Consider the following 57671-nt stretch of genomic DNA (forward strand, 5'->3'; position numbering starts at 1 on the left):
CCGCTGTTCTGGCGAATGGGAAGGAGAGCCTTGGCGCAACAATGCAAAGTGTGCAGTGTGTGAGATGACCGAAATCTTACTTGCAGATGAAAAGAGAGACAGGAAAACGTCAGAGAACAATGACGGATATTCCGTATCTTTTGATACCTCGAAATCTCTAAGCAGTCTCCTGTATGATGTAGTGCGTGTATATCTGGGAAACACAGGGCTTTTGTATGCGGGGGTGAGATGTCATGATCACCAATGCTGACATCACTTTGTACAACCATTATTACGATAAAGATGCACGTCTGGATAAGTGGCAGCGAACATTTATCCGGGGCGTGCATTTTTATGTGGATCACAAGGTTTCTGTCGGAGATAATGGCGTAAACAGCGCAGATGTGTATAAAATCCGTATTCCGGAGGATGCGGAATGTCAGAATACATATATATCCGAAGATGAATGGGTTTCAAAAGGATGCGATGTGCTTGGGAAATGGACGCTGCAGAACGATGATATTGTAGTGCTGGGTGAATGTGATATAGATATTGATCGTCCGGCAGAGTTAAAAGAAGCGAAAAAGAGATACTGCAAGATCACATCCTGGTCTGACAACCGATTCGGGGGTCTGCCCCATTGGAGGATAGGAGGCGAGTAGATGACACAAAAGAAGCAGTTTAAAATATCTACTCCAAGGGGGTCCGTATACACATCTGTAAATAAAAACGGATCTGTAACAGCAAAGTTAGAATGGGCGCCTGGATTTGCCAAACAAAAGCAGCAGTCATTTTCAAACGCCCAGGAATTTGTCGATTCCGAGTGCTTAAGGTATATGAATCCGCTTACTCCTCGGCTTACCGGATTTATGATCAAGTCAGCAACGCTTGGTACGGTTATCGGCAGCGGAAGTATCGAATATTTGGCTCCTTATGCAAGGCGTCAGTATTATGAGCACAAGGAAAAAGCAAAATGGTTTGAGACAATGAAAGCCAGCAAGAAAGATGTAATCATGAAAGGAGCGAACCGTATTGCCGGACAATAAGCCGATTATAGAGAGTATCCGGGATTATATCCTGTCCTGTGATTTTCTAAAAGAGGGAAAAGTGAACATTGATTACCTGCCGGATGAAATGGCCTATTCCATTGATCCGGTGGGCGCCGATCCAGTTTATAAGAAGTATACAGATGGATCCTGCCTGAAGCAGTTCCAGTTTTCGCTGACAAGTAAAGAAGCCTATGACGGTGATGCGCGGACCGGTATTGCAAACAGCGGATTCTATCAGTTCTTTGAAGAGTGGATTGAAGGAAACAACATGAAAGATATCTACCCGGAATTAGAGGGGCACCAGCCGATCAGAGTAGATGTCCTGCAGAGCGGCTATCTGTTTGCAGCAGAAGCCGACCTGGGACGATATCAGATTATATGCAGATTGATTTATGAATAAGGAGGTAGAAAATTATGCCAGAAGGAACCAAGAAAGAATTAGTCGGCCGTCATAAGCGACTGGCGTTTATGAACGTGTCAGATTCTAGTGGTGCATCAACAACCTATACGCGCATGACAGGCTTCACATCCATGTCAGAGGGGAAAGAGCCTAAAGAATATAATCGTCAGTATGTTGATGAAGCAACCGAGCGTACAGATGTGGTCGGATATGCTACAGCCATTGACTATGAATTTGACCGTCACACGAATACACCGGTGCATGAAAAAATCGCTACGATCACGGATGATGAACTTGTGGGGACAGATGCACAGGTTGATATTGTTTCTGTGGATATTTTCACAGAGGACGCCGAAGGAAGAGCGATTGCCAGAAAACGTACATACAGTGTGATTCCTGATACGACCGGTGACGGTACAGACGCGCTGATCTATAGCGGATCGTTTTCGGCAGCGTCCGAGATTACGAAAGGATACTGTACTACAACGGATAAGTGGCAGACCTGTACGTTTACAGAGGGAGAGATTCCACAGGAGTAGAAGTGGATAAATCAACAGTAATGAGAACCAAGGAGGTAGTGAGCCAGTGAGCCTATGGAAATTTGGAAAATTTGAAAGAGAAGTAGATTTTACAGATGCAGATTTTTTAGCAAATTTGGAAGATGCGAAAAAGAGTATGAATGAGGCAATGAACCAAGTTCCGAAGGTCGGCAAGACTTCAGATATCGTTTTAGCACAGACGGAATGCTTTTATATCTTTTTTGATGTCCTTTTCGGACCTGGATCAGGGGAAGCTATTTTTGAAGGGAAACATAGCCTAGAACTTTGTATCCGCGCTGCAGAATCAATTACAGAGTTTGAACATACAGAAACAGAGAGAATTGATTCAGCTTATAAGAAGTACTATGTGAAAAATCATGGAAACCGCAGCCAAAGGCGCCAGTATTATAAAGGGAACCAAAGCAAGGAAAAGAGGAGATAAAGATGTTTAATTCTTTATATGAAAAGTTTCCGGAAGGCGTTTGGGTTGAAGGAAAATACCATGAGATCGAGACGGACTTTCGGGAATGGATCCGATTTTCAGAATTGATCGAAGATGAGGACGTACCAGCGCAGGTGAAATATGGATTAATGCTTCAATGGTATAGGGATATTCCTGAAAATTTAGAGAAAGCAATAATGGCTTTGGGGGATTTCCTTTCCGCCGATGATCTTTATCCGAATGATAGTGGTAGACCTCAAAATAACAGGAATAGACAGCCGGTATTTTCTTTTCAGGAAGATGCTGGCTGTATTTATTCTGCCTTTGTGGAGTGCTATGGAATCGACCTGCAGAAAATTTCTTATATGCACTGGTGGAAATTTCGGATCTTATTCGATGGCCTCCCGGAAAATACGGAAATAAAACAAAGAATAATCTACCGATCTGTGGATCTTTCGGAGATTAAGGATAAAGAGGAACGAAAGAGGATCAAAAAGATAAAAAAGGAAATCGCGATCCGAAAGAAATGTTCCAAGATAGATGATTATGACATAGGAGATGTTTTTGCATAGTGGAAGGGAAATTGAAAATACCAATTCCCACAGAAAAAAAGTGGTATCTGTGCCCTCACTGTGGGAAAAAGTTATTGATATATTCAGACATTGCCAAAAGTTCGGGAATATATATGGTCTGTAAGCAATGCGGGAAAGAGATAGAGATTAAAATATAATGCACATGTGAGCCTGTGAGCCGTGCTAATCAAAAGGATGGTGATTAGTGTGGCCGCAGACGGACATTTGAATTTTGACACAAGAATTGATGAGAGTGGATTTAATCAGGGGATCAGTAAATTAAACGGTCTTGCAAAATCCGGTATTGCAACTGTAGGGAAGGCACTGGCCGGTGTGACTGCAGCTCTTGGAGCGGGCGCTGTGGCAGGTGTGAAATATAATGCCAGCATCGAGCAGTATCAGACAAGCTTTGAGGTAATGACTGGAAGCGCGGAAAAGGCAGCGCAAATTGTCAAGGAGCTGACAAAAATTGGAGCGGAAACGCCGTTTGAAATGACAGGGCTTGCGGATACCACCCAGCTTTTAATGAATTATGGTCTGACTGCAGATGATGCAATTGATAAAATGATGATGCTGGGCGACATTTCCCAGGGAAATGCGGATAAAATGAACCGTATTGCGATGGCATATGGTCAGATGAGTTCTGCAGGTAAGGTTCAGCTGGAAGATATTAAACAGATGATTGAGGCTGGATTTAACCCGCTACAGGAGATCAGCGAGACGACTGGAGAGAGCATGGGATCCCTATATGACAGGATTTCCAAAGGCACGATATCCGTTGATGAAATTACCGCATCGATGGAACGAGCCACCAGTGCAGGAGGAAAATACTATCAGTCAATGGAAAAGCAGTCCAAGACAGTTACCGGGCAGTTGTCTACTTTGAAAGACAACGCAATGCAGCTTCTTGGAAGCCTTACGTCAGGAATATCCGGAGTACTTGGAGAAGATATCCTGCCTGCTGTTAATGAGATGCTTGGCAGCTTGAATGATGCTTTTGAATCTGGGGGATTTCAGGGATTCCTTGAGGAACTTGGAAATGCAGTCCCGGCAGTGCAGGGGATGACAGATGCGATAGGTGCGCTGGCTGAAAAACTGCAGGGCATGTCGGCAAGTGAATTATCAGATTTGGGGAAGATGGCCTTGACGATAGGCGCATCGGTTCCGGCTCTGATGTTGTTTGCGAATGGTATTGGCACGGTAGTGACGGCTTCGCAAGGAATCCAGCAGATCACAGGCGGGCTGTTATCTGGAATCAAGAAACTTCCGGGGACTTTTTCCAGTTTAGGAAAAAGTGCAAAGTCAGTGGTTCCGGCTTTGGATGAAGTGAAAACCGGAATGATGCAGATGGGCTTGTCTATAAAAGATAATGATGCTGCTAAATTAATGGGCGCAAGCATGAAAGGCGGAGCGGCACAAGCAAAAACAGGTGTAGCAGGAATCCTTAGTGCTATGAAGCCATTTGCTTCATTATTTATCAGTTCTTTTGGCTTTGCGGCAATTGCAGGGGCAGCAGTAGCAGGCTTAGGACTTCTGTATAATACGTTTGGATCAGAAATATCGCAGCTTATTTTCATGGTGCAGTCCAAAGGCCCGGAAGTCATTACAAATTTTTGCACCGGGATTACTTCTGCACTGCCAAACCTGATCGCACAGGGCACGACTTTACTGAACAGCCTGATGATGGCGATTACGGCCAATATCCCCGCCCTTGTTGCAGGCGGAATATCCATTGTGTCAGGGCTGGTGTCTGGGATAGCTTCACAGCTCCCACTTTTGATTCCGACAGCATTGCAGATGATACTTACTCTGGTATCAGCTCTGATAGCCAATGCAGGGCAGCTGGTGAGTGCGGGGCTGAACCTGCTTACAGGATTGGTGCAGGGATTGATGAATGCACTGCCACAGCTGATTAATGCAGCCCCTACTATCATCGGAAATTTGGCATCGGCAATTATCTCGAATCTGCCGAAAATTGTCACTGCTGGTATACAGATTATTACGCAGCTGGCCGTGGGTGTCATTCGGGCAGTTCCCCAGCTGCTTGGTAAAATCCCACAGATTATTTCCCAAATCAAGAATGCTTTTACAAGTGTAGATTGGGGATCTGTGGGCTTAAATATTATTCAAGGAATTGCTTCCGGTATTGCAAGTGCAGCAGGAGCCTTGGTGGATGCAGCTGTAAGTGCGGCAACGAATGCGCTGGATTGGGTAAAGAGCAAGCTTGGAATCCATTCACCGTCCACTGTGTTCCGTGATCAGGTAGGAAAGATGATGGCACTTGGAATGGGACAGGGCTTTCAGAAAAATATTCCTGTGAAAGAGATGGACAGAGGAATCCAAAATGCATTGGGATATCTGCAAAGGAATAATGCGACGATGAAAGCAGAGCCTTTTATTTCAGGAAGAAATGTGGCTTATGCAGGAAACGCTTATTTTGATTCGAGAATGTCTAAAGATATTCAGGATCTTATCGATGTTTCAAAGAGATTCGCAAGATATGCAAACCGGCCGCTGGAGGCATATTTTGATGTGGACAGCAGACGTATGGCGAAAACCACAGCGGTTCCCATGCAGCAGGAAATAGATAAAAACAACAAGCTGAAAAAAATGCTGAAAGGAGAACGTTAATGAGTCTATCAGTGAAATATAATGACGTGGAATTGAATCAATATATTCATGTGCTGAAAGGCTTTACCCCGAGAATGGGTGCTGATTGGCAGCCCCAGGTATTGGAAAATTCAGGGAAGACGAAAGGGTCGGGATTTCAGTATACGACTTATAAAAGCAAGTCTATAGAAATGCCTTTTAGCATCGAAGGGGATATCGAAACCAGTTATGATATGCTGGAAAAGATTTTAAATGTAGAAAGCCCCAAGCCGCTTGTATTTAGTTGCACACCTGAAAAAATGTATTATGCAATTCCCAGTGGAACACTGAATATGGAAGAGGTGTCATATTACGGCGAGGGAACGATCACTTGGATCATTCCTGACGGCGTGGCGCATTCTGCCGCTGAAAAGAGTTTTACCGCCGCCGAGAATGCGGACGGCATCCTGGAAGCGACGATCATCAACAATGGTACCGAGGAAGTCCCGGTCAGCTATAACATCACCCAAAACCATGAGAATGGCTTCCTTGGCATTGTATCCGAATACGGGGCCATCCAGTTGGGTAAGATTGATGAAGTCGATGCAGTTCCAGCACAGAAATCAGAAGTCCTGTTCCGGTGTGATAGTGCAGATGAGTTCCTGTCCGTCTTCACAGTCGGCGAAGGTATCTTTGACAAGAATCAAAATTATGGCAGAGATGGTACTTTTGGGAGTGTATCCCTAAACGGACGTCAGTGGCTTGCCCTGAATAGTGTAGGAACCGGCTCTTCCTGGCATGGGGCGATAGCGAAGAAAGATCTGCCGGCCGATTCCAGCGGAGTGACAGGAGCGAAGAATTTTACCTGTCAATATACCATGTGGTTTGAGACGGGAAAAGTTCCACAGACCGGGGCGATTGAAGTCGTGATTGGAGATAGCGTTGGTAAGCAGCTTGCGTCCATGCACATCGTTAAGAGCTCCACCAATAGCAACATCTGTTCAGCGGTGTTCCAGGTGGGAAGTGTAGAGAAAGGGCGCGTGAAGTATGAACCAGGCTATTGGTCCTACACAGCCAAGGGCGGTGTCATTAAGATAGTCAAAACCGGGGAAAGGTTCGAGTTCCATTTTAATGGGAAAAAGTATTCTTACAGTGATTCCTCGCTGAAAGATAAGGAAGCTTATTCGGTATCTGTTTCAGAGATCCAGTACAGCAACCGTGGAAAAGGGAACCTTGTCACACACATGTACTTTGGATATCTCTACTTCCAGAAAGATAATGTGGAGTATCTTAAAGATATCCCGAACCGGTACCCGGAGGACAGCGTGGTCTATGTTGATGGCGAGGCTGGTAAGGTCTATGTAGACGGCATTCCCAGCCAGCAGGACGAAGTGAAGGGGAGTAAATATTTCAAAGTTCCTCCGGGTGAGACAAAGGTACAGTTTTACTATTCGGATTTTTCGGATCCACCACCGACAGCGGAAGCGAGGATAAGGGAGGCGTTTTTATAGATGATAGAAAATGTAAGAATCGCGGTACTCAACACGCACGACACAGTGGAGGGATTCCTGGACAACGAAGCGCCGGAATCCCTCCACTATTATGATGACGAACTCCATGAGTACCTGCAGGGTAGCGCATACACATTCACCTTTACCGCCAGCGCCGATCATGAAGATGCACAGTACCTTGTGGAAGGGAATAAGCTGGCTTTTCTTTATAGGGAAAAAGAATATTACCTTAATATCATGCATGTGGAACAGGATGAGTATGAGGTCATGGTGGAAGCTTATGGGCTTTTGTTTGAGCTTCTCAATGAGGAGAAAGAAAAGTACAGTGCTGCCTCGGCTATGAGTTTTGTACAGTACATGGCTGTTATCGATTATGAGCAGACTGTCAAGATTGGCATTAACGAGGTATCAGATAAGAAGATTAAGACAGAATGGACTGGCACAGATACTATTCTGGCGCGGATTTACTCCCTTGCTAATACCTTTTCTGCAGAAGTGGAGTTCGTAGCAGAACTGAATGATGACTATTCATTGAAGCAGATTACCATGAATGTCTATAAGGAACACGACGATGAAAATCAGGGTATGGGAACTAGGAGAACAGATATCACTCTCCGTTATGGAGTAGATGTGGAAGGGATTACCAAGACTTCCGATATCACAGAGCTCTATACAGCGATTCGGCCCTTCGGGAAAGACGGCTTGACTATTACCTCACTCAACAAGACCGAGTATGACGCAGACGGCAACGTGGAGTATCAGAGTCTTTCCGGGGACCGAAATATTAAAGCTGTCCAAGCCCGTGACAGGTTCCCTTCTAATCTGATGGGGAAGGAAAACGATCGGTACATTGCCAAAATCTATGAGTATGATACGGACAACGTCAATATGCTCTACGGGCAAGCCTTGGCCGAGCTAAAGAAGATCTGTGTTCCGCAAGTCAGTTACGAGGTAAAAGGATATTTTGATACCAACATCGGGGACACGGTAGACATTGAAGATGATGAGTATAATCCGACTCTTTACCTGGAAGCTAGGGTATCAGAGCAGATCCGGAGCTTCACAGATCCGACCAAAAACAAGACCACCTTCAGCAACTTCCGGGAACTGCAGAGCCAGATCGATCCGGAGCTGCTTTCCAGAGTGCAGGCATTGGTGGATGCAAACAAGACTTATACCTGCTCTATTATTACTGACAATGGCACTGTCTTTAAGAATGGGGAAGGACAGACCACCTTAACCGCCTCTGTGATGGATGCCGGAACGGATCTTACCGATTCCATGACGATCACTTGGAAAAAGGATGGCGTGCTGCAGGAGATGAGCAAGTCCATCACGGTCCAGGCAGCGGGCATTGAAGGAAAAGCGGTTTACCGGTTTGAAGCCCAGGATGCCGGCGGTATCTTGCGGGGAGTTTATGAAGTCACTGTCAGCAATGTAACTGATGGGAAAGACGGTGAGAAGGGCGAAAAAGGCGAGAAGGGTGATCCGGGAGAGCGCGGACTCCAAGGTTTGCAGGGGGAGAAGGGCGATCAGGGAATCCCTGGAAAAGATGGGAAGGACGGAAAGACCAGCTACACCCATATCGCTTATGCCAACAGCGCGGACGGCCAGACGGATTTCTCCGTATCTGACAGCAACCGGGAATATGTTGGAATGTATGTGGACTTCACCGAAACGGACAGCCAGGATCCGGGTGATTACGCCTGGAGCAAGATCAAAGGAGCAGACGGAAGCCAGGGCACGCCTGGGAAACCGGGAGCAGATGGCAAGACTCCTTATCTTCATATTGCCTATGCCAACAGTGCTGATGGTTCCAGTGGCTTTTCCACATCGGACAGCACCAATAAGCTGTACATCGGACAGTATACGGATTATACCCAGTCAGACAGCACGGATCCAAGTAAGTATGCCTGGACAAAGATCAAAGGTGATCCGGGACAGGATGGAGCCGATGGACAGGATGGTAAAGACGGTGCACCGGGAAAAGATGGCGCGGATGGAAAGGATGGTACAGACGGGATAGGAATTAAGTCTATCACAGAGTATTATGCTGTGTCTGCTTCCAATACGACAGCACCTACATCTTGGAGTACTTCCGTTCCGACCATGACACCGACTAATAAGTATCTGTGGAACTACGAAAAGTTCATATATTCCAACGGAACGACTGACGAAAGTGCAAAGAGGGTGATCGGCGTCTATGGAAACACTGGAGCGACAGGAACGCCAGGGAAGGATGGACAAGACGGGAATGGGATCAGCAGCATAGTAAATTACTATTTAGCTTCCACAGCGTCAAGTGGGGTTACTACCGGAACCTCCGGATGGACCACTACGCCACAGAGTACCACGACATCCAAGAAATATCTTTGGAACTATGAAAAAACTATATATACAAATGGAAGTGTGGTAAATACCACTCCTCATATCATTGGAACACATGGAGCAACGGGACCACAGGGCGCTAAAGGAGACACTGGAGCAACAGGTCCGACCGGTCCGAAAGGCGAGACAGGAGCCACCGGACCACAAGGTCCCAAAGGAGAACAGGGAGAAAAAGGAAATACTGGTGCGACAGGTCCACAGGGGCCGAAAGGCGATCAAGGAGAAAAAGGAAATACCGGCGCCACGGGACCGCAAGGGCCAAAAGGAGATACCGGAGCGACAGGCCCTCAAGGACCAACCGGGCCAAAAGGACCTCAAGGTGCTACGGGGCCAACGGGACCAAAAGGGTCAGATGGACAGATGCTGTATGCTACATGCGGAACAGGAGCTTCCACGATCGCCAAGGTTGCTACTCTGGCAGCTGGGACGCTGACATTGAAAGCAGGCGTCACAGTAGCGGTACGATTCACTTATGCCAATACTGCTTCCAGCCCAACTCTAAATGTGGCGGGAACCGGCGCTAAGGCAATCTACACCCAGGGCGTTAGATATGCATACTGGGCGGCTGGCGCTACAGTGGTATTCACTTACGACGGTGCAAACTGGAGAGTGGCAAGTGAGCCGGTGTATGCGAGCACGGCCACGATTGGAAATCCAGTTGGAAGGAATATCTATATTGACAGCACAAGGGTGTATGTACGGAATGGTTCCACGGGATTGTTGGAGATAGGAGCGAATAGTGTAGACGGAAGTAATGCAGCATATCTTAAATCCAGTGCAATACGTTTAGGGGTGAAAGGACCTAGTGAGAGCGGTTCTTCATCCACTCCGCATATTAGAGTAACAGAAGACGGCGCATTCACTCACGAAGGCGAGATCGCTACGAAAAATAATTGTTTTTCAAATAAAATAGGGGCTGCTGTTTCTCTAATAAACTTAACGGAATATACCTTCTCTTGCAGTGGATATTTACAGGTAGAGGCATCTTATCGTGCGAATTATTATGTCCAATGTAGGCTATATGGCGCAAATAGACAAAATTATATTACTGTAAATCCTTGTACGGGTGCGTCAGGTGCACCAAGTAATCAAACGGATGTGCTCTTGGTTCAAAAAGGTATGATTTTAACCAATATTTCTACAAATAACAAACAGTATAATAAAATATTGTTTTTTCCTTTTGAATAAACTATCAAGCAAACTTTACAATCACATAGTTTGCCCGAATGTGTGTCGCTGTCACTTGTCTATCAAAAACAGCGTACCATGTGCCGCTTTGGTATGAACTGGAAAAGTGTGCATCTGTCGCATTGGCGTCGCCGTTACTAAATAAAACAGCTGTATTTGCGTTGGAACTATTCGTTACGCCCAATAAACTATTGATTTCAGCATTGGTAAATATAGGGCATGAAGTCTTCCCAGACATTTTCACTACCTTAGTACCAGCTATCAATTTCTGAAACAAACAATTATTTGTCACACAGAAGGAGAAACCTATGGAAATAAGAGCAAGACCAGTTTAGGTCTATTTTTTATACCTATTTTTACACTCAAAACCAAAAAGGAGGAAAAAACAATGTATGAAGCAACAGAAAAAACCATCACTTTAAGAGGAAGAAGCAAGATCGTCGTTAAAGAAGGGAATGAGGATGTAGAAAAGGAAGCCGCTGCATTTGATGCGGTTATCAATTCCAATTCTCCCCTCAACATGAACATTTCAGCTTATGTGACAGACGGGGAAGTGTACAAGGAAAATATCCAGCAGTGCCGGAAGGATGAGAACGAGTTCCGAACCTTCGTCCAGAGCATTCAGGATGAAATGCTGGCGGCTGCAGAGGAATAAAAAGAAAGGAAGCGAGGTTAATGAAAATGAATTATGCAGAACCCATTATAAACGGGTATAACGCAATCACAGGGACCATTGTTGCTGTATTATCCTATATATTAGGAGAGCACTGGTTTTTGTTTGTGGCATTTTTGTTTCTAAATGTGGCAGATTGGCTTACAGGATGGATGAAAAGCCGCATGGCTGGAAGAGAAAATTCTATGGCCGGGTGGAAAGGCGTGCTTAAGAAGCTGGGATACTGGTTGATGATTATGGTAGCATTTGGAGCCAGCGCGGTATTTATTGAAATCGGAAAGGCGATTGGAATTGACCTGGGAATCACGACACTGCTTGGCTGGTTTGTTCTTGCAAGTTTGATAATTAATGAAATCCGTTCCATTGTAGAAAATTTTGTGGAGGCAGGTTACAACGTGCCAGCAGTTTTAGTGAATGGGCTAGAGGTAGCAGATAAAGTAGTGAATAAAGACGAGCATTCGGGGGACGCATGACAGCGTCCTCTTTTTTAGGAGGAAAATCTTATGAGCATGAATGGAATTGATATCAGCAACCACCAGGCAGGACTTAATCTTGCAAAAGTGCCTTGCGACTTTGTGATCTGCAAGGCGACGGAAGGAACCGGATTTGTAGACCGGTATTGCGATGGGTGGATTCAGAAAGCCTTACAGCTGGGGAAAAAAGTAGGAGTGTATCACTTTGCCACTGGCGGCAGCTCTGGAGTAGCAGAAGCGGATTTCTTCTATAAAAATATAAAGGGTTATGTCGGGAAAGCAATCCTTGTTCTGGATTGGGAAGCAAATGCAGTGAATAGGGGAGTAGCCTATGCGAAAGCTTTTCTGGATCGGATTTACCAGCTTACAGGTGTGAAGCCGCTCATTTATATGAGTAATAGTGTAGTACATGCCTATGACTGGTCCAGCGTAGTGAATGCTGATTATGGATTGTGGAACGCGGGGTATTATGCTGGTTATGAGACAATGGGGTATAATCCGAATGCACCACTTTATGGTGGAACAGGAAAATGGAAAGCTTGTGCCCTTTATCAGTACACATCATCTGGAAGGCTTTCTGGATGGAATGGCAATCTTGACTTGAATGTGTTCTATGGGGACCGTGCGGCATGGGATAAGTATGCAGGAACAGCAGGAGCCGTCTCTTCCGATCCAGACGGTGATATCCGCTCCGGAGGAACCATGCAGGAGCGAAAGAACGAGTCTGGAGATGTAACCTACCAGGCACATGTCCGGGGACTTGGCTTCCTGGAAAGCAGATGTGACGGACACATAGCCGGATCTACCGACCAGAACCGGCGCATTGAAGCAATGAAGGTCGGCTTAAAATCCGGGGCTTACATGGACATCATGGTACACCTGAAAGGAATTGGGGATAAGCTTTATAAGAATGTCCGGGAGAATATCGTAGTCGGGACTACCGGCCAGAAAAGGCGCATGGAAGCGTTTAAGATCATTACTGAAGAGATTCTTAGGTATCGAGCGCACAATAAGACCTACGGCTGGGGCGCTTGGGTATCTCAAGGAGAGTGGGCCGGAGTCCGGTGCAAAGGAAAGCAGATGGAGGCGTTCCAGATCTACAAGCCGATGCTCTTGGTAAGGGGCCATGTCCAGAGTGCTGGCTGGGGTGGCTATGTCGGAGACATGGAAACCGTTGGAACGACCGGAAAAGGCAAGCGGCTGGAAGCGCTGCAGTTTGATCCGCTGGATGAGGTGATCGAGTGTTCCGCTCATATCCAGGGCGAGGGCTGGGTTCACTATGGAGTGATTACCAAAGATACTATCATTGGTACAGTAGGCCAGGCAGACCGGCTGGAGTGCTTGCGATTCAAAGGGAACTTCGAGTTCCGGGTACACATCCAGGGAAGCGGCTGGACAGATTGGACAGAAGCGGATGGAATCGCCACACTTGGAACCACAGGTCAGGCGCTTAGGATTGAAGCGATTCAGTTCAGGAGAAAATAAAAAAGTCCCCTGGAGCCGTCAAAAGCTCCGGGGATATTTAGGAAAATATTGTATCTCTTCTTTTGTGAAATGTGACGAAATTTTTTGTGCAAAACGCCAGAAACAATAAAGTTTCTATGCCGAAAATGCGCGGTTTTTTTGGAGCGTCTTAGCCTAAAATGAGTACCCCGTTTGGCGCCGACAAGACAATGACGGCCGTACTGTCAGGTGAGGCAGATATCGGTTTTATGGGATCGGAGGCATCCATCTATACCTACAATGAGGGAGCAAATGATATTGTAGTGAACTTTGCCCAGCTGACACAGCGTGCCGGGAATTTTCTTGTTGCACGTGAGGAGATGGAGGACTTTTCCTGGGAAGATTTAAAAGGGCATCTTGTCCTTGGCGGACGTAAGGGCGGTATGCCGGAAATGGTGTTTGAGTATATTCTGAAACAAAACGGCATCGATCCACAGAAGGATCTTACTATTGATCAGAGCATTGATTTTGGCTCCACTGCAGCGGCTTTTTCCGGAGGAGAAGGAGATTTTACTGTTGAATTTGAACCCGGAGCAACCAGTCTGGAACAGGAAGGAAAAGGATATGTTGTGGCTTCTTTGGGAACAGACAGCGGCTATGTACCGTACACGGCTTTTTCAGCCAAAGAAAGTTATATCAAAGAAAATCCGGAAGTGATCCAGGGATTTACCAATGCGCTTCAAAAGGGAATGGACTATGTGCGGGATCATACGCCGGAGGAGATTGCTGCTGTGATTGAGCCGCAGTTTGAAGAATCAGATCTGGAAACAATTACCACAATCGTAACCAGATACTATGAGCAGGATACCTGGGCGGAAAATCTGGTATTTTCAGAAGAGAGTTTTGATCTTCTTCAGGATATTCTTGAAGAGGCAGGGGAATTAAGTAATCGTGCTCCTTATGAAAAGCTTGTTAATACAGAATTTGCGGAAGAAGCTGCAAAATAAGGAATATTGCATAAAGTACATCATGTGTATCATAAAAACAGCCTGACAGAATTAAAGCTGTCCGGCTGTTTTTAACGGTTACTTTTCTTTTTTTCGCGAAGAATTATCCGGAAGCTGGTCGATCAGTTTTTCCATCAGCAGTTTTTTTACATACACATCAAAGGCCAGACTGCAGATAAAAGAGAAAAGCTGCAGCGCCTCTCTGTCTTCCGCAGGAGCGTCCTGAAAAGTTTCCTGGGAGGAGCAATAGAGCTTTGAGATATCCTTTGCAAGAGAATCAATCCTGGATTTTTCCAGACTGCATACCTCTTCATAGATGGATGTAATGTTAAAGCCATCATTTTTACCGAAATATTTGTCGGTCAGAGGTTTTAAAAGTGACTCAATATCCTTGATAGAAAGAATGTTTTTAAAATAGTAAATAAAGATCATGACAAGGACATGTTCTTTTGAATACTTCTTTTTTACCGGAGGCGGAAGAAGATTGTTTTTGGCGTAATTATTGATCATGGTCTTTGTAAGAATTTTATCTTCTTTATACCGCCGTGTAGATCCAAGCTGATTCTCCATAAAAGTGGTTACCTGATCCATGTAAAGTTCTATATTGGGGATTTCTTCCGGTTTTACATAATCAATTCTTGAAATGCTCTGTAAAATGCTGTTCAGCATATCTTTTGTGTCAATTGTCATAAGATTATCACCTCAACATGGACATTATATAGTATTTAAAACCAGATGGCAAGCATTTCATAATTTATAACAAGCAAAATTATAATATTACGAATAAGAAAAATTATGATATAATACTCCATAAGTAATGTTCGCAGAAGCGGAAAATGAAAACCGGAGGAAAAAATGGAAGACAGATTTGCACTTTTGATTGATGCAGATAATGTGTCTGCAAAATATATAGAACCAATTCTCGACGAATTGTCAAAGTATGGAAATGTGACATATAAAAGAATCTATGGGGATTGGACGAGCACAAATAATGCAGGATGGAAAGAGGAACTTCTTAACAATTCCATTACGCCGATCCAGCAGTTCAGCTATACTCATGGTAAAAATTCGACAGATTCTGCCATGATCATTGATGCTATGGATATGCTCTATACAAGTGAGCTGGAAGGTTTCTGCCTGGTATCCAGCGACAGTGATTTTACCAAGCTTGCCAGCAGACTCAGAGAGAGCGGAAAAACGGTGATCGGCATGGGAGAGAATAAGACGCCTGCTCCTTTCAGAAAAGCCTGTGATATCTTTACTGTTCTGGAGCTTTTGCTGGAAGGAAGCATGAGTGAAAATGATGCTGTAGCAAGAAGCCAGATTGAAGAAGCGGTAGTGAAGATCATCACCGAAAATCAAAATGACGACAGAGTGACAGGTCTGGGAGAGGTGGGAAGCCGGCTTGTCAAGCTGTATCCGGACTTCGATGTGAGGCGCTATGGCTACAGCCTTTTGTCTAAATTTCTGGAGTCTTTCCCAAAGCTGAAACTGATACAGTCAGGTTCCCAGATTACGGTGACGCTTTATGAAGACAGAAACAGAAAGGAGCAGATCGAAGAGTTTATCCGCAGGCAGATCAAAGATGCGGGGAAACATGGGGTATCTTTAAGTGTGCTGGGAAATCGCATCCGCAGTCGTTTTGGAGATTTTAAGGTGCGGGATTACGGGTTTTCGCAGTTTAAGCAGTACATTCAAAGTTTTAGCGGTGTACATGTAGAAGAAGATGGGGAGAACAACCGGGCAGTCTATGAAAAGAAGGATGATAACAAATGAAGATAGAAGGTTTGTTTGATCTCCAGGTGATGATGCTTCTTCTTATGGGAATAGGGGTAATTTTAAGAAAGAAAAATATTATAACAAAAGAAGGGAAGACGGTATTGACAGATTTAGTGATCAATCTGATTCTTCCCTGCAATATTATTACAGCTTTTTGTATACCGATGGACCGTTCTGTTTTGATTGCAGAGATGGAAATTTTCATAATTTCTGTTTTGATCCAGATTTTCTGTACTTTGATCAGTGGAGTGCTGTACCGAAAAGTGCCAAAGGGAAAACGGATGGTTCTGCAGTATGCGACGGTGTGCTCAAATGCTGGATTCCTGGGAAATCCTGTGGCAGAAGGGCTTTACGGATCGCTAGGCCTTTTATATGCCTCTGTTTATCTGATTCCGCAGCGTATCGTTATGTGGTCAGCGGGAGTATCCTATTTTACCCAGAGTCCGAGCCGAAAAGAGGTGGTAAAAAAGGTACTGACCCATCCATGTATCATAGCAGTGGAGATTGGAATTGTTCTGATGGTGACTCAGATTCAGCTTCCGGAATTTTTGAGTACGGGAATTGAAGAAATCGGCGGGTGTACGACAGCTGTCACAATGATATTGATCGGAACAATCCTGATGGATACAGATATGAGACATATGGTGACAAAAATTACCGCCGGCTATTCAGTGATCCGTCTGATTTTTATTCCTACAGTGGTGCTTTTGGGCTGTCTGCTGGCAGGGGTGGATTCAGTAGTAGCAGGAGTTTCCGTTACTTTGGCAGCCATGCCGGCAGGGACGACAACTGCGATCCTGGCGTTGAAATATCATGGAGATGAGGAATTTGCCACCCAATGTGTTGTGCTTACGACAGTACTTTCTGTGGCAGCAATTCCGATTTGGAGCCTCATCATCCATTCCATATTTCTCGCCTGATCTGCTATTGAAACAAGGTAAGAAGATCAGAAAAATGTGAGATACGTATTTGAGCCTCGGGAACATCTCCGAATCCATAAGAAGCGAAAATAAAAGGAACTCCGGCCTCTTTGGATGCGCAATAGTCTCCGGCAGTATCGCCGATATAGCAGGCAGTGCCGGAGGGATGGCGGTTCAGTAAAAGCCGTATATTTTCTCCTTTTGATTTCTTTGTATTTCCGTAGCATTCTATATCGGTGATATAGTTCCGCAAATTATTTTTTTTAAGAAACAATTCAATATAACCACTTTGGCAGTTACTTACGATAAAAAGCTTATGATTGGAAGAAAGTCGGGAAAAAACGTATTCTACATCCGGATAGAGAAAACTTTCCTTGGCGTTTTCCAAAAATCTATGTTCCCGGCGGCAGCATTTTGCCAGCAGCGCTTCTCCTTTTGCAGCAGGAAGCTGAGGAAATAAGTCAGCTGCAATGATATCCATGGGTTTTCCAAACTCTTGTTTCAGATCAGAGGCAGTCAAAGGCTGACGTTCAAATCTGAGTTTTTCCAGTGTATAGTTCCACGATCTTGCAACAATTTCAGTTGTATCCCACAAAGTTCCGTCTACATCAAAAATAAGATAGTCAAAATTCATAATTGATATATTCCTTTCCGGCAAATGTACTTTTTTTCAGTCTAGCATATCGAGGAAAAGATGGCAATGAAATAAAAAAGTTGACAGATTGGAAATCTTATAGTACAATACCCGGCGTAATAATTTTGTAACATTTGTAATATAGAAGAAATAAAATGCATATAAAAAATAATAGAAATGTAAGAATGTTACAAAACCAGGAGGTAGGAGTATATGAAATTAAAGGGAAAAGGACGATTGCGTTTTACGGTACTCGCCGTACTTTGTGCGGTAAATACGGCAGGATTTACCAGTTTTGCTATGTCGCCGGAAGGGGAGACACCGGTGATTTACGGGGCGACTTCGCTGGAAGATGATCTTCCGGACAGTGCATCTTCTAAGGAAGTGGCAAAAAAGGTGACAGAAGCCGTGCAGCAGATTGCTGTAGAGAAAACAGAGGAACGGGTGAAACAGATTCAGGCAGAAGAAGAGGCCAGAAGGAAAGCAGAGGAAGAAAGGCTTGCTGCAGAAGCAGCAAGAAAAGCGCGGGAGGAAGATCAAAGACTTCTGGCAGCGCTGATATTCTGCGAGGCTGGAAATCAGCCTTATGAAGGCCAGGTGGCAGTTGGAGCCGTTGTGATGAATCGGGTAAACAGCGGAGTCTATCCGGGATCCATTCGAGAAGTTATCTATCAGTCCGGACAGTTCGGTCCTGCTATGACAGGATGGCTGGACAGCGTTCTGCAAAGCCGGAGTTATACGGAAAGCGCCATGCAGGCAGCGGCAGATGCCATGGCAGGCAGCAATCCTGTAGGAGGGTGTCTTTCTTTTGGAAACGGAAACTATGGGATCCGCATTGGAGATCATTATTTTCATTAATTGCCCTTTGCAAAGAGAGGGAAAATATTTAAGCAGTCAGCCAGTTACGGCCGGCTGCTTTTTGTTGGCATGAATTAAATTTTCCTGAAAAAGACTTTGTGGGTTACCCCTTTTCTGCCAGAATCCGCATCTATTTCCAGCAAAACCATAAGGAAATCACAGCGGACAAATGATAGACTGACATCGGAGCAAAAAAGAAAAATAAAAAGGGGAAGGACAGGACTGTCTGGAAAAGCAGGGAGTGAAGAAAGATGAGACGCAAAGTTCTGATTGTGACAACTGTCAGCGGATTTTTATATCAGTTTGAAAAAAACGCAGTAGAAATATGGAAAGAAAAAGGAGCCAGCCTTCACTATGCTTCTAATTTTCAGATAAAAGCTTATGAATTTGAAGCGGAATTTTTTGAAAAAAATGAGATTGTATGCCATCCCCTTACAATAGAAAAATCTCCTTATAGGATCGGCAGGAATATGCAGGCTCTCAAAGAACTGATCCGAATTATAAGAGAAGAAAAGATTGACATCGTGCACTGCCACAATCCTATGGGAGGGGTGCTGGGAAGACTGGCAGCTCATCTGTCCGGGAGAGAGGTGCATGTGATATACACCGCTCACGGTTTCCACTTTTATAAGGGAGCGCCTCTTAAAAATTGGCTTCTGTATTATCCGGCGGAAAAATTTTTGGCGAAATGTACGGATACGCTGATCACAATTAACCAGGAAGATAAAAACATTGCAGAGACATTTCATCTGAAAAAGAATGGACAGCTTGCCGCTATACCGGGAGTAGGGGTGGATCTGAAAAAGTACTGTCCGAAACAGGAGCAAAGAGAAGCAGCGAGGGAAGTTCTTGGAGTCGGGTCAGGGGAGTTGTGCCTTATGACAGCAGCCCTTCTTGATAAAAATAAAAATCACAGGGTGATATTCAAACTTCTGGAACAATGGAGGAAAGAAAAGGATTTTCCCCAAATAAAATATGTGATATGCGGTGCAGGACCTTATGAATCTAAATTAAAAAGAGAGGTAAAAAGAAGGGGACTGGATGATATCGTCTGTTTTCTGGGATTTCGCCGGGATCTGCCCTTTGTTTTACAGGGAGTAGATCTCTTCCTGTTTCCGTCTAAGCGAGAGGGACTGGGAATGGCCGCTTTGGAAGCAATGGCCTGCGCTGTTCCGGTAGCGGCAGCGGAAAACAGAGGGACAAGAGAATATGTAAGGCATGGGGAAAACGGGTTCCTCTGTGACCCGGGAAAAACGGAAGGGTTTCGCGCAGCGATCGAAGAGATAGAAAGGAAAGCAAAGCGGGGAAATGAACTGTCTGCCATGAAAGAAGCAGCAGTAAGAACTGCATCTGCATTTAGTGCAGAACAGTCAAAATCAAAAATGGAAATGATTTACAAAAGCATTGGGAAAGGAAGCAAGGAACATGAATCGAAGGAAAGTCAGTGTGATCATGAGTGTTTACAATCCAAAGCCGTTTTCCCAGCTGGAGACGGCGGCCAGATCTATTTTGGAACAGAGTGAAAGGGACTGGGAACTTCTGATCTATGATGATGGTTCATCCGAAGAGTGGAAAGAGAGGATCAAAAGTCTTGAAATGTTGGATTCAAGGATCCGCTGTCTGGAAGGAAAGGAAAACCGCGGTATTGCCTATGGCCTGAATCAGTGTATCCAGGAGGCGGAGGGAGAGTATATTGCAAGGATGGACGGTGATGATATCTCTCTGCCGGACCGGCTGAAGGAACAGGCGCATTTTCTGGATGAACACAAAGAGTATGAGTTTGTGGGATGCAGCGCTTTTCTCATAGGAGAAGATGGGGTGTGGGGCGTAAGAGAAATGCCTGAAATTCCGAAAAAAGAGAGTTTTCTTTCTTCTTCACCCTACATTCATCCTTCTGTGATGTTCAGAAAGAGCGTATTTGAAAAGCACGGATATTATCATGTGTCAGATGAAACAAAGCGATGCGAGGACTATGAACTTTTTATGCGCCTGCATATTTTCGGCTGCCGTGGGTATAATCTTCAGAAGAAATTGTTTTGCTACCGGGAGGACAAAGGAAGTTACAGGAAGCGGCGGCTCTGTTACAGAATAGATGAGATCAGGCTTCGCCGCCTTGGGTTTGCGGCACTTGGACTGAACGGGGCAAAAGCATGGATGTACCGCTATAAACCTTTGGCGGTGTGGATGATCCCGGGTATCATATACCGGGGGCTGAAACGCTGTCAGGCAGGAGGGCAGGCGGTGCTTAAGGAAAGGAGACAAAGCGGTGAGTACCCATACCCATGCCGAGATCATCAGCCGGGATTCTGAAGCAATACTGGCTCCTGCATTTGTAGAATTTGTAAAATGGGTTTTGAAATCCGCCGGAGAACAGAATATCCGGCGGATTTATTTTCTTGCCAGAGACGGATATCCGATGTACCGGGCGGCACAAATTTTAAGCCGGGGAAGAGAACCTGAAATAGAGTGCCGGTATCTTCGGTGTTCCAGATATGCACTTCGGATCCCGTCTTTTCATCTGATCGGGAAGGAGGCGGCAGAACAGATCTGCCTGGGAGGAATAGATGTGACCCTTGAGAAAGTATTAAAAAGGGCAGCGCTGACCGATGAGGAGGCCGGGGAAATCGCCGGACTTTTGGGAAGACAAAAAGAGATGGACCGGATCTTGTCCTATGGAGAAGTCCAGATGTTGAAAAGAGAGCTTTTGGACATGGAAAAATTTTGGGAATATGTAAACATTCATGCCGGGGAAGCATATGACGCGGCTGTCGGGTATCTTAAGGCAGAGGGACTTATGGATGCAGTGCGCTGGGCGGTGGCGGACAGCGGGTGGACCGGAAGTATGCAGATGACCCTTCGGATCCTTTTGGAATCAGCCGGCTACAGGGGGAGACTGACGGGATATTATTTCGGCCTTTATCATATCCCGGAGGGGGAGAAAAAAGAGAATTATCATGCATACTATTTCGGACCATTCGGCAAGATAAAGAGAAAAGTACATTTTTCCAACAGCTTGTTTGAATGCATGTTCAGCGAACCGGAACAGATGACGCTGGGATATAAGGAAACGTCCGGGGGATATGAACCGGTCAGAGAGCCGGGAGAAGTGAAAAATAAAGAAGCGCTGGAAATCATTGCAGACGCAGTAGAAAAAGAGGCGCAGAAAGAAGCTTTGGAACTTCCGGACCGTCTGCATCTGTGGCAGATCCTTGATCCTGATGTGATCCAGAGAAAGATGGCAGATCTGATGAGCAGACCTGATAAGGAACAGGCGCAGGCTTTTGGGAATCTCTGGTTTAATGATGACGTCAGGGGAGAGGGACAGAAGATCGCTGTTCCCCTGACAGAAGAAGAGATCCGAAACAGTCACGTACTGCCCAGAGGAGCATCTATGACCGGTATCCGAAAAGAACCGGTAAAGGAAAGCGCCTGGATGGAGGGGAGCATTGTACTTGGAGGAAAGAGGATAAGATGGCATCTCTGGCAAAACCGGATGTATAAGTACATCCTCTACATCAAAAAGCAGATCATGGAGAAACGGAAAAAATGAGAAAGCAATCCTATTTTGTGATACAGGAACTGGTTTCCAGGGAACTGAAAAGAAAATACAGCAGATCCAGGCTGGGAATCCTGTGGAGTGTTTTAAGCCCTCTGCTTTCTATGGCTGTTCTGTCTCTGGTCTTTTCTGCCATGTTCCGAAAATCCATTGAAAATTATCCGGTTTATTACCTGACAGGTTTTATCCTGTGGAATTTTTTTACTACGGCCACCAATACAGCCATGACAGCTCTTGCGGATAATCAGGCTCTGATCCTGCAGGTGAAATTTCCAAGGGAGGTGTTTCCTTTTGCCAGGGCATATACAGCTTTTGTCAATTTCCTCTATTCCCTTATCGCCTATGGGATCATTCTGCTGATTTTTGGAATACGCCTGTCGGCAGCAGTTTTCCTGTTTCCTGTGATCGTGTTTTTTATTTTCCTGTTTTCTCTTGGCATGGGATATCTGCTGTCAGTGCTTTATGTGTTTTTCGGTGATGTGCGGCATTTGTATTCAGTTTTCCTGACGCTTTGGATGTACCTTTCTGCTCTCTTTTATCCACTGGAACTTTTGCCGGAGACTATGCAGCGGCTGATCTGGCAGAATCCCATCTATAATTTCATTGCGGCGGCCAGAGACTGCATCCTTTATGGAACCTTACCCCGATCAGCTGTTATGATTCGGATTTTTGTGTGGGGGATTGGGATGTACGGGGCAGGCAAATTTGTATTTCAGAAAAGCCAGAGCAAAGTCATACAGAAATTGTAAAAGGGTATGCGGACATGGGGATTTATAATAAAAGGAGGGGAAAGAGAACATGAAAGAGGAAAAGAAAAAGGCAGGCTGCCCGGTTATTTCTGTTCGGGACGTCAGTATGTATTTTAAAGTACCGGAAGAAAGCGCTTCCAGTCTGAAGGAATTTACAGTGCAGCTGGCGGCAGGCAGACGGCGCTACCGTACACTCAAAGCTTTGGATCATATCAGTTTTGATGTGTATGAGGGGGAAGTGATGGGAATTATCGGAACCAACGGATCAGGGAAGAGTACCCTTTTGAAGATCATTTCCGGCGCTATGATCCCTACAGGAGGAAGTGTACAGGTAGATGAGAGCCAGGTTCAGCTCCTTACGCTGGGGACCGGCTTTGACCGGGAACTGACCGCCAGAGAAAATGTATATCTGAATGGTGCGATCTTGGGATACAGCAGGGAGTTTATCCGGAGAAAATATAGAAAGATCGTGGAGTTTGCAGAGTTGGAGGGCTTTATGGAACAGAAGATAAAAAACTTTTCCTCCGGTATGATATCCCGTTTGGGATTCGCCATTGCCACGGTAAGAGAAACGCCTGGGATCCTGATCCTGGACGAGGTGTTAAGCGTGGGAGATCTGTTTTTTAAGGAAAAAAGCGGCAGACGCATCGAAGAGATGATACACAGCGGGGCAACCGTTTTGATCGTTTCTCATTCTACAGACACAATTTTGAAAAACTGCAGCCGGGCGGTGTGGATTGAAAAAGGAGAGCAGAAAATGACCGGGAATCCGGGGGAAGTCTGCCGGGCTTATGTGGAGTATGGAAAGGAGAAAAAGAGATGAAAAGCGCAGGGCGCATATGGCTTTACCAACTGCTGGTAAACCGGGTTCCCGGTATTCGCAAGCGGTATCACGAAATGAGGAAGACGTATGGCGGAAAGAAGGGACAGCTTCTTAGCTGGTGCGCCCTTCTTTTTTGGAATATCCGGTATTATGTGCTGGGCGGCAGAGATGACAGCGGATTTTCCGGAAAGACTTATGAGAAAAAGAAACTGAAGCTTCAGGAGTCAGCCTGTCCGGGGCGCATGGATCAAAGAGCGCTGAAACAAAAGATGATGGCTGCTGACGTGATCTCCTTCGATGTATTTGATACGCTGCTTGTCCGGCCGTTTTCGGAACCGGCAGATCTTTTTTATCTGGTAGGGATGCATTTTTCCTGCCCTGACTTCCGGCTGCTTCGGGTAGAAGCGGAGCGAAAGGCCAGGCAGAGGAAAAAAAAGTGTGGAGAAGAGGCGGAAGTAACCCTTGCGGAAATCTGGGATCTTCTGGAAAAGATGACCGGAATCCCGGCGGAAGAAGGGATAGACAAAGAAAAGGACATGGAGCGGAAATACTGTTTTGCAAATCCTTATTTTGCCGGCGTTCCGCAGAAGCTTCAAGAAGCCGGGAAAACAGTGATCGCTGTCAGCGATATGTATCTGGAACAGGAATTTCTGGAGAGTCTGCTTTTAGAAAAGGGATTCGGAGGGCTGGATGCCTGTTTTGTTTCATCCCGGTGGGGAGTCACGAAAGCAGAGGGGACGATGTACGGGAAGGTGGAAGCGGAGCTTGCAGGGCAGAAAAATTTCCTCCATATCGGGGATGATCGGTACAGTGACATTGCGATGGCAAAAAGAGCAGGATGGGATACGTTCTGGTATCCCAATATCCAGATGCAGGGGAGAAGATACCGCCCCTGGGATATGTCGGTCATTACAGGCAGTATGTATGGAGGAATGGTGAATATCCGGCTTCATAACGGCAGCAGGATTTATTCTCCCTTTTATGAATACGGTTATGTGTACGGAGGGATCCTGGCTCTTGGATACTGCCAGTTTATCCATGATTTTGTCAGGAGAAAAGAGATTTCACAGATTTGGTTTCTGGCAAGAGATGGAGAAATTCTGAAAAAAATCTATGATTGTCTGTACCCCGGGGAGGAGACAGTCTATGTGCTCTGGTCCCGGGGAGCAGCGGCACGGATTCTTAGCAGCGCATGGAAGGAAGATTTTTTTGAAAGGTTCCTTTTCCAGAAAACAGGACAGGGCTATTCCATGGCAGAAATTTTCAAGGCAATGGAGCTGGAGCATATGCTTTTGGAAGTCTGCAAAGATCTGGGATGCAGAGCCGATACCCGGCTGGATCTTCCCCTTGCCAAAAGATGCCGCTTCTGTCTGAAAAGAAGATGGCAGCAGGTGGAAACAGCCTACCGGGAAGAAAAAGAGGCTGCCAGAGAATATCTGACATCCCTTGCGGGGAATCATAGCAGGATTGCCGTAGTGGATATTGGCTGGGCCGGAAGCGGAGCACTGGGGATTTCGCATCTCTTAAGAGAGGAATTTGGACTTTCCTGCAAGGTGTATGGCCTTTTGGCAGGTACAAACACCTGTCACAATCCGAGACCGGATACGTCGGAGAGCTTCTTTTTTGATGGAATGATAGCGAGCTATCTTTTTTCACAGACAAAAAACAGAGATCTCTGGAAATTTCACGACCTGAACCGGAAGCATAATCTGTACATGGAGCTTCTTTTTACTTCGGATTCCCCCACATTGAAAGGCTTTTGCCTGGACGAGAATGGAAAAGTAGGATTTCGCTATGGAAAGAAAGAGGCTCACGGAAAGCAGATACGGCAGATTCAGCGAGGGATTTTAGATTTTACGGCGGATTACAGAAAATATTTTCCTGAATTTGTTACAGGAGAAAGGGGAATCATAAAGGGGAGAGATGCCTATGCACCGTTGCTGCCTTTTTTACAGGATAAAAAGGTCAGAAAAGCTCTGGAGCGTTTGTTTGACTGGGACACCAGCGCAGATACCCAGTGAAAGAAAAGAAAAACCGCAGGTATAAGACAATGAGGAAAGGACACAATACATTTAGAGCATGGAAAATATTGACTCAGGGGATGCTTATCGCCCTGTATTTTCTGGCATCGGCACAAGTAATGCGGGAAATCTGGAAAGAGCGTTATCTTCCGGTCACTCTTTTGTATATGGTGATGCTGGAAGTATCTTATCTGATGCTGGAGGCCGGAAATATCGAGCAAAGGAGGATCCTTGACCTTGTATACGGGCAGTTTTTCGGCGCTCTGTGTGCAAATCTCTTTTTTGCCCTGCTGATGTATACAGTCAGCACGCTCTCTTTTGAAGCCATACTTCCATATTTTTTCACACTGACTTTATTAGAGGTCATGTCAGGTATCCTGTGGGCCGTTCTCTTTTTCTGGATTTATCTGAAGGGACAGTCCTTCAAGAAAGCTCTTTTTATTTACGGGAACAGAGAGAGGATGCCTGAGACTGTTCTGGAAAATAACCGGATCAACGGATACTTTCAAATTACAAAATCTATGCATTTTAGAGAGGGAATCCCAAAAGCAATGAAACTGATGGAAGAATGTGAGGCGGTTTTCCTTGGAGATATTCCCTGTCAGGAGCGAAATGAGCTTATGAAAACCGCTGTCCGGATGGACCGGGAATGCTACAGTATTCCAAAAGTGACAGATATTTATATCAAAAATACTACGATCCGGCGGCTTTATGACAAAGTACTTTTCCGATGCAGCCAAAGTCGCCTCACAAGGGAGCAGGAGGTGATAAAGCGGGCAGAGGATGTGATAGTATCCTTCCTTCTTCTTGTTCCAGCCCTTCCTGTCATGCTGCTGATCGCACTTGGTATTAAGCTTGAGGATAGAGGTCCCGTATTTTACAGGCAGAAAAGAGTGACAAAGGGCGGCAGGGAATTTGACATGCTGAAATTCAGAAGTATGCATGTGGATGCGGAAAAGGACGGGCCAAGGCTTGCGGGAAAATATGACAGCCGCATTACAAAGGTGGGGAGAGTAATCCGGAATCTTCATTTTGACGAGCTGCCACAGCTTTTTAACATCTTTCGGGGAGAGATGTCTCTGGTAGGTCCAAGACCGGAACGGCGGGAGTTTATTGAAGAGTATGCAAAAATAATCCCGGAATTTACGGAGAGGCTGAAAGTGCGGGGAGGTCTTACAGGATATGCACAGATATACGGGAAATACAATACGGGCCCGGAAGATAAGATAAAATACGACCTGATCTATATTTATCAATATTCACTCCGGCTGGATATCCGCCTTTTGTTTCTCACTGTCCGCATTCTGTTTCAGAAAGAAAATGCGGAAGGGGTAGAGGAAAAAGAGCAGGATGACACCGGAGATCAGAAAGGAGACGGACATGGAAAACATTAGACTGCTGGATTGTACGTTAAGGGACGGAGGGTACATCAACGACTGGAATTTTGGGGAAAAGACGATCCGAAGTATCATTGACAGGCTGATCGAGGCCAAAACAGATCTGGTGGAGGTGGGATTTTTAAGGAACTGTACCTATGATCCTGACCGTACCTTGTTTCATTCTGTAAGAGAATTGAAAAAAGTCCTTCCTTCCAGCCATGGAAATACAAAATTTGTAGCTATGGCCCTTCACAATCAGTATGATATACGAAATCTGGAAGAGTGTGACGGGACTGTGGACGCAGTGCGTGTTACTTTCCATGACTATGATGTGGAAGAAGGACTGGATTTCTGCAGAAAGGTGAAGGAAAAAGGCTACCAGCTTTTTATCAATCCCATCAATATTATGGGTTACCGGGATCAGGAGCTGGTAAAGCTTCTGAAAAAAGTCAGCAATCTGGAACCTTACGGATTTTCTATTGTAGATACCTTTGGTTCCATGACAAAAAAAGAGTTGGTGAGGATTTATTCTCTCTGTGAGAACAATTTAGACGAAGCGATTGTTTTGGGCCTTCACCTCCATGAAAACATGGCCCAGTCTTTCCTTCTTGCCCAGACGTTTCTGGAGATGAAGGATCCAAGGAGAAACTGCGTTCTGGACGCTTCTTTAAACGGAATGGGGCGGGTACCGGGGAATCTCTGTCTGGAACTGATCATGGATTATATGAACCGAAGTTATGGGAAAGATTATGACATTGATCCGGTATTGGATGCCATCGAGGAGTATATTACTCCCATCAAGAGCAGGGAACCCTGGGGTTACATGGCGGAATATTTCATCTCAGCAAAATATAATCTCCACCGGAATTATGCCGAATATCTGCTGTCAAAAGGAACCCTCACCGCAAGAGACATGCATCAGATCTTAAAAATGCTGCCGGAAAACAAAAAAAGTGCCTTTGATCCGGCTTGTATTGAAGAGCTGTATCAAGAATATAAAAATCAGACTGTGTCAGATCAGGCTTCCCTTGGCAGTCTGAAACAGATATTTGAAGGCCGTGCGGTAGTTTTGCTGGCTCCGGGGACAAGTCTCGAATATCAGTGGGATAAGGTGAAAGACTATATCAGGTCCCAAAAGGCAATCATCGTGTCAGCAAATTTCTATTTTGCGGAGCAGGAAGGCGGCTTTGCCTTTTTCAGCAATGCAAAACGTTTTGCGGAGTATCAGGCGCTTCGGAAACAGGATATCCATGTGATTCTTACATCTAACATTACAAAAGGCGTTCGTCCGGGAGATGATGTCATCAATTACCGGCGCCTTGCCATGGAAGGAGAAGAGCCTTCAGAAAACTGCGGCATTATGCTCCTTCGTCTGATGAGCCTTCTGAAAGTAAAGGAAGCCGCACTTGCAGGGTTTGACGGATATACATCGGAAGGAGAAGATTATATGAAAGGATATTTCGGGGCGTTTCAAAATGCCAGAGAGGGAGATAACCGGAAGATTGCCGGAGAGATCCGGAAACTGCAGAAGAAAATCAAGATTTTGTTCCTGACTCCATCACAATACGAGGAGGCGGTTTAAATGCAGCAGGTACTTGAAAAGCTGGATATGATCCGGTATCTGATCCTGGATGTGGACGGCACGATGACAGACGGAGGGGTTTATCTGGACAGCCGGGGAGAGGAAATGAAAAAGTTTTCCATTAAGGACGGGGCAGGGATCCTCCTTGCAAGACAGGCGGGAATTGAGACTGTGATCCTGACAGGAAGAGAGAGCATGTGTGTTTCGAGAAGAGCAAAAGAGCTTGGCATCCGGGAGGTCTTTCAGAATATAAAGGATAAAAAAGAGTTCCTTGTCCGCTTTCTTGAAGAGAAAAAGATTACCCCGGAGGAGGCTGCCTATATTGGAGATGATTTGAATGATCTGGAGGCAATGAAATGCGTAGGGACGGCTGTCTGTCCCCAGGATGCAGCGAAACAGATCAAGTCCTTCTGTCCTTTTGTACTTTCCAGCAAAGGAGGGGAAGGAGCAGTACGTGAATTTGTGGAGATGATTCTGGAAAAAAGGGGAATACAGTATGAAGGATTGGTTTTATGACAGGATTGTCCGCCGAAATGAGAGAATACAAAAAGAATATGAGCGCTATGTCCGTGGACATTTAGAGGAGCATAAGCAGAAAAGATGGAAACATTGGCTTGTGCTTCTGGGATTGTCCTGGAAATACCGGAACAGTCAGAAAAACCGGATCCATACGTTTGTCCTTGTAAAACAAAAGAAGGACAGTGCAAAGGTTCGCATGGAGTGGGTGCCGGGTGCTGTGTGCTACAATATTTATCTTTCTACAGATGGGGTGAAATACCATTTTTTACAAAAAGAAAAGCATCATGTATGCACCCTGCAGGGAATGGGAAATGGAAAAATGTATTTCCTTAAATATAAGGTTTCCCTGGATGGCAGATTTTACAGCGAATTTTCAGAGGTTCTGACCGTATCTGCCGTACAGAATAAAGAACTGTACTTTATGGAGCAATTGTCCCAAAAGCTGGAAAAAGAAAATGGTTCCTCAGATATAAAAGGAAAAAACAGAAATCAAAATACGGCGGCAGGGATTATGACAGCGGAGGCAAAACAAGGAGAAGGAATCCGAATTTCCTGGAAAAGGGCGCCGGGGGCTATTCATTATAATCTCTACCGCGCGGAGGAAGGGAAACCGTATATATTTCTGATCCAGACAGAAAAGGACTCATATATGGATGAAAAGATCAGCGGGGGAATGTCCTATGAGTACAAGCTGAAATATACAGGGGACGGGAAGAAATACCATGATTATTCCATCCCTGTTTCTGTGATGGCGCCGGCAGAAAAATACAGGGGAGGAAACAGCGGCCCTCTGCCGGAGAAAGGGGCCGAATCAGCCGGCGATGGACGGATCAGCTTTATGCATCTTGCAAAAGGGATGATGCCCTATGAAGTCATTTCATTCGATGTTTTTGACACGCTGATCTTCCGTCCCTTTGAGCACTCTTACGACCTCTTTGTTCTGGAAGGGGAGGAGCTTGATATTATGGATTTCTGTGAGATCAGGCGAAGTGCGGAGGAAGAAGCAAGGCAGAACAGCCGTTTAAAAAGGGGCAACAGGGAAGTGACACTGGAGGAAATCTATGATCTTGTGGCGGACGAGACCGGGATCGATCCGAAGGAAGGTGAAGCACTTGAATTTTCCATGGAATGCCGCCTGTGTTACGGGAATCCCTACATGTTGGAAGTTTTTCATATACTCAAAGAACAGGGCAAGATCCTGGTAGCTTTGTCGGATATGTATCTTTCTGCTGCCAAAATGGAGAAACTCCTTTCCTGCTGCGGCTATGAAGGCTTTGACGAAATTATTGTATCCTGCGACTATAACTGTTCCAAAAGAGACGGGGGACTCTATGATGTGCTGAAAAAGAAGTATGCGGGCAGAACCATCGTTCATGTGGGGGATCATCCTGTATCTGATCTGGAATCAGCCCGGAAAAAGGGAATTGACGCCCGGTTTTATCAAAATGTCAATGAGGCGGGCAGGAGATACCGGGCGAAGGATATGTCTTATCTTGCGGGGAGCGCTTATCGTGGGATCGTTAATGCCTGGCTGCACAGCGGAAGGAGAAGTTTTACCCCTTACTATGAAGTGGGGTTTGTCTATACCGGGTTTTACTGCATGGGATTTTGCCAGTGGATTGCCCGTTATGTCAGGGAACATGAGCTGGAGAAGGTCCTGTTCCTTGCGCGGGAAGGGGATATTTATCAGAAAGTTTTTCAGGAAATGTATCCGGACATCCCCACAGAGTATGTTCTCTGGTCCAGGATTCCGGTGGTGAAAACGACAGTGAGAAAGAACCGGCATCCTTACCTTCTGCAGATCGTTCATCATAAGGCCAATGCACTGTATAAATCTATGATAGGGACGCTGCTGGAGCGGACCGGTATTGGAAGACTAAAAGCATATCTGCCGGATTACCGGCTGAAGGGAGAAGAATTTCTGACGCCGGGAAATGAGAAAGTATTAAGGGAGCTTTTGCTGGATCACTGGGATGAAGTATGCAGCTGTTATGAGGCCGATGATACTTATATCCGTTCTTATCTGGAGAGAAAGATCCAGAATGCGAAAAAGGCAGCGGTAGTAGATGTAGGATGGTCCGGCAACAATGTGCTTCAGGTCAAGTATCTTGTGGAGGAGGCATACGGGATGGACTGTCGGATCCACTGTCTGCTGGCAGCTGCAAGAAATGTCAATGACACTTATATGGCCGGGATGATGCAGAGGAAAAGAGTGGAAACGTACATCTTTTCCAATATGTACAATAAGGGACTCCACGACACCCATCAGGAAGAAAACAAGAAACTTAATTCTTTCTTTTTTGAGATACTCACCCAGTCAAGCACTCCCACCTTCGTTGGCTTTGATCAGCAGGGGAAGTTTCTCTATGACATTCCGGAAGTGGAAAACTACTGCCATAACCGGGAGATCCATCAGGGAACGCTGGATTTTGTAAAGGAGTATCAGAAAAGGTTCCGGGATTTTCCCTTTATGCTGGATATATCCGGTCATGACGCCTATATGCCGTTTCAGTATTTTTCCAGAAATCTTCTGTGGCTGAAAAAATATTTCGGAAATTATATCTTTGGCCGAGACCTTTTTGCTACTGGGGAAGAGGCTGTGATGGAATCAGTATCAGAGGTAATGAAAAAAGCAGGATTATGGGAGGAAGGATCATGATATTATATCAGGCGCTGTCGTCGTACCAGATTCTGGAATGTATGGTTCACAGACAGGTTTTTTATAAAGATCAGAAATGTATCTTAATCCTGGGAACCTATATCCGGGAGAGGATGCCGAAATACTGGGAACTGGAGACAAAGGGCTTTTTTGACGAAGTATATCTGTTCCGCTTTGGCGGATACAGGGGGAGCGAGGATGAGATCATACGTCAGGTAGAAGAAGAACTGAAGGTAAGCCTGCCGTATGCTCTGGAGGATTTTGAAAAAATACTGGCAGCAGGCATCCATACTTACCTGCAGGTATATATGGCTTTTCGAGGGATTCCCTTTGAAATGTTTGAGGATGGAAGCGGAGCCTTAAGCCGTCCCTGGATTCTGGCTGATATTCATCGAAAAAGTTCACCTGCCAGATATGAATTGATTGAAAAGTATCGGCTGTACGATCATCAAAATTCCATGATTACAAAAAAATATTGTGATATGAAAGCCCAGGAACAGGGATTTTATGACAAAAAGGCGGAAGATTTTCAGGTTATGGAACACTTCCACAGTCTGACGGATCAGAAAAAAGAAGGCATCCGGCATATTTTTACCCTTCCTTTTCAAAAAGGGAGGGAGGACAGAGTGCTTCTTCTGACCCAGCAGTTTGCCAATTTGGGGCAGATTCCCTACGACGGACAGATCTGTATTTACCGTCACCTCTTTGCTTATTATTTAAGAGACAGGAAAGTTATCATTAAAACGCATCCGGATGATATTCTTTACTATCATCGGCTTTTTCCAGAGGCGGAGGTGATCCGTGAGACTTTTCCCTCGGAGCTTCTGCCCCTTGTGTTTGAGAAGATGCCGGACAGCGTCTGCACCGTAAGTTCTACAGGGGTCAATCAGATCCGGGGAGAATTTAAGGAGCATATTATTTTCGGACCTTCCTATGAGACAAGTTATGTGTATGACGGAATTTATTATGCAGCCTTACGGCTGGCGGACCATCTGGGAATATACCATATATGTGTATCAGGAGTCAATGAGATTCAGCTTCATTACCTGGCAGAGCTTTGTCCGGAATTTTCGGGGAAATTTTCAGTAAGTCGGGAAAAGGCAGAAGGCCCATGTCTTTGTTTTACAGGAGATCTGGAAGAAGAGGATGTGAGAATCAAAGGAGAAATAGGCGGGAAAGAAAGAGAAGAGGGGGCGGAAGGTATCCTGTATCTCAATGAAAAGAAAGGGTACCGGATGAAAAGCTTTGAGAAGATGATCCCTGTCAGTGTCCGGGAAGGGGAAAGGCAGCACACAATATTTTTTCAGTCAGGAAAGGAAGAGATAAAAGAAATGGCAGCAGAATTTTGGGAAGAGATCAAGCTTCCTTATCTGGAAGAGGAAATTGCTATTGAAAAATTAAATGACGATCAGATGAAAATCCGTATGCTGGAAGGGATTCTGGAGGCAACTCAAAAAAGGCTTCTGGAATATATCAGACGGGAAAAAGAGCTGAAGAGTAAAATTTCCGTATTGGAAGGAAAGGTGAAAAGAGATGTGGGTGAACCGTAGTCAGGCTCTTATGCTTCCTGACGGAAGACGGGCAGTCACAGTAAATGGAGACTGCAGGATCGGTCATAAGAGAAGATGTCCCCGGGTAGATATAGAGGCAGCGGTGTGTATTGGTGATGGAGCAGAGATCGAGGCCGGATTTATCGGTATGGGGACTTTTATCGGAAGGGGAACAAGTATCCTGCGGACAGAATCGGTGGGACGTTTTGTCACAATAGGGGAATACTGCAGCATTGGGGCAGAACTGGCAGAAACGGGAAAGCGTATCAGTACCTCTTATTTTGTAAAGGGGCGCGCTTTGCCCTGGTATGAAAAATTTATGGTTCCTGTACAGGTGTATCGATCAACTGCAAAGAAGAAACTCCGGATAGGGAGCGATGTTTATATCGGTGCCCATTCAGTAGTGGCGGAAGGAATCTCTATTGGCGATGGAGCTATCCTTTTACCCGGTACCGCTGCTGATAAAGATATACCTTCTTACTCGGTTGTCTATGGTAATCCGGCAAAGATATGGGAATATCGCTTTAGCAGGGAAGAGACAGAACGTTTGAAAAAGATCCGGTGGTGGGATTATGGGGAAAGACTTCTTGGGAAGGCAGATTTTGCAAGGGCAGATTTTGACAAAGTGCTGGAAATCCTGGAGAAAGAGAAGGATCAGATAACGCCGATCCTTCCGATGGAAACAGGAATGAAAATCCGGTATAAAGACGGATACTGCTGTATTTACAGTAAACTTATGGATCAAAAGACGCTGCTTTACCAGTTCCCGGAAAATGGATAAAATTTCGGACAGTCAGAGCATACCGACGTCGGTGTGTAAGGAAAAAGAGACAGGTGGAATGAAGACATGCTTATCAATTCAAAATTTTATTTTCCAACAGAATACGGCCAGGGGGTTACACTTACCGGAGAAGATACAGATATTTGCTATGCCTCTGCAAAGGATTGTGTGCTGGAGGCTCCCGTGAGATTTTGTTCCGGAGTGAAGATTGATGCGGAGAAGATCGGAGCATTTTCTTTTTTTAATCAGAACAGCAGCCTTAGGTTTATCGAATCCATTGGAAGATTCGCCCTTTTTGCTTCAGAAGTGATCATGGGAGGCGCCGTTCATCCCGTTGAATCCATCAGTACCCATCTTCTTTTCCAGAATATGGACAACAGCTGGAACCGGAATTTCCACAGTCTGTGCAGTCAGGAGGGTTTTCTGGAAGAGATTGTGCGTTATCAAAAAGAGCATGAACTGAAAGGAAAGACAAGGATCGTCATCGGCAATGATGTCTGGATCGGTAACCGGGCTGTCATTTTGAGGGGAGTGACCATCGGAGACGGCGCCGTGGTAGGAGCGGGGGCAGTGGTGACAAGGGATGTGGAGCCTTACACGATTGTGGGAGGCGTGCCTGCAAGAACGATCCGGAAACGCTTTTCAGATAAAGTGATCGAAAAGCTGGAACAGGTTAAATGGTGGGATTACGGGCCGGATATTATGGCCGGAATTGATCTGAATCAACCGGAGGAAGCGGTGAAATATCTGGAAGAAAGAGTAGAAAACGGATTTGCCAGATATGCAGGGGAGAAATTTGCCTTTCACCCTGGAAGCAGAACGATCACAAGGAGAGAGAATAAAGAAGAGGTCCTTTTATATAAAATATAATGTCAATGGCGGCGTACAAGAGAGGGAATCATCTCAGGCAGATGTCTTTTGTGTCGCTTTCGGGAAAGGGAGGAAAAGCATAATGCGGACAGCAGGAATTATACCGGCCAGATATGGAGCATCCCGGCTTCCGGGGAAACCCATTCAGGATATCCAGGGAAGGCCGATGATCTGGTGGGTGTATCAGAAGGCAATAAAGGCAAAAAGATTAGATCAGGTTCTGGTAGCGGCAGATGATGAGAGGATTATGGAAGAATGCAGCAAATGGAAGATTCCGGCAGTTCTGACCGGAACATCTCACCGCAATGCAGCCAGCAGGCTTCAGGAAGTATCCGAAAGGATTGGGGCAGACTTCTATGTGCAGATCAACGGTGATGAACCTTTGATCCGTCCGGAATATATTGACGCTGTGATTCCAGAGACTATTCCGACAGAGGAGGAGTTTGGCACCAATATTATTGCACCTGTGGCATCTCCGGCAGAGGTGCTGGATCCCTCCAATATTAAAGTAGTGTTTGACTCATCCCTCCGGGCACTCTACATGTCGAGAACGCCAATCCCCAACCCTTTTCTATCCATTGATGTTACCTATTACAAACATGTGGGGATTCTTGGATATAATAAGAAGATGCTGGACTTTTATAAAAATTCTGTGCCGGGGACTTTTGAGAAGATTGAGGGAATCGACACACTGCGTTTTTTGGATTACGGAAAACATCTGCAGTTTATTGTGCTTGAAGAGGTGGAAAGTCTTTCAGTGGATACGTCCAAGGATCTGGAATATGTAAGAAAATTACTGCAGAGAGAAAAAGATATTGTCGAAACGGGCAATAAAAAAAGCCGGTAAAGAACGAAATCTTTACCGGTTTTGTGTTTGCTGATAACAGTGAAGATCTTTATTCAATATGGCGTTTGATCGCTTCAAAACTTTCGGCGCTGATGACATGTTCCATGCGGCAGGCATCTGCTACAGCTACCTTGGGATCCACGCCGAGACGGATCAGCCAGGAAGAGATCAGCTGATGACGTTCATAGATACATTCAGCAATTTCCCGTCCGGATGGCGTCAGAGTGATGTAACCTTCCGGTGATACCTGAATGTGATTGCTTTCACGCAGTTTTTTCATAGCCACGCTGACGCTGGATTTTTTAAAATCCAATTCGGTAGCAACATCCACAGAGCGGACGACAGGATGGGATTTGCTTAAGATAAGAATCGTTTCCAGATAATTTTCCGCAGATTCATTTATATTCATATCTGATCACCTCGGTTTCTTGCGCAAAAATCAGCGCAGTGTAAACACATGGAGTAGAAATTTCAACCCTATCTCAGTGTTAGTACATAGTATAGCATAAGAATGCTGTCACATCAAATATAATTCTATAGCGGTGTGAGTCAAGGCTGGAAAGAAAAATAAAAGTATGGTATGATGAAGCGTAACGTGAAAATATCATTTTAAGGAGAAAGTATGAGTATTTATGACAGCCTGAACGGGCCGCAGAGAGAAGCGGTATATCATACAGAAGGACCACTTTTGATCCTGGCAGGCGCCGGATCGGGAAAGACCCGCGTGCTGACACACAGGATTGCATATTTAATAGAAGAAAAAGGAATTAATCCCTGGAATATCCTTGCCATTACTTTTACAAATAAAGCGGCCGGCGAGATGAGAGAAAGGGTGGATCAGATCGTTGGTTTTGGGGCGGAAAGCATTTGGGTGAGTACTTTTCACTCTACATGCGTGAGGATTTTGAGACGCCACATTGATCGCTTGGGATACGATACAAATTTTACGATTTATGACACAGACGATCAGAAAACATTGATGAAGGATGTGTGCAAACGTCTTCAGATTGATACAAAAGTTTATCGGGAGAGAAATCTTCTGGCAGCTATTTCAGCGGCGAAAAATGAGCTTATTACTCCGGAAGAATACCGGCTGCAGTCAGAAGGGGATTTCGGAAGGCAGAAAATAGCTTCCGTCTATGAGGAATATGAAAAACAGATGAGGGCAAATAACGCACTGGATTTTGACGACCTTCTTCTGAAAGCGGTGCAGCTGTTCCAGACACAGCCGGAGGTTCTGGACTATTATCAGGAGCGCTTCCGGTATATTATGATCGATGAATATCAGGATACCAATACGGTACAGTTTCAGCTTGTCAGTTTGCTGGCAGCTAAATATCGGAATTTATGTGTAGTAGGTGATGATGACCAGTCTATCTACAAATTCCGGGGAGCAAATATCAGAAATATCCTGAATTTTGAGCAGGTGTTTGAGGATGCCAGGGTGATCAAGCTGGAGCAGAATTACCGGTCTACAAGTACGATACTGGATGCGGCAAATGCAGTGATAAGAAACAATAGAGGCAGAAAAGAAAAGACATTGTGGACGGATAACGGTCAGGGAGAAAAGATCACCTTCCGTCAGTTTGACACTGCCTATGACGAGGCAGAATATATTGTGGGCGATATAAAAGAGAACATAGAAAACGGAAGGTGCAATTATAATGATAATGCGGTCCTTTACCGGACAAATGCTCAGTCCCGGCTTTTGGAGGAGAAGCTTGTAGCGGCCAATATTCCCTATAAAATTGTGGGCGGCATTAATTTCTATGCAAGGCGGGAAATAAAAGATCTGCTTGCTTATTTGAAGACCATTGATAATGCCAGAGATGACCTTGCGGTCAGACGTATTATCAATGTTCCCAAAAGAGGGATCGGACTTACCAGTGTAAACCGGCTGCAGGAATATGCCCTTGCCAGAGATATCAGTTTTTATGAGGCTCTGCTGGGAGCAGATCTGATTCCGGGAATCGGAAGAGGGATTGCACGGCTGGAGTCATTTGCGGCTTTGATGGAACATTTCCGTACCAGGGCTGATGAGATCAGTATTTCTCAGCTTCTGGATGAGATCCTGGAAACGACGGGGTACATAGAAGAGCTGAAAACAGAAGGGGAAATCGAGGCGGAAGCAAGAATTGAAAATATCGATGAGCTGAAAAATAAAATAGCCGCTTATGAGGAGGCCTGCCAGGAACAGGGAGAGAGACCGAGTTTAAGCGGCTTTCTGGAAGAGGTTGCTCTTGTAGCGGATGTGGATAGCCTGGATGAGAACAGCGACTATGTTGTTTTGATGACGCTGCACAGTGCCAAAGGACTGGAATTTCCACAGGTTTATCTTGCTGGTATGGAAGATGGGCTGTTTCCAAGCTATATGACCATTACGGCAGACGACCCGGAGGAGATAGAGGAGGAGCGAAGGCTTTGTTATGTGGGAATCACAAGGGCTAAGGAACATCTGACTTTAACCTGCGCAAAGCGCCGTATGGTAAGAGGAGAAACGCAGTACAATAAAATGTCCCGGTTTTTAAAAGAGATTCCTATGGAACTTCTGGAAACGGGAATAAAATTTGAAAAAGAGGAAAGGGAAGAAGAAAAACCGCAGCCGTGGCAGCAGGCAAGGCAGTCTTTTCGGTCAAAGCCCTTCACTGCGCCAAAGCCGGTACAGCAGTTTAAAGTTGCAGGAGGAAAAGGTCCCGGCTATGATGTGGGCGACAGAGTACGTCATGTCAAATTTGGAGAAGGGATTGTGACTTCCATTGTAGAAGGCGGAAGAGATTATGAAGTGACTGTGGAATTTGATACGGCCGGAACGAAAAAAATGTTTGCAGTATTTGCAAAACTGCAGAAAATATAAAAATGTACAAAAACTTATACCGGGATTTTTCAGAAAATTTCCCGGGAAAAGCAGTAGTAATATGGCGCAGATGGTGTTATAATAAAATATATTAAATCTATACCAGCCAGACGGGCATAAGAAAGGATGTGTAGGAAAGATGAGCAAAGTAGAGGATATTATTGCAGCATCAAAACTGAATGAGCTGATTCGGAAAAAAGATGATGATGAAAAACGCGGAAAGACAGTGCTGTGGGTACTGGCCATTGTAGGAGCGATCGCAGCAGTGGCAGCAATTGCATATGCAGTATATTGTTTCTTTACCCCAGATTACCTGGAGGATTTTGAAGAAGATTTTGACGATGATTTCGATGACGATTTCTTCAGTGAGGAAGATCAGGTATAAGGGCCAAAAGGAGAAGAGACAGAACACTATGTTCTGTCTTTCTTTTTGTTACGGTGACGGGTCAAAGTCCGGGTGTGCTCGAGACCTTGGTGACCGCTTCAGGAACAGATAAAGGAGAAAGAAAGCAGAAATGAAAAAAGGACAGATAGTAGAAGGAATTGTAGAAAAGATAGAGTTTCCCAATAAAGGAAAGGTTTATGTGCCGGAAGAGGAGCAGTATGTCATTGTAAAAAATACAGTTCCCGGTCAGAAAGTCAAATGCTCTGTCAACAAAATGAGAAAAGGTAAGGCAGAAGGGCGTCTTTTGGAAGTAACAGAGAAATCTTCACTGGAGAAAGATTCTCTGTGTCCTCATTTTGGACAGTGCGGGGGATGCACTTACCAGAATCTGCCCTATGAACATCAACTGAAGCTGAAAGAACAGCAGGTCCATGAGATGTTGGAAAAGGCGGCAGACCATGAATTTCAGTGGGATGGAATCTTCCCTTCACCTGTGGAGGAAGCATATAGAAATAAGATGGAATTTTCTTTCGGAGATGAATATAAGGATGGACCTCTGGCTCTTGGCATGCATAAAAGAGGCAGTTTTCATGATATTGTCAATGTAGGAGAATGCAGGATCGTAGACGAAGATTTCCGCCAGATTCTTTCTGCTACGCTGGAGTTTGCAAAAGAGACAGGGCTTCCATACTATCACCGGATGAGACATATAGGATTTTTCCGTCATCTTCTGGTACGAAAAGCAGCAAAAACGGGAGAAATCCTGGTAGATATCGTGACGACCACACAGAATCAGGCAGACCTGGAAAGCTGGGCCAATCGTCTGGTGGAGTTGGAAAAACAAGGATGCTTGAAAGGGAAAATTGCCGGGATCCTGCATACATCCAATGACAGTCTTGCTGATGTAGTGAAAGATGAAGGTACAGAAATTTTGTACGGTCAGGATTATTTTTATGAAATATTGCTGGGACTGAAATTTAAGATTACGCCATTTTCTTTCTTCCAGACAAACTCTCTGGGAGCGGAAGTTCTCTATGAGGCTGCCAGAAATTATGTGGGAGAAACAAAAGATAAAGTGATTTTTGACCTTTACAGCGGTACAGGAACGATTGCACAGATTCTGGCACCGGTGGCAAAAAAAGTAGTCGGCGTGGAGATTGTGGAAGAGGCGGTACGGGCTGCCAGAGAGAATGCAGCTTTAAACGGCCTTGATAACTGCAGTTTCTGGGCTGGAGATGTACTGAAGGTCATTGATGAATTAGGAGAGGTTCCCGATCTGATCGTTCTGGATCCGCCGCGGGACGGCGTGCATCCCAAGGCCCTTGAGAAGATCATCGGTTTCGGAGTAGAACGTATCGTGTACATTGCCTGTAAACCTACCAGCGTTGCCCGAGATCTGGAAATGCTGCAGGGAAGAGGCTATCAGATGGAAAGAGCAGTGTGCATTGACCTTTTCCCGGGCACATATCATGTGGAGACTTGCGTCTTGTTAGGTAGGAAAAAACCGGCTGAAAAACAAATGTAGAATTTTGAAGAGGATAGACTTGACAAACTATCCCCTCTGTTGTCTAAAATATAAGAAAGACACTTTGATCAATGTAAGGGTTATATAGTATCATCAAAGGGCCGGACATTAAAAAGATGGAATTTGGCAGAAATACTCTGTTTGAGTTCAATTGTTTATATTGCTTTTTCTTGTTTAAAGTGGATATTAAAAAAATAGATAAAAGAAGTTTTCTTTTTCATGACTGCAATGGCCTTTCAACCGTTGCAGTCTTTTTTTTGCTGCTTTTTACCGGAATCCGATTAGAGTCTGCAGTGCTTAGAAGAAGCCGTGCCCCGCCTTTTTAGTCTGGATGCAAAGAGACTAAGGAAAGGAGAAAAAAAGTGGGATACAATCATGGAAAAGCAGAACGAAAATGGCAGATCTGGAAAGAAAAAGAAGAAAAGCTCATGCGGGAGAACGGCGTTGCTGAAGAGATCATAGCAGAAATCCGTGCGTATGACCGTATAGAGTTTAATTCTGACAGGCGCTTTTATGTGCATTCTAATGAAATGGCAGAGTACATAGAAAATACGGCAGGAAAGGAACAGGATATTGAGGTTATAACTGTTCTGGATCTTCTTAATGAAATCGAGAGCAGAAATTTATATTATGAACTGCTTGCGCTGGATCAGAGTGTGCTGCAAATTCTTTTGCTGAAAATTCAGGGATATTCTACAAGGGAGATCGCACAGCTTACGCGGCTGTCGGAAGACGCCGTGTATCAGAGGATGCACCGGCTGAAGAAGAAACTGCAGCCTTTTAAGGATCAAAGAGGATAATATCACTTTTTAAAAAGGAAACGGGCGGGAGAAGAGGATATTTTCTTCTGCCTGTTGTCCTCTTGGGGAAAAGATTATTTTTTCGAATGATCAAGAAATTAATATTTTAGAAACATAAGAGAAACATGAAATTAACAATGGAGAGTTATTTTCTTACTGTCAAATGAAACAAGGAAAATGAATAGAAAGGTGAATCGAAAATGGCGAAATCAAAATTAGTGCAGACAAACGAAGTCCGGCAGAAACAATTTGTAGGCTATGAATACAAAGAGCTGACTGCAGAAAGCAGCCAGGCATCGTTTTTAATAGATGGGTATGAAAATTTCGGTTGGGAGTTGGATGAAAATCTGCTGGAACGAAGTTCCGCTAAATATACAGCAGGCAAAAAAGCTGTGATCCGGCTGAAACGAAACCGAAAAATCGTCAATAAGGCAGAGCTTACCAGATTACAGAGAAATTTTGAAGCGTGTGTGGAGGACATAAAGACATTAGAAAAAAGCAAAACTTCACAGGCAACGGCATATGCGCTTATACTGGCCGTAATAGGCACAGTCTTTATGGGAGGTTCCACCTTTGCAGTGACAGCACAGCCGCCTCACATTGCTTTGTGTATCGTTCTTGCGGTGCCGGGATTTCTCGGATGGATATTTCCGTATTTCCTTTACCGGAGAATATTGCGGAAGCGAACAGAAGAAGTAGCGCCGCTGATAGAAGAGAAATATGAAGAAATTTATGAATTATGCGAAAAAGGGAACAGACTGTTAGTTTAAAGAAACGCCATCCTGCATCTGCGAGATGGCGTTTTATAGTTGAGATGTGGAAGAATCAGAAGAAAGAGAATAATTAACAGCAGCATGACAACAATAGTAAGAAAGAGCAGAAAGTACAAATGATCATTCGAACATTTGTACTTTTTTTGCCGTTAGTCCTATATACTTTTACCGGTATATTTGCTATAATGTGCGAAGAGACAGAGAGGATAAAAAGAAGACGATTAACGATAGGCATTTTGGAAGTTGCCAGTTCGGGGAAAATGCCTACAATGGCAAACATTATTTTGTAACTGAAAACCAACCCTTATTATGACTCATAAAAAACTCTGGCAGTGCAGCCTTACGGCAAGTTTAAGGAATTTTTCTGAACAACGTTGTAGTATTGAATTTAAAGGTGAAGAATATGAAAAAGAAAAAAGAAATATCTATAGTGCGTTCTTCGGCAGCAGAGTATTTGACGTTTATTACTGCTACAGGAGAAAGCGATGTTAATGCTATATATTTTGACGAAAATGTTTGGCTGACCCAGAAAATGATGGGGCTTCTTTATAATGTGGAAACTCACACGATTAATTATCATCTGAAGAAGATATTTGCTGATGAAGAATTAGATGAGAATTCAGTTATTCGAAAATTTCGAATAACTGCTTCAGATGGGAAGAGCTATAACACAAATCATTGTAATTTAAAAGCAATTATTGCTGTGGGAAATAAGGTCGATTCTCCGAGAGCGGTTCAGTTCCGAAAATGGGCGAATGGAATTATAGAAGAATTCACGATAAAAGGCTATATGATTGGTAATGTGTCTTTCAATTTTAAGAATAATAGTGGACAGTTTGTTATTGGTAGTGGTGATTACGAATTCTGTACAAGATGGAGTGAATGTGGAGCAAAATCCATATATGGATATAAAGATGGGGGTAGTTTGATTGGATTTAATGATGAAATCTTTGAATTACCTCAAAATAAAGATTTTACAAAATTTGATTTTACTAGCAGAACAAGAGAAGTAAAGATTGGAGAAGTGTTGATTTGGATGAATAACAAGGGGAAATTTGCAGCGACCCAAATTACCGACATTGCGGTAAAATCGCGTGGCGCTACAAGCGATAAATTATCTTTTGCTTACAAAATATATAAATAAAATTTTCAAATATGATATTTGATAAAGTTGAGTGTATAGTACGAGTTATCTTGTAAGTATATAACGTGAAAAAGACCAATACTTGCAAAGTGTTGGGGAATTAAAGCGTTATGAAAATGTTTATAACCAATAACCTTATTTGAAACAAGTATTAATGAATTATTAGGGGAATTTGTATGGATCATTTTAAATTAGTATCAGAATACAAACCTACCGGAGATCAGCCGCAGGCGATTGAGAAGCTGGTCAAAGGTTTTAAAGAAGGAAATCAATGTGAGACTCTTTTGGGAGTCACCGGCTCCGGTAAGACGTTTACAATGGCAAACGTCATCCAGCAATTGAATAAACCGACACTGATCATTGCTCACAACAAAACTCTGGCGGCACAGCTCTACGGTGAGTTCAAGGAATTTTTCCCGAACAACGCCGTAGAGTATTTCGTCTCCTACTATGATTACTACCAGCCGGAAGCCTACGTGCCTTCTTCAGACACCTATATCGCCAAGGACTCCTCCATCAACGAGGAGATCGACAAGCTGCGCCTTTCGGCAACAGCTTCTCTGGCGGAGAGAAGAGATGTGATCGTAGTATCCAGCGTGTCCTGCATTTATGGTTTGGGTGAGCCGGAAAATTTTGAAAAAATGATGGTTTCTTTGCGCCCCGGCATGGAGAAGGACAGAGACGAAGTGCTCCGCCAGCTGATAGATATTCAATATGAAAGAAATGAGATAGATTTCAAGCGAGGAACCTTCCGGGTACGAGGGGATGTATTGGAGATCATTCCGGCCAATGAGGCGGAGACCGCTGTAAGAGTGGAGTTCTTCGGTGATGAAATTGACCGGATTACTCAGATTGATGTGCTGACAGGAGAGATAAAGGGCGAACTGGAACATGCTGCTATTTTCCCGGCGTCCCACTATGTCGTGCCTGCAGAACAGATCCGGCGGGCTGCGGATGCCATAGAAAAAGAGCTGGAAGAGCGGGTGCAGTATTTTAAATCAGAAGATAAGCTGCTGGAGGCACAAAGGATTGCAGAGAGGACCAATTTTGATATTGAAATGCTTAAGGAGACGGGATTTTGTTCCGGGATTGAAAACTATTCCAGGCATTTGTCGGGGCTTGCTCCGGGACAGCCTCCTTATACTTTGATGGATTTCTTTAAGGACGACTTCCTTATTATTATTGATGAGTCACATAAGACAATCCCGCAGATCGGGGCAATGTATCACGGAGATCAGTCCCGTAAGACAACCCTTGTGGATTATGGATTCCGTCTGCCTTCTGCCAAGGACAACAGACCTTTAAGCTTTTCAGAGTTTGAGGACCGGATCGACCAGATCATGTTTGTGTCGGCAACTCCGGGAACATATGAGGCGGAACATGAGCTGCTTCGGGCGGAACAGGTGATACGGCCAACAGGACTTCTGGATCCGGAAGTGGAAATTCGTCCGGTAGAGGGGCAGATCGATGATCTTGTGGCAGAAGTGAAGAAGGAGACAGAAAAGAAAAACAAGATTTTAATTACCACACTTACGAAACGCATGGCGGAAGATCTGACAGATTATATGAAAGAACTGGGAATCCGTGTCCGCTATCTGCACTCGGATATTGATACGCTGGAGCGGACGGAAATTGTGAGGGACATGCGTTTGGACGTATTTGACGTGCTGGTAGGAATCAACCTTTTAAGAGAAGGTCTTGACATCCCGGAGATTACGCTGGTTGCTATCCTCGATGCGGACAAGGAAGGGTTCCTGCGTTCAGAGACTTCTCTGATCCAGACCATAGGACGTGCCGCACGAAACGCGGAAGGACACGTGATCATGTATGCGGATACAGTGACAGACTCTATGAGACAGGCCATTGATGAGACTATGAGGCGCCGCCAGATTCAGATGGCTTACAATGAAGAACACGGCATTACGCCGACAACAATCCAGAAATCAGTCCGCGATCTGATCAGTATTTCCAAGAAAGTAGCGGCAGAAGAAATGCGCATGGAGAAAGATCCGGAGTCCATGAGCCGGAAAGAGCTGGAGAAACTGATCGCTGATGTGACAAAACAGATGAGAAAAGCTGCGTCCGAACTTAATTTCGAGGCAGCGGCTGAACTTCGTGATAAGATGACAGAATTGAAAAAGCAGCTGGATGACATAGCTGAAGATTAAGAAGGAGCATAAAATGGCAGCAGAGAAAACAAACAGACAATACATTAAAATCAGAGGTGCCAATGAGCATAATCTGAAAAATATAGATCTGGACATTCCGCGAAATGAGCTGGTGGTTCTTACCGGACTGTCCGGCTCGGGAAAATCTTCCCTGGCTTTTGATACGATTTATGCGGAAGGTCAGAGAAGATATATGGAATCTCTTTCGTCCTATGCGAGACAGTTTTTAGGACAGATGGAAAAACCGGATGTGGAAAGTATTGAAGGGCTTTCTCCGGCCATATCTATCGATCAGAAATCGACAAACCGGAATCCAAGATCCACAGTGGGAACTGTGACAGAGATTTATGATTATTTCCGTCTCCTCTATGCAAGGATCGGGATTCCCCACTGTCCAAAGTGCGGGAGAGAGATCAAAAAGCAGACAGTGGATCAGATGGTGGATCAGATCATGGCTCTTCCGGAGCGTACAAAGATCCAGCTTCTGGCGCCGGTAGTGCGGGGGAGAAAAGGTACCCATGCCAAGCTTTTTGAGAGAGCGAAAAAGAGCGGGTATGTCCGTGTGAGAGTAGATGGAAATTTGTATGAACTTTCCGAGGAAATTTCGCTGGATAAAAATATCAAACATAATATCGAAATTATTGTAGACCGCCTTGTGGTACGGCCCGGGATTGAAAAGCGTCTGACGGATTCTGTAGAAAATGTTCTTCACCTGGCTGAAGGACTTCTGGTAGTAGACGTTATTGGCGGAGAACCCATCAATTTCAGCCAGAGTTTTGCCTGCCCGGATTGTGGGATCAGTATTGATGAGATTGAACCCAGAAGCTTTTCGTTCAATAATCCTTTTGGCGCCTGCCCGGAATGTTATGGACTTGGGTACAAAATGGAATTTGATGAAGATCTTATGATACCGGATAAGAATTTAAGTATTGACGAAGGGGCTATTGTTGTACTTGGATGGCAGTCCTGTACCGACAAAGGAAGTTATACAAGAGCGATCCTGGAAGCTCTGGCAAAGGAATATGATTTTTCCCTTGCCACGCCCTTTAAGGATTATCCAAAGAAGATACATGACATTCTCATTTATGGTACAAACGGGAAGGAAGTAAAAGTTCATTACCGCGGACAGCGGGGAGAAGGAATTTATGATGTGGCATTTGAAGGTCTGATACGGAGCGTGGAACGGCGGTACCGGGAAACTTCTTCCGAGATTACAAAGGCTGAATATGAGACATTTATGCGGATTACTCCCTGTCATGAGTGTAAAGGGCAGAGATTAAAAAAGGAATCGCTTGCAGTGACGGTGGGAAATAAAAACATTGCGGAGATCACAGCCTTTTCTGTGGAAAAGCTTCAGCATTTTCTGAAAGAACTGGAGCTGACTCATCAACAGATGCTGATCGGCGGACAGATCCTGAAGGAAATCCAGGCCAGGATACAGTTCTTGATGGATGTGGGACTGGATTATCTGACGCTCTCCAGGGCGACAGGTTCGCTTTCCGGAGGAGAAGCGCAGCGTATCCGTCTTGCCACACAGATCGGTTCCGGTCTGGTAGGGGTAGCTTATATTTTGGATGAGCCCAGTATCGGTCTTCATCAAAGGGACAATGACAAGCTGCTTGCCACACTGAAGCATCTGCGGGATCTTGGAAATTCCGTTATCGTGGTAGAGCATGATGAAGATACCATGCTGGAAGCGGATCATATTGTAGATATCGGTCCGGGAGCCGGAGAGCACGGCGGAGAAGTGGTGGCACAGGGAACCGCAAAAGAAATTATGAGGAATAAAAATTCCATAACTGGTGCATATTTAAGTGGTAGGATGAAAATTCCAGTACCGGAAGAGCGGAAAACGCCCACCGGATGGCTGAAGGTGATCGGTGCGCAGGAAAATAATCTGAAGAATATCGACGTAGATATTCCGCTGGGAGTTATGACATGTGTTACCGGTGTGTCCGGATCCGGGAAAAGTTCGCTTGTAAATGAAATTCTGTATAAGCGTCTGGCAAAGGAGCTGAACCGTGCAAGGACCATTCCGGGAAAACACAAAGAAATCCAGGGAATAGATCAGCTTGATAAAGTGATCGCGATCGATCAGTCTCCCATCGGCCGTACGCCAAGATCCAATCCGGCTACCTATACAGGAGTTTTTGATCTGATCAGGGATCTTTTTGCAGCAACTCCGGATGCAAAAGCCAGAGGATACAAAAAAGGAAGATTCAGTTTTAACGTAAAGGGCGGACGATGTGAAGCCTGCAGCGGCGACGGTATTTTGAAGATAGAGATGCATTTTCTTCCGGATGTCTATGTCCCCTGTGAGGTCTGCGGGGGAAAGCGCTATAACAGAGAGACGCTTGAGGTACGCTATAAGGGAAAAAATATTTATGATGTACTGAATATGACAGTGGAGGAGGCGCTGGAATTTTTTGAACATGTGCCGAGTATCCGGCGGAAAATGGAAACACTGTATGATGTGGGACTTTCCTATATTCGGCTGGGACAGCCATCCACAACACTTTCCGGAGGAGAGGCACAGAGAATCAAGCTGGCGGCGGAGCTGAGCAAGCGGAGCACGGGAAAGACGATCTATATCTTGGATGAGCCAACGACAGGACTTCATTTTGCAGATGTGCATAAGCTGACAGAAATTTTGAGAAGGCTGGCTTCTGACGGAAATACGGTTCTGGTTATTGAGCATAATCTGGATGTTATTAAGACAGCGGATTATATTATCGATATCGGACCGGAAGGAGGGGACGGCGGGGGCACGGTCGTTGCATCCGGTACGCCGGAAGAAATAGCCCAAAATCCGGCGTCCTACACCGGCAAATATATTGATATGATGCTGAGAAAATAGGCGAAAAAAAACTCTTTCCATTTTGAGGAAATTTGATTATAATGGTAAATGCCCATAGAGGGTGTATATTATCCGTGAATGAGGGATAATCAAACAAAAGATGTATGAGGGACGAAATGACATAAATAACTCAAATGAAAGGGGAATTTAAAGATGTCAGTAGATATCGGAATTGATTTAGGGACAGCGAGCGTCCTCGTATATGTAAAAGGTAAGGGCGTTATTTTAAAGGAGCCATCTGTCGTTGCATTTGACAGAGATACAAATGCCATTAAGGCGATTGGAGAAGAAGCAAGACTTATGCTTGGGAGAACTCCGGGAAATATTGTGGCAGTTCGGCCGCTGCGGCAGGGAGTGATCTCGGATTATACAGTTACCGAAAAAATGATCAAATATTTTGTGCAGAAAGCCATGGGGCGCCGCACATTTAAGAAGCCGAGAATCAGTATCTGTGTGCCCAGCGGGGTGACAGAAGTAGAGAAGAAAGCGGTGGAAGAGGCAACCTATGCTGCAGGCGCAAGAGAAGTTCTGCTGATCGAGGAGCCGGTTGCAGCGGCCATCGGCGCCGGAATTGATATTTCCAAGCCGTGTGGAAATATGATCGTTGATATCGGAGGCGGGACATCGGATATTGCTGTGATCTCTCTTGGAGGAACAGTAGTCAATACCTCCATAAAGATTGCAGGAGATGATTTTGACGAAGCAATTGTCCGCTATATGAGAAAGAAACATAATCTTCTGATCGGTGAGAGAACTGCAGAAGATATTAAGATCAAAATTGGTACAACCTATCCTCTGGTGGAGGAAGAGTCTATGGAGGTGAGAGGAAGGAACCTTGTTACCGGACTTCCAAAGACAGTGACCGTAACTTCATCAGAAACAGAGGAGGCGCTTCGCGAAACGACAAGCCAGATTGTAGAGGCTGTTATCAGTGTGCTTGAACGTACTCCTCCGGAACTGTCGGCTGATATTCTTGACAGGGGGATCGTTCTGACCGGCGGCGGAGCTATGCTGCGGGGGCTGGAAGAATTGATCGAAGAGCGTACCGGTATCAATACGATGACAGCGGAAGATCCGATGAAAGTAGTGGCTATCGGTACCGGACAGTTTGTGGAATTTTTGAGCGGGCGAAAAGAACTGTAAGAGATTTCAGAAAGATGAATTTCAGGAAAGCGATCCTGAAAAGAGAGTTAAATTGCCGGCGGAAGGCATTTCCGGCGGCTTTTTTTCCATTTGGTGCAATCCTGGCGAAAGGAAGATGAAAGAGGATATATGGAGGAGATAAAAGGATACGTGGAGCACATTGTCTTCCGGAATGAGGATAATGGATATACGGTATTCAATTTGAATAATGAGGACGGAGATCTGACATGTGTGGGAACATTTCCTTACATCGGAGAAGGAGAGCTTCTGAAGCTGACAGGAGAATATATGCTGCATTCCCTGTACGGCATGCAGCTGCAGGTAAAAACTTCGGAAGTCTGCGAAATGGAAGATCTCATTTCCATTGAGCGTTATCTGGGATCCGGAGCCATCAAAGGGCTGGGTGCAGCTCTGGCGGGAAGGATTGTGAGAAAATTTAAGGAAGATACCTTTCGCATTATTGAAGAAGAGCCGGAAAGGCTGGCAGAGGTAAAAGGGATCAGTGAGAGAAAAGCAAGAGAAATTGCACAGCAGGTAGAGGAAAAGAAGGACATGAGACAGGCGATGATCTATCTGCAGAAATATGGAATTTCCACTTCTCTTGCGGCAAAGATCTATCAATATTACGGGAATCGCATTTACCGGGTTATGGAGGAAAATCCTTATCAGATGGCAGATGATATTTCCGGCGTGGGATTTAAAACGGCGGATGAGATCGCACGGAAAATAGGTATCCATACAGATTCGGATTACCGGATACGGAGCGGTATTTTTTATACGCTTCTTCAGAGCGTGGCAGAGGGACATGTCTATTTGCCGGAACAGGTGCTTCTAAGACGCGCAGGGGATCTTCTGGAAGTAGAGATTCAGCATATTGAGAAATACCTTATGGATCTGGCAATGGAGAGAAAGATTGTGCTGAAGGAAGGGGAAAATGATAGAAGAGTATACCCGTCTAATTACTATTACATGGAACTGAATACGGCAAAGATGCTCCATGATCTGAATATCAGCAGCGACATTTCAGAGGCGGCGGTACTCCGTCGCCTGCAGGCGATTGAAAAAAATATGGACATGCCGCTGGATGAACGCCAGAGGACTGCCGTGGTGGAGGCAGTAAGAAGGGGAGTGTTCATTCTGACCGGCGGACCCGGAACAGGAAAAACCACTACCATCAATGCCATGATCCGCTATTTTGAAAGTGAAGGGCTGGATATCTGTCTGGCAGCGCCCACGGGGCGGGCGGCCAAGAGAATGACTGAAACAACAGGATGCGAAGCCCAGACGATCCATCGCCTGCTGGAAGTAGCAGGAGCGCCGGAAGAGGATGGTCCTTCCGGCGGTTTTCAGAGAAATGAGGAAAATCCTTTGGAGGCGGACGTCATTATTATCGATGAAATGTCCATGGTGGATCTCCCTTTGATGCATGCCCTTCTGCGTGCTGTAAGTGTGGGTACAAGGCTTGTTCTTGTGGGAGACGCGAACCAGCTGCCCTCTGTGGGGCCTGGAAGTGTGCTGAAAGACATGCTGGCTTCCCATTGCTTTTCTGTAGTTATGCTGACGAAGATCTTCCGTCAGGCTCAGGAGAGCGATATTGTAGTAAATGCTCATAAGATCAACCGGGGCGAAGCCGTCATCCTGGACAATAAAAGCAGAGATTTCTTCTTTTTGAAACGTCAGGATGCCAATACCATCATCAGTGTACTTCTGACTCTGATCCAGAAGAAGCTGCCTGGGTATGTACAGGCGGAGCCTTATGACATACAGGTATTGACGCCTATGAGAAAGGGGCTCCTTGGGGTGGAGCGTTTAAATCATATTCTTCAGGAATATCTCAATCCTCCGGCACCGTCCAAAGCGGAGAAAGAGTATGGAGAAAAAAAGTTTCGTACCGGCGATAAGGTGATGCAGATTAAAAACAACTATCAGCTGGAGTGGGAAATTACAACAAGATATGGTATGACGATAGATAAAGGTGTGGGAATATTTAACGGCGATATGGGAATTGTAAAAGAGATTAATTCCTATGAAGAGACTATGTCCGTAGAGTATGACGAACATCGTGTTGTTACATACCCTTTTGAAATGCTGGATGAGCTGGAGCTGGCTTATGCCATCACGATCCATAAATCCCAGGGAAGCGAGTATCCGGCAGTAGTGATGCCCCTTTTGTCAGGGCCGCGGCAGCTCTATAACAGGAATCTTCTGTATACGGCAGTGACAAGGGCGAAAAAATGTGTGACGATTGTGGGAAGTGAGACTGTATTTCAGGATATGATACAGAATATCAGTGAGCAGAACAGAAATACAAGTCTTTCAGAGCGGATCCGTGAATTTTGCCAGTAAACAAAAATGAAGAAAATGTTGAAAAAAGCGGGGGAGAAGATACTGGATCTTCTCTATCCCCACACTTGTCCCTTTTGCGGCGAGGTGACAGAAAGAAGAATTTGCAGGCCCTGTGCCAGAGAGGTGTGGTATATCCGGGAGCCGCGCTGTAAAAAATGTGGGAAGCCAGTAAGGAGTGAGAGCAGCGAATACTGTTTTGACTGTCTCCATACCCGGCATTTTTATGAGAGAGGTCTTTCGCTTTGGAAACATGAAAAACAGGTAAGAACTTCCATCTACCGGTTTAAATATCAGAATAGAAGGATATACAGTCAGTTTTACACAGAAGAACTGGCAAAAAAATTCGGGAAATATGTAGTTGTATGGAGGATTTCTCTTATTATTCCCATTCCATTGAGCAGAAAGCGGAAAAAGCAAAGAGGATTTAATCAGGCCGACCTCCTGGCGGAAGGGCTTTCACAGTTGCTTGGGATAACGGCGGATACGGTTCATCTGCAGCGGACGGTTGATACGATTCCGCAGAAAGAACTTGGGAATCGGGAGCGGCGGGAAAATTTGAAAAATGCTTTTTGGTGGACCGGAAAGGAGCTTTCCGGAAGGAATGTGCTTCTGGTGGATGATATTTACACTACCGGAAATACGATAGACAGCGCCGCCAGAAGCCTGAAAAAGGCCGGAGCTGAAAAAGTCTACTTTTTAACTATAAGTATTGGACAAGGATACTGAGATTTGATATACTGAGAATAATGAGTAAATCTGTGACTATGGTTCTCTTTGAGGTGAAATATGTTAGATAAACGAAAAGTCAGATTGATGACAAAACTTGCGCTGTATGAACAAAAGGAAGGCAGAGAAGATATGAAGATCAGCGCATATTATAAAAAGGACTACATAAGTATGAAAACGGTTGCAACAATTTTGTGGACAACAGTGGGATATGGATGCGTTATTCTATTGATTGGTCTGGCAGCAATGAACAGTTTGCTGGAAAATCTGACGTTGACTACAATGTTGGTGCTTGCGGCAGTAGCTGTTGTGGCTTATGTGGCGGCCCTTATTGTGACAATTCTTGTGACAAGAAAGATTGCAGGCGGAAAACACCGGGATGCCCGGATGCGTATGAAAAGGTATAACCACGGACTGATCCGCTTATTGAAGATATATGAAAAGGAGAACAAAGAATAATGGACAATTTATATGTGTTGCGAGGAGAGATACAGCAGTTTTATGCTAAAAATTCCAAATATATCAATAAAGCGCTTCAGTTTATTGTTGCTTTGCTGACGTTCTATATGATCAATCATAATATGGGATTTATGAAATTGCTCTCTAATCCTCTGATTACATTAGGACTTTCTGTGATCTGTGCATTTTTGCCAATGATCGTGACTGTTCTTGCAGCGGCGGTGTTGATTCTGGTACAGATGACGGCAATGTCAGTGGGAATCATGGCTGTTACAGCAGTTATCTTTTTGATCATGTTCATTTTTTATCTTCGGTTCAGTCCCAAGACGGCTTTGGTGGTGCTTCTGACGCCGCTGGCATTTATGCTGAAAATTCCTTATGTGATCCCGATAGCCTTTGGCCTTGTAGGGACTCCGGTATATGCAGTTCCGATCATATTCGGAACAATTGTATTTTATATGACCGATTACCTGAAGGAAGCGGCCTCTTCTCTGAAAGGAGAAGGAGCGGCAGGAATGATCTCACAGGTAACTTCCTATGCACAGCAGGTATTTCAAAATAAAGAAATGATCGTGTCTGTGTTTGCTTTTATTATTGTTTTGCTGCTTGTGTATACCGTGCGCCGGATGGCGATTAATTATGCCTGGAAAACTGCTGTGGCAGCCGGTGCTGTTGCCGGTATTGCGATTGTATTTGCGGGAAGCATGATGTTGGGTGTAAAAGTGTCATATCTGGAATTGATTCTTGGAAATATTGCAGCTGTTATTGTAGGGCTTGTTTTGGAATTTCTGTTCTTTTCTGTGGATTATTCCAGATGTGAGAGTGTACAGTATGAAGACGATGAATATTATTACTACGTCAAGGCGGTTCCTAAGATTGTGGTAAGTGCGCCGGAAAAAACAGTTAAGCGCATTAATAAGAGGGGAGAAAGCCAGGAAACAGAAATTATCGATACGGAAGAAATCCGGAAAAAGAATGCCCGGGAACAAAGCGTCCGGGAACCAGAAGAGGCGGTTCCGGAGAAAAGGAAACGTGCTCCTAAGAAAAAGAGCAGTAAGATTGAGGGGAATACAGAACATCTTCTGCTAACGAAGGTTCTCCGGGAGGAGCTGAATCTGGATAATGATGATAACGAAAAATAGAGATCTGATTCCGCCAGATTAAAAAGATAGGGGGTGAAAGAATGGAAGCAAGGATCACACAGTTTTTTGACAGATACATAAAAGGCTCTTATTTTCCGGAAATGCATATTACAGATATTATTGAAATTATTATTATTGCGTTTCTTGTTTATCAGCTGATGATCTGGATCAAAAACACGAAAGCTTGGATGCTGCTGAAGGGAATTGTGGTTCTTGGTGTATTCATTCTTTTGGCGTTTGTCTTTCAGATGCATACGATATTATGGCTGGCGAAAAATTCACTTACTGTTCTTGCAACTGTCATCATAGTAGTGTTTCAGCCGGAGCTGCGCCGCGCGTTGGAAAAATTGGGAGAGAGAAAATTTATTGCGGCAGTTGTACCTTTTGAAAGCGCAAAGGATAAGGGCAGGTTCAGTGAGGCGACAATTGATGGAATTGTGGAAGCTTCCTATATTATGGGACGGGCTAAGACAGGCGCCCTGATTGTTGTGGAGCAGGCGATCAAACTGACGGAGTATGAAAGTACCGGGATTCGAATGGACTGTATTGTATCAAGCCAGGTCCTTGTCAATATTTTTGAACACAACACTCCGCTTCATGACGGTGCTATTATTATAAGAAATGATCGAATTGTTTCAGCAACGTGCTATCTGCCTTTATCGGATAATATGGGACTTAGTAAGGATCTCGGAACAAGGCACCGGGCTGCAGTAGGCATGAGTGAAGTGAGTGATGCGCTGATCATTGTTGTGTCAGAAGAGACAGGATATGTTTCCGTAGCCCAGGGAGGAAGACTGGACAGAAATATTTCGAAGGAAAAACTTCGGGAGTATCTTGAAGATATACAGAATAAAAAAAGCGAGTCACGCAGTGTACTGGCAAAATGGAAAGGAAGGCTGAGTCATGAAAAAAAGTCTGATGAATAATCTTGGCCTGAAGCTGCTTGCCTTTCTGTTTGCACTGCTGCTATGGTTGATTGTAGTGAATATCGACAATCCGATCACCGATGCGACATTTGATGGCATACCGGTTACTGTGGAACATCCGGAAATTATCACGCAGGATCAAAAGTCGTATCAGATCATTGAAAATACAGATAAGATCAGTGTGACGGTATATGCAAAGCGCTCGGAGCTGGAAAAAATAAAAGCGGAAGATATCGTTGCAACAGCTGATATGAAGGAACTGTATCTGGAGTCACAAGTACCGATCCAGATTGAGATTCCGGGATTTGATATTGACAGTGCTTCTGCAAATCCGAGAAATCTTCAGGTAAAGATAGAAAATAATAAGAGTAATACCTTCCCTATCAGCGTTACTACAACAGGAACAGTCAGAGACGGCTATGTTCTCGGCGGCGTGCAGGCTGATCCTGAGAGAATTAATGTAAACGGTCCGGAATCTGTTATAGACAGTATAAGCCGTGTTGTGGCAGAGGTGGATATTACAGGATTGTCTCATGATACAACACTGGATGCATCTGTTGTCTATTATGATTCGGACAACAGTGAGATCAATCCGGAGCAGATCGGCAATAATCTGGGTACGACAGGCGTAAAAGTTCATGTAACATTGTATCAGACGGCAAGTATACCGGTAGAGGTGGATACTTCAGGCATTACTGCCGCATCAGGTTACTCTGTGGCCGATGTGACATGGACTCCGGAAGAAATACAAATTGCAGGGGAGCAGAGCGTATTGGAGGGAATAGAAAAAATTTCCATTCCTGCTGATGCTGTGGAGGCACAGGATATTTCACAGAGAACGGAACGGACGATAGATATTACCTCTTATCTTCCGGAAGGAACAAGACTTGTAGACGAGTCGGGAAATAATGTCCTTGTAACTATACGCGTAGAAAAAGACGGAACGAAAAGTTTTGATCTTCCGGTAGGCTCTATTACTGTGAATAATCTGGATGAGAACCTGACCCTGAATTACGGAGAGGGAGAAGATCTGGAAATCCATGTCAGGGGTCCGCAGGAAGTGCTGGATGGCCTTGATATATCAGAAATAAAAGCAAGTATTGATTTGAAAGATTATAAGAAAGCCGGAGAATATGAGCTGGGAGTTGATATTCCCCTTCCGGACGGATGTTCTCTGGAAAGCCAGATAAAGATTAAGATTACGCTGGAAGAAAAGGAATAATTCGGAGGTTTGGCACTATGGTAAGTAAAAAAGTGACAGTCAATAATCCTACAGGCCTTCACTTAAGGCCTGCAGGAATCTTCTGCAACGTTGCAGTGAAATTTGACTGTAAGATTTCATTTCAGCATGATACGACAACAGCAAATGCTAAAAGTGTGCTGAGTGTTCTTGGGGCATGCATTAAAAAAGGTGATGAAATTGAATTGATCTGTGAGGGACCGGATGAGGAAGAGGCTCTCGCAGCAATGGTACAGGCTGTGGAAGACGGCCTTGGGGAATAAAAAATGAATAAGATAAAAAAATGGCTGGATATTCGTTTCCTGAAATTCATGGTTGTAGGTGTGATCAATACAGTTGTTGGAACAGCGGTTATGTTTATCATGTATAATGTGTTTCACCAGAGCTATTGGATTTCTTCGGCATCAAATTATGTTGTGGGAAGTATACTCAGCTATTTTTTGAATAAGTATTTTACTTTTGAAAGTAAAAAGAAATCTTTGAGCCAGGTTTTGAAATTTGTACTGAATATCTCTCTCTGTTACCTGGTTGCATATGGCATTGCAAAACCTGCAGTTACATGGATGCTGCAGGGACAGCAGGGGGCGCTTCGGGACAATCTTGCAATGGTTGTCGGAATGGTGCTTTTTACGCTTTTGAACTATATTGGGCAAAGAGCGTATGTATTTAAGACAAATTAAAAGGAGCAAAAGAAAATGGGGAAAGCGACATTAGTGATTATGGCTGCCGGTATCGGCAGCAGATTCGGGGGAGGGATCAAGCAGCTGGAGCCTGTAGGTCCAAATGGAGAGATCATTATGGATTATTCCATATATGATGCAATGGAAGCTGGTTTTGATAAGGTTGTATTTGTCATCAGAAAAGATCTGGAAAAGGATTTTAAAGAAGTGATCGGCAACCGGATAGAAAAAAAGGTCAGCGTGAATTATGCATATCAGGAGATCGGCAATATTCCGGAAAGATTCAGCGGAAAATTTCCGGACCGGACAAAGCCGTGGGGTACCGGGCAGGCGATCCTGTGCTGTAAAGATGTTGTAAATGAACCATTTCTTGTCATCAATGCAGATGACTATTATGGAAAAGAAGCATACCAGGAAGCCTACAGATATCTGACAGATCAGAAAGAACGGGAAGGCCTTCACGCCTGCATGGTGGGATTTGTATTGAAAAATACGCTGAGTGAAAACGGGGGTGTTACACGGGGGATCTGCAGAGTAGACAACAATCGGATGCTTGCAGATATTGAAGAAACCCACAATATTGTTAAGACGTCTGACGGCGCTGAAGTACGGGGAGAAGACAGCGCAAGAAAGATTGATGTAGAGTCAGAGGTTTCTATGAATATGTGGGGACTGACACCGGATTTTCTTGATGTACTGGAAACTGGATTTGATGCCTTTCTG

The 57671-nt window shown here is 44.8% G+C and carries 51 protein-coding genes and 1 pseudogene (2 of these 52 only partly in view); 49 read left to right on the forward strand and 3 right to left on the reverse strand.

Features of this window, described 5'->3' with window-relative positions:
* The 14 genes and pseudogenes from R2J37_RS05930 to R2J37_RS05995 all read left to right on the forward strand — a co-directional run.
* A protein-coding gene (locus tag R2J37_RS05930) for a head-tail connector protein (RefSeq protein WP_316266602.1) crosses the window boundary here: on the forward strand, positions 1-250 show its 3' portion. Its footprint begins 116 nt before the window's first position; 250 of the gene's 366 nt are visible here — the last part of the coding sequence; its start codon lies beyond the left edge, outside the window; its stop codon occupies positions 248-250.
* The gene (locus R2J37_RS05935; RefSeq protein ID WP_316266604.1) at positions 234-641 is read left to right on the forward strand and encodes a DUF6751 family protein; all 408 of its coding nucleotides are present in this window, start codon (positions 234-236) and stop codon (positions 639-641) included. Before R2J37_RS05930 ends, R2J37_RS05935 begins: the two co-directional genes overlap by 17 nt.
* Positions 642-1025, forward strand: a complete 384-nt coding sequence (locus R2J37_RS05940; protein WP_316266606.1) for a hypothetical protein — start codon at positions 642-644, stop codon at positions 1023-1025. It begins immediately after the preceding gene.
* Positions 1012-1428, forward strand: coding sequence for a hypothetical protein (locus R2J37_RS05945; protein ID WP_316266607.1), 417 nt, complete (start codon positions 1012-1014; stop codon positions 1426-1428). Before R2J37_RS05940 ends, R2J37_RS05945 begins: the two co-directional genes overlap by 14 nt.
* Before the next feature lie 14 nt (positions 1429-1442).
* On the forward strand, positions 1443-1967 hold the full coding sequence (locus tag R2J37_RS05950) for a hypothetical protein (RefSeq protein WP_316266608.1): 525 nt from the start codon (positions 1443-1445) through the stop codon (positions 1965-1967).
* 46 nt (positions 1968-2013) lie between these two features.
* Complete coding sequence (locus R2J37_RS05955; protein WP_316266610.1) at positions 2014-2409, forward strand: DUF6673 family protein; 396 nt, start codon at positions 2014-2016, stop codon at positions 2407-2409.
* A gap of 2 nt (positions 2410-2411) precedes the next feature.
* Positions 2412-2981, forward strand: a complete 570-nt coding sequence (locus tag R2J37_RS05960) for a Gp15 family bacteriophage protein (RefSeq protein ID WP_316266612.1) — start codon at positions 2412-2414, stop codon at positions 2979-2981.
* A 207-nt stretch (positions 2982-3188) separates the two neighbouring features.
* A complete protein-coding gene (locus tag R2J37_RS05965) occupies positions 3189-5612 on the forward strand; it encodes a tape measure protein (protein WP_316266614.1) in 2424 nt (807 codons plus the stop codon).
* On the forward strand, positions 5612-7081 hold the full coding sequence (locus R2J37_RS05970; protein WP_316266615.1) for a distal tail protein Dit: 1470 nt from the start codon (positions 5612-5614) through the stop codon (positions 7079-7081). Before R2J37_RS05965 ends, R2J37_RS05970 begins: the two co-directional genes overlap by 1 nt.
* The gene (locus tag R2J37_RS05975) at positions 7082-10657 is read left to right on the forward strand and encodes a phage tail spike protein (protein WP_316266617.1); all 3576 of its coding nucleotides are present in this window, start codon (positions 7082-7084) and stop codon (positions 10655-10657) included.
* Between the two features lie 388 nt (positions 10658-11045).
* Positions 11046-11312, forward strand: a complete 267-nt coding sequence (locus R2J37_RS05980) for a hypothetical protein (RefSeq protein ID WP_316266618.1) — start codon at positions 11046-11048, stop codon at positions 11310-11312.
* Positions 11313-11332: 20 nt separating this feature from the next.
* The gene (locus tag R2J37_RS05985; protein ID WP_230106626.1) at positions 11333-11803 is read left to right on the forward strand and encodes a phage holin family protein; all 471 of its coding nucleotides are present in this window, start codon (positions 11333-11335) and stop codon (positions 11801-11803) included.
* Positions 11804-11833: 30 nt separating this feature from the next.
* Positions 11834-13288: a GH25 family lysozyme gene (locus R2J37_RS05990; RefSeq protein ID WP_316266620.1), complete on the forward strand. Its 1455-nt coding sequence runs from the start codon at positions 11834-11836 to the stop codon at positions 13286-13288.
* Positions 13289-13452: 164 nt separating this feature from the next.
* Positions 13453-14253, forward strand: a pseudogene (locus tag R2J37_RS05995) (ABC transporter substrate-binding protein); the annotation flags it as partial.
* Between the two features lie 78 nt (positions 14254-14331).
* Here R2J37_RS05995 and R2J37_RS06000 read toward each other — a convergent pair.
* The gene (locus R2J37_RS06000) at positions 14332-14943 is read right to left on the reverse strand and encodes a DUF1836 domain-containing protein (protein WP_230106624.1); all 612 of its coding nucleotides are present in this window, start codon (positions 14941-14943) and stop codon (positions 14332-14334) included.
* Positions 14944-15108: 165 nt separating this feature from the next.
* Here R2J37_RS06000 and R2J37_RS06005 point away from each other — a divergent pair, with 165 nt between their 5' ends.
* Positions 15109-16029: an NYN domain-containing protein gene (locus R2J37_RS06005; protein WP_230106623.1), complete on the forward strand. Its 921-nt coding sequence runs from the start codon at positions 15109-15111 to the stop codon at positions 16027-16029.
* Positions 16026-16952: an AEC family transporter gene (locus R2J37_RS06010; protein ID WP_316266622.1), complete on the forward strand. Its 927-nt coding sequence runs from the start codon at positions 16026-16028 to the stop codon at positions 16950-16952. Before R2J37_RS06005 ends, R2J37_RS06010 begins: the two co-directional genes overlap by 4 nt.
* A gap of 4 nt (positions 16953-16956) precedes the next feature.
* On the opposite strand, the gene R2J37_RS06015 is transcribed toward R2J37_RS06010, so the two are convergent.
* Complete coding sequence (locus R2J37_RS06015; protein WP_230106621.1) at positions 16957-17586, reverse strand: HAD family hydrolase; 630 nt, start codon at positions 17584-17586, stop codon at positions 16957-16959.
* Between the two features lie 213 nt (positions 17587-17799).
* Between R2J37_RS06015 and R2J37_RS06020 the strand changes: the two genes are divergently transcribed.
* From R2J37_RS06020 to kdsB, 15 genes are all read left to right on the forward strand, one after another.
* Positions 17800-18444: a cell wall hydrolase gene (locus R2J37_RS06020; protein WP_230106620.1), complete on the forward strand. Its 645-nt coding sequence runs from the start codon at positions 17800-17802 to the stop codon at positions 18442-18444.
* A gap of 251 nt (positions 18445-18695) precedes the next feature.
* On the forward strand, positions 18696-19967 hold the full coding sequence (locus tag R2J37_RS06025; protein ID WP_316266625.1) for a glycosyltransferase family 4 protein: 1272 nt from the start codon (positions 18696-18698) through the stop codon (positions 19965-19967).
* A complete protein-coding gene (locus tag R2J37_RS06030; RefSeq protein ID WP_230106618.1) occupies positions 19870-20754 on the forward strand; it encodes a glycosyltransferase family 2 protein in 885 nt (294 codons plus the stop codon). The genes R2J37_RS06025 and R2J37_RS06030 overlap by 98 nt, the downstream gene beginning before the upstream one ends.
* Positions 20711-21994, forward strand: coding sequence for a hypothetical protein (locus R2J37_RS06035; RefSeq protein WP_316266627.1), 1284 nt, complete (start codon positions 20711-20713; stop codon positions 21992-21994). The genes R2J37_RS06030 and R2J37_RS06035 overlap by 44 nt, the downstream gene beginning before the upstream one ends.
* The gene (locus R2J37_RS06040; protein WP_316266629.1) at positions 21991-22749 is read left to right on the forward strand and encodes an ABC transporter permease; all 759 of its coding nucleotides are present in this window, start codon (positions 21991-21993) and stop codon (positions 22747-22749) included. The genes R2J37_RS06035 and R2J37_RS06040 overlap by 4 nt, the downstream gene beginning before the upstream one ends.
* A gap of 49 nt (positions 22750-22798) precedes the next feature.
* Positions 22799-23572, forward strand: coding sequence for an ABC transporter ATP-binding protein (locus tag R2J37_RS06045; RefSeq protein ID WP_316266631.1), 774 nt, complete (start codon positions 22799-22801; stop codon positions 23570-23572).
* A complete protein-coding gene (locus R2J37_RS06050) occupies positions 23569-25593 on the forward strand; it encodes an HAD-IA family hydrolase (protein ID WP_316266633.1) in 2025 nt (674 codons plus the stop codon). The genes R2J37_RS06045 and R2J37_RS06050 overlap by 4 nt, the downstream gene beginning before the upstream one ends.
* Positions 25590-26987, forward strand: coding sequence for an exopolysaccharide biosynthesis polyprenyl glycosylphosphotransferase (locus tag R2J37_RS06055; protein ID WP_316266634.1), 1398 nt, complete (start codon positions 25590-25592; stop codon positions 26985-26987). The genes R2J37_RS06050 and R2J37_RS06055 overlap by 4 nt, the downstream gene beginning before the upstream one ends.
* Positions 26974-28554, forward strand: coding sequence for an aldolase catalytic domain-containing protein (locus tag R2J37_RS06060; protein WP_316266636.1), 1581 nt, complete (start codon positions 26974-26976; stop codon positions 28552-28554). The genes R2J37_RS06055 and R2J37_RS06060 overlap by 14 nt, the downstream gene beginning before the upstream one ends.
* On the forward strand, positions 28555-29070 hold the full coding sequence (locus tag R2J37_RS06065) for a KdsC family phosphatase (RefSeq protein WP_316266638.1): 516 nt from the start codon (positions 28555-28557) through the stop codon (positions 29068-29070).
* Positions 29051-31732, forward strand: coding sequence for a hypothetical protein (locus R2J37_RS06070; RefSeq protein ID WP_316266640.1), 2682 nt, complete (start codon positions 29051-29053; stop codon positions 31730-31732). The genes R2J37_RS06065 and R2J37_RS06070 overlap by 20 nt, the downstream gene beginning before the upstream one ends.
* Complete coding sequence (locus R2J37_RS06075; RefSeq protein ID WP_316266642.1) at positions 31729-33282, forward strand: polysialyltransferase family glycosyltransferase; 1554 nt, start codon at positions 31729-31731, stop codon at positions 33280-33282. The genes R2J37_RS06070 and R2J37_RS06075 overlap by 4 nt, the downstream gene beginning before the upstream one ends.
* Positions 33272-34063 (forward strand): LbetaH domain-containing protein, encoded by a 792-nt coding sequence (locus R2J37_RS06080; RefSeq protein WP_316266644.1) that lies wholly within the window; start codon positions 33272-33274, stop codon positions 34061-34063. The genes R2J37_RS06075 and R2J37_RS06080 overlap by 11 nt, the downstream gene beginning before the upstream one ends.
* Before the next feature lie 66 nt (positions 34064-34129).
* On the forward strand, positions 34130-34933 hold the full coding sequence (locus tag R2J37_RS06085; RefSeq protein WP_230106607.1) for a CatB-related O-acetyltransferase: 804 nt from the start codon (positions 34130-34132) through the stop codon (positions 34931-34933).
* Between the two features lie 82 nt (positions 34934-35015).
* Entirely contained in the window at positions 35016-35780 is a 765-nt protein-coding gene (gene kdsB / locus R2J37_RS06090) for a 3-deoxy-manno-octulosonate cytidylyltransferase (RefSeq protein ID WP_316266646.1), read from the forward strand.
* A 49-nt stretch (positions 35781-35829) separates the two neighbouring features.
* Here kdsB and R2J37_RS06095 read toward each other — a convergent pair whose 3' ends face one another.
* A complete protein-coding gene (locus tag R2J37_RS06095; RefSeq protein ID WP_230106605.1) occupies positions 35830-36189 on the reverse strand; it encodes a metal-dependent transcriptional regulator in 360 nt (119 codons plus the stop codon).
* A 213-nt stretch (positions 36190-36402) separates the two neighbouring features.
* Here R2J37_RS06095 and pcrA point away from each other — a divergent pair, with 213 nt between their 5' ends.
* The 18 genes from pcrA to R2J37_RS06185 all read left to right on the forward strand — a co-directional run.
* Positions 36403-38634, forward strand: a complete 2232-nt coding sequence (pcrA, locus tag R2J37_RS06100) for a DNA helicase PcrA (protein ID WP_316266648.1) — start codon at positions 36403-36405, stop codon at positions 38632-38634.
* A 139-nt stretch (positions 38635-38773) separates the two neighbouring features.
* A complete protein-coding gene (locus tag R2J37_RS06105; protein ID WP_230106603.1) occupies positions 38774-39019 on the forward strand; it encodes a DUF4366 domain-containing protein in 246 nt (81 codons plus the stop codon).
* Between the two features lie 130 nt (positions 39020-39149).
* Positions 39150-40544, forward strand: coding sequence for a 23S rRNA (uracil(1939)-C(5))-methyltransferase RlmD (gene rlmD, locus R2J37_RS06110; protein WP_316266651.1), 1395 nt, complete (start codon positions 39150-39152; stop codon positions 40542-40544).
* A gap of 362 nt (positions 40545-40906) precedes the next feature.
* The gene (locus R2J37_RS06115) at positions 40907-41344 is read left to right on the forward strand and encodes an RNA polymerase sigma factor (RefSeq protein WP_316266653.1); all 438 of its coding nucleotides are present in this window, start codon (positions 40907-40909) and stop codon (positions 41342-41344) included.
* Between the two features lie 200 nt (positions 41345-41544).
* Complete coding sequence (locus tag R2J37_RS06120; RefSeq protein WP_316266655.1) at positions 41545-42114, forward strand: hypothetical protein; 570 nt, start codon at positions 41545-41547, stop codon at positions 42112-42114.
* A gap of 406 nt (positions 42115-42520) precedes the next feature.
* Positions 42521-43261: a virulence RhuM family protein gene (locus R2J37_RS06125; RefSeq protein ID WP_316266657.1), complete on the forward strand. Its 741-nt coding sequence runs from the start codon at positions 42521-42523 to the stop codon at positions 43259-43261.
* 176 nt (positions 43262-43437) lie between these two features.
* Positions 43438-45429 carry an excinuclease ABC subunit UvrB gene (gene uvrB, locus R2J37_RS06130; RefSeq protein WP_316266659.1) on the forward strand — a complete coding sequence of 664 codons (1992 nt, stop codon included), beginning with the start codon at positions 43438-43440 and terminating at the stop codon, positions 45427-45429.
* Positions 45430-45442: 13 nt separating this feature from the next.
* Positions 45443-48286 carry an excinuclease ABC subunit UvrA gene (gene uvrA, locus R2J37_RS06135; protein WP_316266661.1) on the forward strand — a complete coding sequence of 948 codons (2844 nt, stop codon included), beginning with the start codon at positions 45443-45445 and terminating at the stop codon, positions 48284-48286.
* A gap of 153 nt (positions 48287-48439) precedes the next feature.
* Positions 48440-49429 carry a rod shape-determining protein gene (gene mreB / locus R2J37_RS06140; RefSeq protein ID WP_230106594.1) on the forward strand — a complete coding sequence of 330 codons (990 nt, stop codon included), beginning with the start codon at positions 48440-48442 and terminating at the stop codon, positions 49427-49429.
* Positions 49430-49558: 129 nt separating this feature from the next.
* A complete protein-coding gene (gene recD2 / locus R2J37_RS06145) occupies positions 49559-51775 on the forward strand; it encodes an SF1B family DNA helicase RecD2 (protein ID WP_316266663.1) in 2217 nt (738 codons plus the stop codon).
* 6 nt (positions 51776-51781) lie between these two features.
* The gene (locus R2J37_RS06150) at positions 51782-52501 is read left to right on the forward strand and encodes a ComF family protein (RefSeq protein WP_316266665.1); all 720 of its coding nucleotides are present in this window, start codon (positions 51782-51784) and stop codon (positions 52499-52501) included.
* 60 nt (positions 52502-52561) lie between these two features.
* Positions 52562-52960 carry a hypothetical protein gene (locus tag R2J37_RS06155; RefSeq protein ID WP_230106591.1) on the forward strand — a complete coding sequence of 133 codons (399 nt, stop codon included), beginning with the start codon at positions 52562-52564 and terminating at the stop codon, positions 52958-52960.
* A complete protein-coding gene (locus R2J37_RS06160) occupies positions 52960-54102 on the forward strand; it encodes a G protein-coupled receptor family protein (protein ID WP_316266666.1) in 1143 nt (380 codons plus the stop codon). Before R2J37_RS06155 ends, R2J37_RS06160 begins: the two co-directional genes overlap by 1 nt.
* A 41-nt stretch (positions 54103-54143) precedes the next feature.
* A complete protein-coding gene (gene cdaA, locus R2J37_RS06165; protein ID WP_230106589.1) occupies positions 54144-55028 on the forward strand; it encodes a diadenylate cyclase CdaA in 885 nt (294 codons plus the stop codon).
* Positions 55006-56250, forward strand: a complete 1245-nt coding sequence (locus R2J37_RS06170; protein ID WP_230106588.1) for a CdaR family protein — start codon at positions 55006-55008, stop codon at positions 56248-56250. Before cdaA ends, R2J37_RS06170 begins: the two co-directional genes overlap by 23 nt.
* Positions 56251-56267: 17 nt before the next feature.
* Positions 56268-56531 (forward strand): HPr family phosphocarrier protein, encoded by a 264-nt coding sequence (locus R2J37_RS06175; protein WP_230106587.1) that lies wholly within the window; start codon positions 56268-56270, stop codon positions 56529-56531.
* Between the two features lie 3 nt (positions 56532-56534).
* Positions 56535-56948: a GtrA family protein gene (locus tag R2J37_RS06180; RefSeq protein ID WP_316266669.1), complete on the forward strand. Its 414-nt coding sequence runs from the start codon at positions 56535-56537 to the stop codon at positions 56946-56948.
* Positions 56949-56963: 15 nt separating this feature from the next.
* Positions 56964-57671, forward strand: the 5' portion of a protein-coding gene (locus R2J37_RS06185; protein ID WP_316266670.1) for a nucleotidyltransferase family protein. The gene runs 204 nt beyond the window's last position; only the first 708 of its 912 coding nucleotides appear in the window; its start codon is at positions 56964-56966; its stop codon lies off the right edge, out of view.

This window comes from Claveliimonas bilis (assembly GCF_030296775.1).
GTDB lineage: Bacteria > Bacillota > Clostridia > Lachnospirales > Lachnospiraceae > Claveliimonas > Claveliimonas bilis.

Coding starts and splice junctions, on each gene's coding strand:
- R2J37_RS05935 (WP_316266604.1), top strand. CDS start 234: ATGATCACCAATGCTGACATCACTTTGTACAACCATTATTACGATAAA.
- R2J37_RS05940 (WP_316266606.1), top strand. CDS start 642: ATGACACAAAAGAAGCAGTTTAAAATATCTACTCCAAGGGGGTCCGTA.
- R2J37_RS05950 (WP_316266608.1), top strand. CDS start 1,443: ATGCCAGAAGGAACCAAGAAAGAATTAGTCGGCCGTCATAAGCGACTG.
- R2J37_RS05960 (WP_316266612.1), top strand. CDS start 2,412: ATGTTTAATTCTTTATATGAAAAGTTTCCGGAAGGCGTTTGGGTTGAA.
- R2J37_RS05970 (WP_316266615.1), top strand. CDS start 5,612: ATGAGTCTATCAGTGAAATATAATGACGTGGAATTGAATCAATATATT.
- R2J37_RS05975 (WP_316266617.1), top strand. CDS start 7,082: ATGATAGAAAATGTAAGAATCGCGGTACTCAACACGCACGACACAGTG.
- R2J37_RS05980 (WP_316266618.1), top strand. CDS start 11,046: ATGTATGAAGCAACAGAAAAAACCATCACTTTAAGAGGAAGAAGCAAG.
- R2J37_RS05985 (WP_230106626.1), top strand. CDS start 11,333: ATGAAAATGAATTATGCAGAACCCATTATAAACGGGTATAACGCAATC.
- R2J37_RS05990 (WP_316266620.1), top strand. CDS start 11,834: ATGAGCATGAATGGAATTGATATCAGCAACCACCAGGCAGGACTTAAT.
- R2J37_RS06000 (WP_230106624.1), bottom strand. CDS start 14,943: ATGACAATTGACACAAAAGATATGCTGAACAGCATTTTACAGAGCATT.
- R2J37_RS06005 (WP_230106623.1), top strand. CDS start 15,109: ATGGAAGACAGATTTGCACTTTTGATTGATGCAGATAATGTGTCTGCA.
- R2J37_RS06010 (WP_316266622.1), top strand. CDS start 16,026: ATGAAGATAGAAGGTTTGTTTGATCTCCAGGTGATGATGCTTCTTCTT.
- R2J37_RS06015 (WP_230106621.1), bottom strand. CDS start 17,586: ATGAATTTTGACTATCTTATTTTTGATGTAGACGGAACTTTGTGGGAT.
- R2J37_RS06020 (WP_230106620.1), top strand. CDS start 17,800: ATGAAATTAAAGGGAAAAGGACGATTGCGTTTTACGGTACTCGCCGTA.
- R2J37_RS06025 (WP_316266625.1), top strand. CDS start 18,696: ATGAGACGCAAAGTTCTGATTGTGACAACTGTCAGCGGATTTTTATAT.
- R2J37_RS06030 (WP_230106618.1), top strand. CDS start 19,870: ATGAATCGAAGGAAAGTCAGTGTGATCATGAGTGTTTACAATCCAAAG.
- R2J37_RS06040 (WP_316266629.1), top strand. CDS start 21,991: ATGAGAAAGCAATCCTATTTTGTGATACAGGAACTGGTTTCCAGGGAA.
- R2J37_RS06045 (WP_316266631.1), top strand. CDS start 22,799: ATGAAAGAGGAAAAGAAAAAGGCAGGCTGCCCGGTTATTTCTGTTCGG.
- R2J37_RS06050 (WP_316266633.1), top strand. CDS start 23,569: ATGAAAAGCGCAGGGCGCATATGGCTTTACCAACTGCTGGTAAACCGG.
- R2J37_RS06060 (WP_316266636.1), top strand. CDS start 26,974: ATGGAAAACATTAGACTGCTGGATTGTACGTTAAGGGACGGAGGGTAC.
- R2J37_RS06065 (WP_316266638.1), top strand. CDS start 28,555: ATGCAGCAGGTACTTGAAAAGCTGGATATGATCCGGTATCTGATCCTG.
- R2J37_RS06070 (WP_316266640.1), top strand. CDS start 29,051: ATGAAGGATTGGTTTTATGACAGGATTGTCCGCCGAAATGAGAGAATA.
- R2J37_RS06075 (WP_316266642.1), top strand. CDS start 31,729: ATGATATTATATCAGGCGCTGTCGTCGTACCAGATTCTGGAATGTATG.
- R2J37_RS06085 (WP_230106607.1), top strand. CDS start 34,130: ATGCTTATCAATTCAAAATTTTATTTTCCAACAGAATACGGCCAGGGG.
- kdsB (WP_316266646.1), top strand. CDS start 35,016: ATGCGGACAGCAGGAATTATACCGGCCAGATATGGAGCATCCCGGCTT.
- R2J37_RS06095 (WP_230106605.1), bottom strand. CDS start 36,189: ATGAATATAAATGAATCTGCGGAAAATTATCTGGAAACGATTCTTATC.
- pcrA (WP_316266648.1), top strand. CDS start 36,403: ATGAGTATTTATGACAGCCTGAACGGGCCGCAGAGAGAAGCGGTATAT.
- R2J37_RS06105 (WP_230106603.1), top strand. CDS start 38,774: ATGAGCAAAGTAGAGGATATTATTGCAGCATCAAAACTGAATGAGCTG.
- rlmD (WP_316266651.1), top strand. CDS start 39,150: ATGAAAAAAGGACAGATAGTAGAAGGAATTGTAGAAAAGATAGAGTTT.
- R2J37_RS06120 (WP_316266655.1), top strand. CDS start 41,545: ATGGCGAAATCAAAATTAGTGCAGACAAACGAAGTCCGGCAGAAACAA.
- R2J37_RS06125 (WP_316266657.1), top strand. CDS start 42,521: ATGAAAAAGAAAAAAGAAATATCTATAGTGCGTTCTTCGGCAGCAGAG.
- uvrB (WP_316266659.1), top strand. CDS start 43,438: ATGGATCATTTTAAATTAGTATCAGAATACAAACCTACCGGAGATCAG.
- uvrA (WP_316266661.1), top strand. CDS start 45,443: ATGGCAGCAGAGAAAACAAACAGACAATACATTAAAATCAGAGGTGCC.
- mreB (WP_230106594.1), top strand. CDS start 48,440: ATGTCAGTAGATATCGGAATTGATTTAGGGACAGCGAGCGTCCTCGTA.
- recD2 (WP_316266663.1), top strand. CDS start 49,559: ATGGAGGAGATAAAAGGATACGTGGAGCACATTGTCTTCCGGAATGAG.
- R2J37_RS06150 (WP_316266665.1), top strand. CDS start 51,782: ATGAAGAAAATGTTGAAAAAAGCGGGGGAGAAGATACTGGATCTTCTC.
- R2J37_RS06155 (WP_230106591.1), top strand. CDS start 52,562: ATGTTAGATAAACGAAAAGTCAGATTGATGACAAAACTTGCGCTGTAT.
- R2J37_RS06160 (WP_316266666.1), top strand. CDS start 52,960: ATGGACAATTTATATGTGTTGCGAGGAGAGATACAGCAGTTTTATGCT.
- cdaA (WP_230106589.1), top strand. CDS start 54,144: ATGGAAGCAAGGATCACACAGTTTTTTGACAGATACATAAAAGGCTCT.
- R2J37_RS06170 (WP_230106588.1), top strand. CDS start 55,006: ATGAAAAAAAGTCTGATGAATAATCTTGGCCTGAAGCTGCTTGCCTTT.
- R2J37_RS06175 (WP_230106587.1), top strand. CDS start 56,268: ATGGTAAGTAAAAAAGTGACAGTCAATAATCCTACAGGCCTTCACTTA.
- R2J37_RS06180 (WP_316266669.1), top strand. CDS start 56,535: ATGAATAAGATAAAAAAATGGCTGGATATTCGTTTCCTGAAATTCATG.